Annotated in this window: 49 protein-coding genes and 1 pseudogene (2 of these 50 only partly in view); 29 read left to right on the forward strand and 21 right to left on the reverse strand. The window is 60.9% G+C overall.

Annotated features, from left to right (window positions below; genetic code table 11):
- The 6 genes in view from B5P46_RS29255 to B5P46_RS29280 are tightly spaced (at most 40 nt apart) and all read right to left on the reverse strand, a layout consistent with a single transcriptional unit that may run on beyond the window.
- Positions 1–725: the 5' portion of an ABC transporter substrate-binding protein gene (locus B5P46_RS29255; RefSeq protein WP_129421790.1), read on the reverse strand. It extends 550 nt beyond the left edge of the window; only the first 725 of its 1,275 coding nucleotides appear in the window; its start codon is at positions 723–725; its stop codon lies off the left edge, out of view.
- 40 nt (positions 726–765) lie between these two features.
- On the reverse strand, positions 766–1,491 hold the full coding sequence (locus B5P46_RS29260; protein ID WP_129421791.1) for a YesL family protein: 726 nt from the start codon (positions 1,489–1,491) through the stop codon (positions 766–768).
- 20 nt (positions 1,492–1,511) lie between these two features.
- Positions 1,512–2,621 (reverse strand): ABC transporter ATP-binding protein, encoded by a 1,110-nt coding sequence (locus tag B5P46_RS29265; protein WP_129421792.1) that lies wholly within the window; start codon positions 2,619–2,621, stop codon positions 1,512–1,514.
- 15 nt (positions 2,622–2,636) lie between these two features.
- A complete protein-coding gene (locus B5P46_RS29270; protein ID WP_129421793.1) occupies positions 2,637–3,809 on the reverse strand; it encodes a glycoside hydrolase family 88 protein in 1,173 nt (390 codons plus the stop codon).
- A gap of 4 nt (positions 3,810–3,813) precedes the next feature.
- Entirely contained in the window at positions 3,814–4,650 is an 837-nt protein-coding gene (locus B5P46_RS29275; protein ID WP_129421794.1) for a carbohydrate ABC transporter permease, read from the reverse strand.
- Positions 4,647–5,633: a carbohydrate ABC transporter permease gene (locus B5P46_RS29280; protein WP_129421795.1), complete on the reverse strand. Its 987-nt coding sequence runs from the start codon at positions 5,631–5,633 to the stop codon at positions 4,647–4,649. The genes B5P46_RS29275 and B5P46_RS29280 overlap by 4 nt, the downstream gene beginning before the upstream one ends.
- Positions 5,634–5,764: 131 nt before the next feature.
- Here B5P46_RS29280 and B5P46_RS29285 point away from each other — a divergent pair, with 131 nt between their 5' ends.
- Both B5P46_RS29285 and B5P46_RS29290 read left to right on the forward strand, forming a co-directional pair.
- On the forward strand, positions 5,765–7,561 hold the full coding sequence (locus B5P46_RS29285; RefSeq protein ID WP_129421796.1) for a heparinase II/III domain-containing protein: 1,797 nt from the start codon (positions 5,765–5,767) through the stop codon (positions 7,559–7,561).
- An 11-nt stretch (positions 7,562–7,572) separates the two neighbouring features.
- A complete protein-coding gene (locus B5P46_RS29290; RefSeq protein WP_129421797.1) occupies positions 7,573–8,397 on the forward strand; it encodes a carbohydrate-binding protein in 825 nt (274 codons plus the stop codon).
- A gap of 112 nt (positions 8,398–8,509) precedes the next feature.
- Here B5P46_RS29290 and B5P46_RS29295 read toward each other — a convergent pair whose 3' ends face one another.
- From B5P46_RS29295 to B5P46_RS29305, 3 genes are all read right to left on the reverse strand, one after another.
- Positions 8,510–9,517: a GlxA family transcriptional regulator gene (locus B5P46_RS29295; RefSeq protein ID WP_129421798.1), complete on the reverse strand. Its 1,008-nt coding sequence runs from the start codon at positions 9,515–9,517 to the stop codon at positions 8,510–8,512.
- Positions 9,514–10,092, reverse strand: a complete 579-nt coding sequence (locus B5P46_RS29300; RefSeq protein WP_206735422.1) for an isochorismatase family protein — start codon at positions 10,090–10,092, stop codon at positions 9,514–9,516. The genes B5P46_RS29295 and B5P46_RS29300 overlap by 4 nt, the downstream gene beginning before the upstream one ends.
- A 123-nt stretch (positions 10,093–10,215) precedes the next feature.
- The gene (locus B5P46_RS29305; RefSeq protein ID WP_129421859.1) at positions 10,216–10,944 is read right to left on the reverse strand and encodes a FadR/GntR family transcriptional regulator; all 729 of its coding nucleotides are present in this window, start codon (positions 10,942–10,944) and stop codon (positions 10,216–10,218) included.
- 212 nt (positions 10,945–11,156) lie between these two features.
- Here B5P46_RS29305 and B5P46_RS34635 point away from each other — a divergent pair, with 212 nt between their 5' ends.
- On the forward strand, positions 11,157–11,333 hold the full coding sequence (locus tag B5P46_RS34635) for a hypothetical protein (protein ID WP_164986572.1): 177 nt from the start codon (positions 11,157–11,159) through the stop codon (positions 11,331–11,333).
- 18 nt (positions 11,334–11,351) lie between these two features.
- Here the strand turns inward: B5P46_RS34635 and B5P46_RS29310 are convergent, their stop codons facing one another.
- Entirely contained in the window at positions 11,352–12,359 is a 1,008-nt protein-coding gene (locus tag B5P46_RS29310; protein ID WP_129421800.1) for a LacI family DNA-binding transcriptional regulator, read from the reverse strand.
- A gap of 207 nt (positions 12,360–12,566) precedes the next feature.
- On the opposite strand from B5P46_RS29310, the gene B5P46_RS29315 reads away from it, so the two are divergent.
- From B5P46_RS29315 to B5P46_RS29330, 4 genes are all read left to right on the forward strand, one after another.
- Positions 12,567–13,889 (forward strand): alpha-L-fucosidase, encoded by a 1,323-nt coding sequence (locus tag B5P46_RS29315; RefSeq protein WP_129421801.1) that lies wholly within the window; start codon positions 12,567–12,569, stop codon positions 13,887–13,889.
- Positions 13,890–13,939: 50 nt separating this feature from the next.
- Positions 13,940–15,163: an ABC transporter substrate-binding protein gene (locus tag B5P46_RS29320; RefSeq protein ID WP_129421802.1), complete on the forward strand. Its 1,224-nt coding sequence runs from the start codon at positions 13,940–13,942 to the stop codon at positions 15,161–15,163.
- A gap of 82 nt (positions 15,164–15,245) precedes the next feature.
- Positions 15,246–16,220, forward strand: a complete 975-nt coding sequence (locus B5P46_RS29325; RefSeq protein ID WP_206735423.1) for a carbohydrate ABC transporter permease — start codon at positions 15,246–15,248, stop codon at positions 16,218–16,220.
- Positions 16,210–17,094: a carbohydrate ABC transporter permease gene (locus B5P46_RS29330; RefSeq protein ID WP_129421803.1), complete on the forward strand. Its 885-nt coding sequence runs from the start codon at positions 16,210–16,212 to the stop codon at positions 17,092–17,094. The genes B5P46_RS29325 and B5P46_RS29330 overlap by 11 nt, the downstream gene beginning before the upstream one ends.
- Here the strand turns inward: B5P46_RS29330 and B5P46_RS34640 are convergent.
- Complete coding sequence (locus B5P46_RS34640; protein ID WP_164986565.1) at positions 17,091–17,651, reverse strand: hypothetical protein; 561 nt, start codon at positions 17,649–17,651, stop codon at positions 17,091–17,093. The two genes, B5P46_RS29330 and B5P46_RS34640, sit on opposite strands and share 4 nt — an antisense overlap.
- Positions 17,652–17,781: 130 nt before the next feature.
- Positions 17,782–18,537, reverse strand: a complete 756-nt coding sequence (locus tag B5P46_RS29340) for an SDR family NAD(P)-dependent oxidoreductase (protein WP_065283167.1) — start codon at positions 18,535–18,537, stop codon at positions 17,782–17,784.
- A gap of 211 nt (positions 18,538–18,748) precedes the next feature.
- Here B5P46_RS29340 and B5P46_RS29345 point away from each other — a divergent pair, with 211 nt between their 5' ends.
- The 6 genes from B5P46_RS29345 to B5P46_RS29370 all read left to right on the forward strand — a co-directional run bounded on the left by B5P46_RS29345 (position 18,749) and on the right by B5P46_RS29370 (position 22,694).
- Positions 18,749–19,336, forward strand: coding sequence for a L,D-transpeptidase (locus B5P46_RS29345; protein WP_164986575.1), 588 nt, complete (start codon positions 18,749–18,751; stop codon positions 19,334–19,336).
- 167 nt (positions 19,337–19,503) lie between these two features.
- Positions 19,504–19,623 carry a hypothetical protein gene (locus B5P46_RS35200; protein ID WP_018243378.1) on the forward strand — a complete coding sequence of 40 codons (120 nt, stop codon included), beginning with the start codon at positions 19,504–19,506 and terminating at the stop codon, positions 19,621–19,623.
- A 161-nt stretch (positions 19,624–19,784) separates the two neighbouring features.
- The gene (locus B5P46_RS29355) at positions 19,785–20,369 is read left to right on the forward strand and encodes a hypothetical protein (protein ID WP_065283166.1); all 585 of its coding nucleotides are present in this window, start codon (positions 19,785–19,787) and stop codon (positions 20,367–20,369) included.
- Positions 20,370–20,429: 60 nt separating this feature from the next.
- Positions 20,430–21,023, forward strand: coding sequence for a protein-S-isoprenylcysteine O-methyltransferase (locus tag B5P46_RS29360; RefSeq protein ID WP_245456322.1), 594 nt, complete (start codon positions 20,430–20,432; stop codon positions 21,021–21,023).
- A 10-nt stretch (positions 21,024–21,033) separates the two neighbouring features.
- Positions 21,034–21,819, forward strand: a complete 786-nt coding sequence (locus B5P46_RS29365) for a hypothetical protein (RefSeq protein WP_129421805.1) — start codon at positions 21,034–21,036, stop codon at positions 21,817–21,819.
- Positions 21,816–22,694, forward strand: a complete 879-nt coding sequence (locus B5P46_RS29370) for an SDR family NAD(P)-dependent oxidoreductase (protein WP_129421806.1) — start codon at positions 21,816–21,818, stop codon at positions 22,692–22,694. The genes B5P46_RS29365 and B5P46_RS29370 overlap by 4 nt, the downstream gene beginning before the upstream one ends.
- Before the next feature lie 249 nt (positions 22,695–22,943).
- Here the strand turns inward: B5P46_RS29370 and B5P46_RS29375 are convergent, their stop codons facing one another.
- Positions 22,944–24,206: a DUF3422 domain-containing protein gene (locus B5P46_RS29375; protein ID WP_129421807.1), complete on the reverse strand. Its 1,263-nt coding sequence runs from the start codon at positions 24,204–24,206 to the stop codon at positions 22,944–22,946.
- A 448-nt stretch (positions 24,207–24,654) separates the two neighbouring features.
- Positions 24,655–25,941, reverse strand: a complete 1,287-nt coding sequence (locus B5P46_RS29380; protein WP_129421808.1) for an ABC transporter substrate-binding protein — start codon at positions 25,939–25,941, stop codon at positions 24,655–24,657.
- Between the two features lie 191 nt (positions 25,942–26,132).
- Between B5P46_RS29380 and B5P46_RS29385 the strand changes: the two genes are divergently transcribed.
- From B5P46_RS29385 to B5P46_RS29410, 6 genes are read left to right on the forward strand one after another with little or no spacing between them, the layout of a single operon-like run.
- A complete protein-coding gene (locus tag B5P46_RS29385; protein ID WP_129421809.1) occupies positions 26,133–28,655 on the forward strand; it encodes a hypothetical protein in 2,523 nt (840 codons plus the stop codon).
- 17 nt (positions 28,656–28,672) lie between these two features.
- A complete protein-coding gene (locus tag B5P46_RS29390; RefSeq protein WP_129421810.1) occupies positions 28,673–29,767 on the forward strand; it encodes a glycoside hydrolase family 88/105 protein in 1,095 nt (364 codons plus the stop codon).
- Positions 29,764–31,128: a glycoside hydrolase family 28 protein gene (locus tag B5P46_RS29395; protein WP_129421811.1), complete on the forward strand. Its 1,365-nt coding sequence runs from the start codon at positions 29,764–29,766 to the stop codon at positions 31,126–31,128. The genes B5P46_RS29390 and B5P46_RS29395 overlap by 4 nt, the downstream gene beginning before the upstream one ends.
- Positions 31,116–32,222, forward strand: coding sequence for an ABC transporter ATP-binding protein (locus B5P46_RS29400; RefSeq protein WP_129421812.1), 1,107 nt, complete (start codon positions 31,116–31,118; stop codon positions 32,220–32,222). The genes B5P46_RS29395 and B5P46_RS29400 overlap by 13 nt, the downstream gene beginning before the upstream one ends.
- Before the next feature lie 2 nt (positions 32,223–32,224).
- Positions 32,225–33,220 carry a carbohydrate ABC transporter permease gene (locus B5P46_RS29405; RefSeq protein ID WP_129421813.1) on the forward strand — a complete coding sequence of 332 codons (996 nt, stop codon included), beginning with the start codon at positions 32,225–32,227 and terminating at the stop codon, positions 33,218–33,220.
- 13 nt (positions 33,221–33,233) lie between these two features.
- The gene (locus B5P46_RS29410; protein ID WP_206735425.1) at positions 33,234–34,280 is read left to right on the forward strand and encodes a carbohydrate ABC transporter permease; all 1,047 of its coding nucleotides are present in this window, start codon (positions 33,234–33,236) and stop codon (positions 34,278–34,280) included.
- 277 nt (positions 34,281–34,557) lie between these two features.
- Here the strand turns inward: B5P46_RS29410 and B5P46_RS29415 are convergent, their stop codons facing one another.
- A complete protein-coding gene (locus B5P46_RS29415; protein WP_129421862.1) occupies positions 34,558–35,709 on the reverse strand; it encodes an ROK family transcriptional regulator in 1,152 nt (383 codons plus the stop codon).
- A 253-nt stretch (positions 35,710–35,962) separates the two neighbouring features.
- Here B5P46_RS29415 and B5P46_RS29420 point away from each other — a divergent pair, with 253 nt between their 5' ends.
- Positions 35,963–37,015: an AraC family transcriptional regulator gene (locus B5P46_RS29420; protein WP_129421815.1), complete on the forward strand. Its 1,053-nt coding sequence runs from the start codon at positions 35,963–35,965 to the stop codon at positions 37,013–37,015.
- Positions 37,016–37,121: 106 nt separating this feature from the next.
- Here B5P46_RS29420 and B5P46_RS29425 read toward each other — a convergent pair whose 3' ends face one another.
- Both B5P46_RS29425 and B5P46_RS29430 read right to left on the reverse strand, forming a co-directional pair.
- Positions 37,122–38,162 carry a LacI family DNA-binding transcriptional regulator gene (locus tag B5P46_RS29425; RefSeq protein WP_129421816.1) on the reverse strand — a complete coding sequence of 347 codons (1,041 nt, stop codon included), beginning with the start codon at positions 38,160–38,162 and terminating at the stop codon, positions 37,122–37,124.
- Between the two features lie 114 nt (positions 38,163–38,276).
- Positions 38,277–38,906: a TetR/AcrR family transcriptional regulator gene (locus B5P46_RS29430; RefSeq protein WP_129421817.1), complete on the reverse strand. Its 630-nt coding sequence runs from the start codon at positions 38,904–38,906 to the stop codon at positions 38,277–38,279.
- 111 nt (positions 38,907–39,017) lie between these two features.
- Here B5P46_RS29430 and B5P46_RS29435 point away from each other — a divergent pair, with 111 nt between their 5' ends.
- The 5 genes and pseudogenes from B5P46_RS29435 to B5P46_RS29455 all read left to right on the forward strand — a co-directional run.
- Positions 39,018–40,091 carry an efflux RND transporter periplasmic adaptor subunit gene (locus B5P46_RS29435; protein ID WP_129421818.1) on the forward strand — a complete coding sequence of 358 codons (1,074 nt, stop codon included), beginning with the start codon at positions 39,018–39,020 and terminating at the stop codon, positions 40,089–40,091.
- Positions 40,088–41,173, forward strand: coding sequence for an efflux RND transporter periplasmic adaptor subunit (locus tag B5P46_RS29440; RefSeq protein ID WP_129421819.1), 1,086 nt, complete (start codon positions 40,088–40,090; stop codon positions 41,171–41,173). The genes B5P46_RS29435 and B5P46_RS29440 overlap by 4 nt, the downstream gene beginning before the upstream one ends.
- Positions 41,170–44,241, forward strand: coding sequence for an efflux RND transporter permease subunit (locus B5P46_RS29445; protein ID WP_129421820.1), 3,072 nt, complete (start codon positions 41,170–41,172; stop codon positions 44,239–44,241). Before B5P46_RS29440 ends, B5P46_RS29445 begins: the two co-directional genes overlap by 4 nt.
- Positions 44,242–44,317: 76 nt before the next feature.
- Positions 44,318–45,487, forward strand: coding sequence for an alpha/beta hydrolase (locus B5P46_RS29450; protein ID WP_129421821.1), 1,170 nt, complete (start codon positions 44,318–44,320; stop codon positions 45,485–45,487).
- Positions 45,488–45,497: 10 nt separating this feature from the next.
- Positions 45,498–45,647, forward strand: a pseudogene (locus tag B5P46_RS29455) (allantoin permease); the annotation flags it as partial.
- A gap of 66 nt (positions 45,648–45,713) precedes the next feature.
- Here B5P46_RS29455 and B5P46_RS29460 read toward each other — a convergent pair.
- The gene (locus B5P46_RS29460) at positions 45,714–47,594 is read right to left on the reverse strand and encodes a HAMP domain-containing methyl-accepting chemotaxis protein (protein ID WP_129421822.1); all 1,881 of its coding nucleotides are present in this window, start codon (positions 47,592–47,594) and stop codon (positions 45,714–45,716) included.
- A 199-nt stretch (positions 47,595–47,793) separates the two neighbouring features.
- Between B5P46_RS29460 and B5P46_RS29465 the strand changes: the two genes are divergently transcribed.
- Complete coding sequence (locus B5P46_RS29465; RefSeq protein ID WP_129421823.1) at positions 47,794–48,504, forward strand: DUF4272 domain-containing protein; 711 nt, start codon at positions 47,794–47,796, stop codon at positions 48,502–48,504.
- 167 nt (positions 48,505–48,671) lie between these two features.
- Positions 48,672–49,715, forward strand: a complete 1,044-nt coding sequence (corA, locus tag B5P46_RS29470; RefSeq protein WP_129421824.1) for a magnesium/cobalt transporter CorA — start codon at positions 48,672–48,674, stop codon at positions 49,713–49,715.
- A gap of 48 nt (positions 49,716–49,763) precedes the next feature.
- Here corA and B5P46_RS29475 read toward each other — a convergent pair whose 3' ends face one another.
- The 3 genes from B5P46_RS29475 to B5P46_RS29485 all read right to left on the reverse strand — a co-directional run bounded on the left by B5P46_RS29475 (position 49,764) and on the right by B5P46_RS29485 (position 51,898).
- Positions 49,764–50,534: a phosphotransferase enzyme family protein gene (locus B5P46_RS29475; RefSeq protein ID WP_129421825.1), complete on the reverse strand. Its 771-nt coding sequence runs from the start codon at positions 50,532–50,534 to the stop codon at positions 49,764–49,766.
- The gene (locus B5P46_RS29480; protein WP_129421826.1) at positions 50,531–51,436 is read right to left on the reverse strand and encodes an MBL fold metallo-hydrolase; all 906 of its coding nucleotides are present in this window, start codon (positions 51,434–51,436) and stop codon (positions 50,531–50,533) included. The genes B5P46_RS29475 and B5P46_RS29480 overlap by 4 nt, the downstream gene beginning before the upstream one ends.
- A 72-nt stretch (positions 51,437–51,508) precedes the next feature.
- Positions 51,509–51,898 carry a hypothetical protein gene (locus tag B5P46_RS29485; protein WP_129421863.1) on the reverse strand — a complete coding sequence of 130 codons (390 nt, stop codon included), beginning with the start codon at positions 51,896–51,898 and terminating at the stop codon, positions 51,509–51,511.
- A gap of 228 nt (positions 51,899–52,126) precedes the next feature.
- On the opposite strand from B5P46_RS29485, the gene B5P46_RS29490 reads away from it, so the two are divergent.
- Positions 52,127–55,351, forward strand: coding sequence for an alpha-1,4-glucan--maltose-1-phosphate maltosyltransferase (locus tag B5P46_RS29490; protein WP_129421827.1), 3,225 nt, complete (start codon positions 52,127–52,129; stop codon positions 55,349–55,351).
- Positions 55,352–57,671: the 5' portion of a maltose alpha-D-glucosyltransferase gene (gene treS, locus B5P46_RS29495; RefSeq protein WP_129421828.1), read on the forward strand. Its footprint extends 962 nt past the window's final position; 2,320 of the gene's 3,282 nt are visible here — the first part of the coding sequence; its start codon is at positions 55,352–55,354; its stop codon lies beyond the right edge, outside the window.

The raw sequence follows: 57,671 nt of genomic DNA on the forward strand, positions 1-57,671 counted from the left end.
TAGGAGGGAATCGCACCATCCTTCTGCAGGGTCAGCGCCCTCTCGTACCAGGGCTTCAGGAAGCCGTAGTCGCCGTCGACCAGCGTGTGTTTTCCGTCGAGGATGGCGGGCAGCTGAACGGTCGAGCGCCAGGTATGCAGAAGCGCGCCGTAGGTCTTGTTGGTGCCCATGCCGCCTGAAAGCTTCTCGGCGGTCTCGTCGAACTGCGCCCAGGTCATGTCATTGGTGGGGTAGGCGACGCCGGCTTTGTCGAATATGTCCTTGTTGTAATAGACGACCCAGAAGTCGGAGCGGAACGGCAGCGAATAGATCTTGCCATCGATGGTCAGCTCCTCGATCAGGCCGCCATAGGGAGCCGGGTCGATCTTCTGATCCTTCACGAAGCCGCTGAGATCGGCGATGTTGCCGGCGCGCACCAGATTGGTGTACCCCGGCACGTCCTTGACGGTAACGATGTCGATGTCCTTGGAGCCGCCGGTCAGCTGCGTCGAGATCATCTGCTGATAGTCCTGCGAGCCGAGGTCCATCGGCTCGAACTTCACGTTGGGGTGTTTGGCCTGATAGGCCTCGATCAGCGGTTTGTAATAGGCGGTCTTGTCCCAGTCCCACAAAGCCCATTTGAGCGTCACGGCGTCCTGGGCAAGCGCTGCCCCGGCCGTCATCGCCGCCAAGGTGAAACCTGCCACGGCAAGTTTCACCGTCCCCCCGAATTTATCCAAATACATTCCCGTTCTCCTTCCCTGGATCATCTCTGGATCAGTTATTTTATGAAGCGTCTCGTCTATGCGGTTCGCGGTGCGGCTGTGTTGCGTTTGGCAGGTCTAGAACCGTCACCGCCGCCCGATGGACGCCGAATGCGACGGCGAACATTCCGAGTGAAAAATTGAAGGTTGCCGGCATGAACACCGAAACCGGATAGAAGAGGACATGCGCCAGCCAGAGGCTGGCGGTAAAGGCGAGGGCGGCGAGCGCCGGGAGCGGACGGATGAGGGAGGCGAGCGCGGCCAGGCGCAGCAGCCTCAGAGCCGGCAGATCGCGCATCACCATGAGAATGATGAGATGGCAGGCGAGGACCGCGACATAGGCAGTTGCGACGAGGGCGATCGTCAGCGGTGCGCTCAGCAATAGGTTGTCGCGTGCGCCTGCGGCATAGGTGAGGATCGCATAGAGGCCGATTGCGAGCGCGCTGCCCAACGCCAGGCCCCAGGCGGTGGCGCGCCAGAAGTAGCGCAGAAAAGCTTCCGTGAAGTCCCGTAGCAGATAGGTGTTGCGATCTTCCACCAAGGCGACCGAGACCCGGGCCATGGCGGCGAGCGCTGCCGGCAGGGTCACGACGAAGAGGGCGGCCAGGATGAAGAGGATGTTCAGCTTGACCATCTCCCACCACTCGCGGACGAGGATCTCGGCAAACAGGGCAAGGCCGGCCCTCTTCGGAGCATCCTTCGGAATGCCCGGCCCCTCCCTCGTCCACATGTCCCGCAACCACTGCATAGCCATCTCCCGCAGGCATCTCAGTATAGAATCGAGCGTTCCGTTTCCTTGTCGAACAGCTGAGCATTGCTCATATCGGCGACCAGCGTCGCCTCCTCGCCGATATCGGGCCGGTAGCGCGGTGAGACGCGGGCGATGAGATTGCGCCCGCCCGCGACCATATTCAGGTGCACTTCCGAACCCATGGGCTCGGCAAGCTCCACCACCGCCTTGAGCGGCGCCAGATTCTCGGGCGGAATGTCGGCCGGCGGCAATTCGTGGAAATTCTCCGGACGGATGCCGAGCACCAGTTCGCGACCCTCATAGAGCGCGATCCGGCCCTTGTCGAAATGGGCGGGCAGCGGCAATTCCGTGCCGTCGAATACCACGACATAGCCATCGCCTCGGCGCAGGATGGTCGAGGGCAGCATGTTCATCTGCGGTGCGCCGATGAAGCCGGCGACGAACATGTTGACGGGGCGGTCATAGAGGTTCTGCGGCGTGTCGACCTGCTGGATGTGCCCGTCTTTCATGACGACGATCCGGTCCGCCATGGTCATGGCCTCCACCTGGTCGTGAGTGACATAGATGAAGGTGGCATTGAGGCGCTTGTGCAGCTTGGTGATTTCGGAGCGCATCGTGCCGCGCAGCTTGGCGTCGAGATTGGAAAGCGGTTCGTCGAGAAGGAAGACGGCCGGATTGCGCACCATGGCGCGGCCGAGCGCGACGCGCTGGCGCTGCCCGCCCGAAAGCGCCTTCGGCTTGCGGTTCAGGAGATGGCTGATGTCGAGGATTCTGGCGGCGTCCTGCACCTGGGCATCGATGAAGTCGCGCGACACCTTCCTGAGCTGCAACCCGAAAGCCATGTTCTTGTAGACGGTCATATGCGGATAGAGCGCATAGTTCTGGAAGACCATGGCGATATCCCGGTCCTTGGAAGGAACGTCGTTCATGACGTCGCCGCCGATTTTGAGCTCTCCTCCCGATATTTCCTCGAGGCCGGCGATCATCCGCAGCGTCGTCGATTTGCCGCAGCCCGACGGGCCGACCAGGATGATGAACTCCTTGTCTGCGATCTCGAGGTCGATGTCGTGGACGACGGTGAGCGCACCGTAGCTCTTGTTCAGCTCTTTAAGCGAAATGCTGGCCATTGGGTTCTCCTGAATTCACCAATAGGAAGACCAGCTGCGCGAAAGGCGCGTCAAAGCTTCCATGTAATAATAATCTCCCCAGGAGACGCATTCATCGACACCCTCGCCGCGGCAGGTGTTGAACGGCGATTTCTTCGAATAGGTGGCGTGCAGTACCAGGCCGTTGGAGACAGTGGGATCCTTGACCGCATAATGATCCGCAAGGCTCTTCATCATGCGGCGTGCCAGCGTACGATAGCGTGCGGCTGGTTCCGGCTCGACGAGATCGGCCATCTCCAGAAGGCCGCAGGCGGTGATCGACGCCGACGAGCTGTCGCGCGGCTCACCGTCGCCGTCCGAAAAGACGAGATCCCAATAGGGCACCATGTCGGCCGGCAGGCGGTTGAGATAGAAGGCGAGCAGCCGTTCGAAGGTTTGGCGATATTCGTCGAGCCGCTCATAACGATAGGAAAGCGCCATGCCTGCTATGCCCCAGGCCTGGCCGCGCGCCCAGGCGCTGTCGTCCCTGTAGCCCTGCTTGGTGGCGCCGCGCACCGGCGCGCCCGTGACCAGGTCCATGTAGAAGGTGTGGTAGGTAGAATCGTCTGCTCGCACCGAATTGGCGAGCGTGGTGCGGGCGTGCGTGAGCGCGATCTCGCGATATTTCGGATCGCCGGTCTCGCGGCTTGCCCAATAGAGGAGCGGCAGGTTCAAGAGGCAGTCGATGATATAGCGGTATTCTTCTGCCTTGCCCTTGTGGCCCCAGGCCTGGATGAACTGGCCGACCGGCTGGAAGCGTTCGATCAGCTGGTCGGCGGCCAGGATGGCGGCCTTGCGGCCATCCTCATCTCCGACGAGCTTCCAGGCGGCAATACAGGAGGGCGAATAGAGAAAGCCCATGTCGTGATGATCAGTCTCGATGCGGTTCACGATCCGATGCAGGAACGACTGGACCTGGATCTGCGCGGCATCGCGGAAAACCGCTTCGCCGCTATGCTCGAAAGCGAGCCACAGCTCTCCGGGCCAGAAACCCGCGGTCCATTGGTCGTTCGCCACTGCGGGATAGAAATTGCCGACACTCGAATGGTTCTGTGAGGCATGGGTAAACTGGGGGAGGTTGCGCCTGATCTGCTCGACGGCAAGATCGAGCGCGGCTTTGACCTCCGGATCGGTGATCGGCTGCGGGGCGACGGACGAGACAGCGTTCATGGATTTAACCCTTCAGTCCCGTCGAGGCGATGCCCTCGACGAAGAAGCGCTGGAGAGAGAGGAAGACGACGAGAACCGGAATGAGGGCGACGACGGAGGCCGCCATGATCAGCCCGTATTCGGCCGAATATTGCGAGATGAACATGCGCAGTCCGATCTGGACAGTCTTCAGCTCAGTCTTGGTGAGGTAGATCATCGGCCCGAGAAAATCGTTCCAGGTGGTGACGAAGGTGAAGATCGTCAGCGTCGAGAGCGCGGGCTTCGACAGCGGCAGCATGATGCGCGCCCAGATCTGATACTCGTTCATGCCGTCGATGCGGGCCGCCTCGCAGAGTTCGGTCGGGATCGACATGTAGAACTGCCGCATCAGGAAGACGCCGAAGGCGGTGAAGGCCTGCAGGCAGATCAGCGCCAGATGCGTGTTGTTGAGGCCGAATTCGCGCATCAGCAGGAATTGCGGCACCATATAGACCTGCCAGGGCATGGCGATGGTGGCGATATAGCCGAGGAACAGGGTGTTCTTGTAGGGAAAATTCAGCTTGGCGAAGGCGTAGGCCGCAAAGCTTGAGGTCAGCAACTGAAGCAGCGTCACGATGATCGTCAGCTTCGAGGTATTGTAGATGAAAAGCGCAAGCGGGATCTTTGTCCAGATGTCGACGTAGTTCTGCCATTGCGGTTGCGACGGTATCCACTCGATCGGGAAAGCGAATACGTCGCGGCTGAGCTTCAGGGATGCCGAAAGCATCCAGGCAAAGGGCATCAGCATGATGAGCGTGACGGCGATGACGATGGCGTAGATCGCGACCGATCTGACGGTCACCTTGCGCCCGGCGATCCTCATGCCTCGTCCTCCCTCTGGCGGTGGAACTGGAAGACGGTGACGGCGAGCACGAGGAAGAACAGCACCAGCGAAACCATGCTGGAATAGCCGAGATCCCAGGAAATGAAGGCCTCGTTATAGATGTGGTAGACGAGGACGAGCGTCGAGGTGCCGGGCCCGCCCTGGGTGATCATGTAGATCTGGTCGAATACCTTGAAGGACTGGATCGTCAGCATCACGGTGACGAAGAAGGTCGTCGGCCCAAGCTGCGGCACGGTGACATGGATGAACTTCTGCCAGGAATTGGCGCCATCGAGATCGGCGGCCTCATAGAGCTCCGAATTGATGCCCTGCAGGCCGGCCAGATAGATGACCATGTAATAGCCCATGTTCTTCCAGATGCCGAAGAGGATCACGGTCACCATCGCCCAGTGGCGATCGGCCGCCCATCCCGGCATGTTCTTGGGATCGAGGCCGAGCGTGTAGAGGATCATGTTCACCGGTCCCATCTCGGGATTGAAGATCATGTTCCAGACAACCGCGACGGCCACCAGCGAAGCGACATAGGGAAAGAACATCGCCGTGCGGAAGAAGTCGCGCCCGGCGATCTTCTGGTTGAGAAGAACGGCGAGGCCGAGCGCACAGATGAGCGTCGCCGGCACGGAGGCGACCGTATAGATCACCGTGTTCCAGAACGCCGCGATGAAGGCCTTGTCCTCGAAGAGCCGCCAGAAATTATCCAGCCCGGCGAAGGTGATCGCATTCGAGCCGTCCCAATGCATGAAGGCGAGCGCGAAGGCGAACAGGATCGGGCCGAGCGTGAAGACGGCAAAGCCGATGAAATTCGGGGCAATGAAGGAGTAGGCGACGAGCGCGCTGCGTATCCTGCGCTGCCGCTTGGACAAGACCGCAGCCTTCCGACGAGAAGTTGCCGGAGCGCCATCCGCCGCGATGACCGAATTCGATAGGGACACCGATGCCTCCTCTTCCTCCCGCAACCACATAGCACATATCCGTTATTGGTCAAACAAGTTCTAAATAGATCATACGAATTTCATGGAAAGCGCAAAACACATATGATAGGTGAGCATGAGAACCAAGCGCTCATCGATGCTTTTCCAATGCGGGGAGGGATATGTTCAGCGAGATTTCAAAGGAGCTCCCGGATGTGCTGGGCGACTTCACGCCCGGGGCGGTCGGCTCCGATCGCCCCAGATGGAACTCCGTGCCGCAGGCGGTACGGGAGCTGGTCATTGGCGAGGCCGAAGAGACGCTTGCGCGCGCATGGCCGCTGATTACGGCGTCAGACTACCGGGAGTTCACCGCGACAGGCGACCGCGCGCGCTTCGAGGCACTCTATTTCACGCGCCGCCGGATGCTCAACAATCTGGTGCTCGGCGAACTCATCGAAGGCGGGGCGCGCTTCCTGCCGAAGATCGTCGACGGCATCTTCCTCATTGCGGAGGAGAGCGGCTGGCAGCTTCCGGCGCATAACGCCTATGAACGAAGCGGCGCACGCCTGCCGCTTCCTGACACTTCGCAGCCTGTCGTCGATCTCTTCGCCGCCGAAACGGCCGCCCTGCTTGCCACCGTCGTCGCATTGCTTCGCGACGAGCTCGATGGCATGAGCCCCGAGATTACGGCACGCGTCGAGCGCGAGATCGAGATCCGCATCCTCTCGCCCTATCTCGGTCGGCACTTCTGGTGGATGGGCCGCGGTGAGGAGCGTATGAACAACTGGACGGCCTGGATAAGCCAGAACGTCCTGTTGACGGTCTTCTCCCTGAGGACAGATCAGCCCACGCGTCACGCCGTCGTCAAAAAGGCGCTCGGCAGCCTCGACGCCTTCCTGAAGGACTATGCCGAGGACGGCGCCTGCGAGGAGGGCGTGCTCTATTATCGCCACGCCGCGCTCTGCCTGCATGGGGCTTTGACCATCCTGGATAGGGTGGCGCCGGGCCTGTTCGGCCGATTTTGGCAACAGCCGAAGATCCGCAACATGGCCGAATATATCGCTCACATGCATGTGGCCGGCCGCCACTATTTCAACTTCGCGGATTCCTCCGCTGTGGTCGAACCCTGCAGCGCGCGGGAATACCTGTTCGGACGGGCGGTCGGCTCCGAGATGCTGGCTGAGTTCGCTGCAGCCGACAGAGCCGCTTCCGACAATCCCCACCTGCCCGGGGAATGGAACCTCTGGTATCGCGTGCAGGAACTGCTGGTCGCCCCTGCAATCCCTGCCGCCGTCGAGCCACATCCTGCATCCGGGCGCGATATCTTCTATCCCGGCATCGGCCTGTTCATCGCCCGCGACGAGCAATTTTCGCTTGCGGTCAAGGGCGGCAATAATGGCGAGGGCCACAATCATAACGATGTCGGGAGCGTGACGCTCTACAAGAACGGACGTCCGTTCCTGATCGATGTCGGGGTGGAGACCTATACCGCAAAGACCTTTTCGGCGCGGCGCTACGAGATCTGGACGATGCAGTCGGCGTTCCACAACCTGCCGACATTCGCAGACGTCATGCAGTCGGCCGGCGAAACATTCGGCGCGAGCGACGTCGAGGTCGAGTTTGACGAGGAGCACGCGCGCATATCGCTCGATATATCAGGCGCCTATCCCCCCGAAGCGCAGCTGCATAGCTATCGGCGCGTCGTTTCGCTGCTGCGCGGGCGCCATGTCGAGATCGTCGACAGCTATGACGGAGGCGAGCCGGCGGTTCTGTCGCTGATGACATGCGTGGCGCCGACCGTCACCCCGGACAGGATCGATCTCGCCGACCTCGGCAGCATTTTCGTCGATGGCGGCGGCGAGATCGAAATCGACGAAAACGGCGTGGAGGACGCGCGGCTGAGATCGGCCTGGCCCGGGAAAATCTACCGGCTGCGCGTGCCGTTTGCCGGCCGGCTTCTGAGATTGCGGATCGTATGAGGAGGGCGAGCATGGAATTGACACTGAAGATCGTGGATGCCGATGGGGCGTTGCTGGCGAGTTCCACAGGCCGGGACGAGACGTTCCTGGTCTATCGCCAGAGCTATCGCGAAGGCGATCGCGTGGTCGTGGAGGTTTCCGAGCCCGGGCATGTCTTCCTCGCCCTTGATGGCGCGATCCAACCCGGCCTGGTCTATATGAAGGAATGCGCCTATTCGCTCGCCGTACCCTTCGGCGACAAACGCAAGCCCTATTCGCCGAATGCCTTCAGGGGCGATATCCACCGGCTTTCAGCGCGAAGCACACGCCTTGACGAGATCGTCCATCGGCGCAATCTCGCCCTGAACCCCTGGGACGATCACGCCAATCGGACGCTGTTTCCGCATGCGCGCGCCAATGTCGAGACCCGGGGCGAAGCGGTGTTTGCCGCGCGCAACGCGATCGACGGTGAGAAGGCCAACGACGATCACGGCTTCTGGCCCTATACGAGCTGGGGCATCAATCGCGATCCGCAAGCAGCACTGACGGTAGAATTCGGCAGGCCGGTCAGGATCGACGAGATCGCTTTCTATCTTCGGGCCGATTTTCCGCACGATTCCTGGTGGGAAAAGGTCAGCCTCACCTTCTCGAACGGCAAGACCTCCTGTTTTCCGCTGGTGAAATCAGGCGCCGCCCAGGCCTTTCCGATAGAGCCCTGCATCGTCGAATGGGTGGAACTGCACGGTCTGATCAAGGCCGAGGACGCCTCGCCCTATCCGGCGCTGACCCAGATCGAAATCTGGGGAACCGAGGCGCTAGAACAGGATGATTTTAGGCCGGGTCGGCCTAAAATCTGAATCCTGTTCTAAGTTAATAGTTAGAGCATGATGTCGTCCGAAAACCGCTCACACTTTTCGGCATCATGCTCTAGGCGCCGGGCTCAACCCGTCCGCCCTTCCCATTGCGCTATTAGCCTGCCGGCAGCCTTGAGCGCGCCGCGCTCGGCGGGCCGTCATTCAGACGGTTCCAGGCGCGGCGGAGCTGCCGCGCCGAGCCGAAGCCGGCGCGCATCGCGACGGCCTCCATGTCCATCCGTGAGCCGGAGAGCATCTCGCGGGCGAGAGCGACCCGCATACGGTTGACAAAGTCCGTAACGCTCATGCCTGTCTGCTCGTTGAACAGTCGTGAAAGGTTGCGCGGGCTGGCACCGCTGAGGCGGGCAAGGGACGCCACCGACCAGTCCTGAGTGGGGTTGGCGACCACCGCATCCTGCGCACGGTGAATGACCGGGTGAATATGGTTGCGACCTTCGAGCCAGGGCGAAAGTTGCGGATCCGAGCCGCCGCGCCTGAGATAGACGACAAGATATCGCGCCACCGCAAGCGCGCAGGCATGCCCCGCCGCTTCGGCAACGATGTGCAACATGAGGTCTATGCCGGCGGTGATGCCGGCGCTCGTGAGGCGGTCTCCGTCCTCGACATAGAGCCGGTTGTCCCGGACGCGCGCGGTGGGCGCGAGCCTTGCGAGATCCTCTATGCAGGCGTGATGGGTGGTACACTCGCGGCCGTCGAGCATTCCGGCCTCGGCGGCGAGCAATGCCCCCGAGCAGATCGAAGCCAGTCGAATTCCCGGACGGATGGCGCGCTTCAGCCATACGACAATGGCAGCCTGGTCGGCGCGTTCCTGTTCGTTCCACGGACGGCTGTTTGCCATCGGGGCGTCGGCGCTGCCGGCAATGACGACAAGCGCGCCATCGGGCAAGCGCTCGGGTAACGCGGCGACGCCCGTGACGGCAAGACCGATCGAGCTGCCGACCGTCGCGGATGGGCCGATATAGGCGACGGTAAAGCGTACTGTGCGCTGTTCGAGGTTCGCCTTGCGCAGCACTTCGATCGGGCCGGCCACGTCGAGCAGCAGCACGCGCGGCGGCACGACGACGAAGACCGGAATATCGAAGGGCTGCGCGGCGTCCGTCATGCGGCGAGCGACTTTCCGCGCCCGGCCAGGGCCTGTTCGACGGTCGCGATCCGAGCGAAACGGCCTGAGAGGACCAGCTCGGTCCGGTCCCGGATTTCCTTGGCGCTCCACGCGCGTCCTGCGGCGTCGGTCATCGGGAAGGTCAGGGTCGCTTCGCCGACATAGTCGACTTGATAGCCGAGATCCGAGGCATGGCGGGTCGTGGTCTCGCAGCACTGTTCGGTGCGGATGCCGGAGACGAGGATACGACGGACGCCGTTCTCGGTCAGCCACACGTCGAGACCGGAACCGACCAGGGCGCTATGGCGCCTCTTCCTGAACGTCGCCTTGGAAGCGATCCTGAGCGGGGCGAGTGTGCTGACGAACCCGGATGCTTCCGAAAACGGCCCATTTTCATCGACATGGAAGATCTGGATGATGGGTATTCCATCGGCTTCCGCGCCGTCGATCAGAGCCTGCTGACGATCGATATAGGCGGAAGCGAGGTTTTCATCCCAGTAATCGCGGTGTCTGAAGGACTCCTGGGCGTCGATAACGAGAAGGATAGTATCATGGTCGGACATTTCTTGCTCCATGGAGGTTGATCATGAAGCTATATTCGGCGATTTGATGGCATGGGAAAATGCGCGCGCCGGACAAATAGCGGACAATTCGCGCCAATAGCCGCGGACGTTTCCAGGCCGTTCCGGGATCGACTGTCAGCTCGTAAAGCTTCGCAGATCCTTCAGCAGGTTGCGGTACCTTGCCTGGCTGCCGACCAGGTGCTCGCGCATGGCGTTGCGGGCGGCCTGGTCGTCTCTGTCCGAAATGGCGACGACGATTGCCTCGTGCTCCCTGTGGATCAGCTTTCGATAGGCGGTCTGTTCGGCCGTCCTTGATTCCGGGACGAGCCTCGACTGCGGGATGATCGCAGAGCCCTGCGATTCCAGGAACTGCCTGAACAGCGGATTGTTCGTGGCTTCGGCGATTGCGGCATGGAGCTCGAGATCCGCATCGCGAATGGATTGATCGCTCTCAATGCACTGGAGAATTTTCCGGTGGCATTCGAATATCGCCTCCTCCTGTGCCGGCGAGCGGCGCAGGGCTGCAAGGCCCGCCGCCTCGATTTCGACAGGCGTTCTGATCTCGAGTACCTCAAGATCGGAGGCGACGCGGGCCTTGTCGACTTTCCGGGCGGAGAGCGCCGGATCGGCACCGAGTACGAAGATCCCAGCCCCCTGGCGCACCTCGACAAGCCCGTCGGAGCGAAGTGCTGCCACGGCCTCGCGCACGACGGTGCGGCTGACGCTGTGCGTTTCGGTCAGCTCGTGCTCGCTCGGAAGCTTGTCGCCGGCGGAATACTGGCCGCTCAATATGGCTTGCCGGAGGCTTTCGCCGACCTGTGAGACCAGCGACCCGGAGCCTTTGCTGCGATCCTTCATCTGCATAGCCACGCCTGACCCCCGCCTCGGCTTTGATCCGCATGCCGTTCAAACGCGCGGCATCGCGAAAATCACGATTCATCACACATGTATGACAAATTTCTCTGTCTTTCAATGGAGGGCAGCGCTTGTCCCTGCCTGTTGTGCCGGCAGGGCTGCGGCGATTGGATATAACGGAGATTATTCGCTATGATTGGGCGATCGAGAAGGGAGTTTCGATGGAAACCAAAGTGCCCTCCGCGCATATTCCGCTGCCGCTCACGCGGGAGAAGCGTCGGCGTTTGACGCTCGAGGCTCTGGCCGATGTGGACGAGGGCAATGCCGTCGATCACCGGTCGGTCCAGGCTTGGGCCGATAGCCTCGACGGCGACAGGCCGGTTTTGTTGCCTCGGTGATGAAGTTCAGGCAAGCACTCACAACCGCCTGGTCGACTCCCCGCGCACGAATCTCGGCGTCAGGATGAAATCCTCAGGCGGCGCGGCGGCGGCCTCCGGGGTTGCTATTCTTGCCAGCAGACGTTGTGCCGCCAATTCGCCGAGCTTCTGTGCATCCTGCACCACCATGGTGATGCGGGGCGTGATGACATTGCTCCAGGGCACGTCGTCGACCATCGCCAGCGACACGTCGTCAGGGCAACGGAAACCCATCTCCTGCATCACCTGCAGTGCTGCGAGGCCCGTCATGTTGTTGGCGCCGATGATGGCGGTCGGCCGGTCGCGGCGGGTCAAGAGGCGCATCGCCTGCGCATGGCCGCCAGTCCTGGTGTAGCCGCCTTCGACCACCAGCGAAGGGTCGATGTCCACGCTGGCGCCGGCCATCGTGGTCATGAAGCCCTTCAGGCGCTCGTCGGCAGTGTGCAGGCCGCTCGGCCCGGAGATGAAGCCGATGCGTCTATGGCCAAGCTGCAGCAGATGTTCCGTCAGGATGGTGGTGGTCAGCGGGTTGTCGGAGCCGACAAAATCGCGCTCGGCGCCCTCCACCTTCTGGTCGAACATCACAATCGGGGTCTTGAAGTCGCGCAGGAACGTGGCGTACTCCGCGCCGCGCCCGTTTGCCGCCAGCGCAATGCCGGCGATCTTCTGCGCCTGCAGCCGCTCCAGCAGCGCCCGTTCGAGATCGGCCCTGCCGGAGGAGTCGGCGATCAGGACGAAATAGCCGTGATCGAGCGCCTGGTGCTCGATCTCGCGGCGGATGTCGCCGAAGAACATGTTGCCGAGATTGGCCGCAACGAAGCCGATCAGCGAGCTTCGCCCGCGCGCTAGCGTCTGGGCCACCGGATCGATGCGGTAGCCCGTCGTTTTGATCGCATGCTGGATGCGGTCGAGCGTCTCGGCGCCGACCCGCTTCGGGCTGTTGAGCGCGAGCGAGACGGTCGAGATGGAAACCCCCGCGAGGCGCGCTACATCTCGTATCGTTGTCATGTCTATCGAACCGGTTCTAATACCTCGTTATGTCCGATTTTATTGGCCCGCGCAACATGCATGCTTCAAACCGACTGATTTGCAGCGCTTGCCTTTCTAATCTTGTGATCTCGAATTTCGACTTGACAGGCGCTGGATCAGGCCGGATGATCAGATACCGAACCGGTTCGATATGATGTCGAGCCGGAAAGCAGGGAGGAGAAACCTGTGACGAATTCGGAACGCCTGTCGGAAAATCCGGCATGGGGAGGAGCGGGCAAGCATGCCTGGTTCAGCCACGACCGCCTTGGCATGTTCATCCATTGGGGCCTTTACGCCTTGGGAGCCCGGCATGAGTGGTTGAAGAACCGCGAAGAACTGACCGACGAGCATTACCAACGCTATTTCGACAATTTCGATCCAGATCTCTACGATCCCAAGGAGTGGGCGCGGCGGGCACGTCTCGCCGGCATGAAATATGTCGTGGTGACGACCAAGCATCATGAGGGCTTCTGCCTCTGGGACAGCAAGCTGACGGACTATAAGGCGCCGAATACGCCCTGCGGCAAGGATCTGCTGACGCCCCTGGTCGACGCCTTCCGCGCCGAAGGGCTGAAGATTGGCTTCTATTATTCGCTGCTTGACTGGCACCATCCGGATTTCCCGATCGACGTTCACCATCCCTTGCGCAACCATCCCGACGCCAAGGGGCTGAATGCCGGCCGTAACATCGCCAACTACGCTGCCTATATGCGCGAACAGGTGCGCGAGCTCCTAACCGGCTTCGGCCGCATCGACATCATCTGGTTCGATTTCAGCTATCCCGGCCGCGAATATCGCGGCCTGCGCGGCAAGGGGCGCGCCGATTGGGAGAGCGAACGGCTGGTCGAGCTGGTGCGCGAGCTGCAGCCCGAAATCATCGTCAACAACCGCCTCGATCTGCCGCCCGGCAAGCTGCCCGACGTGACGACACCGGAGCAATATACGCCGCGCGTGGCTCCCGCTATCGCCAGCCAGGGGGTGCTCTGGGAAGCCTGCCACACCTTCAGCGGCTCCTGGGGTTATCACCGCGACGAGAATACCTGGAAGAGCCCGGAACAGATCATCCAGCTGCTGATCGATTCCGTCGCGCTCGGCGGCAACCTGCTGATGAATGTCGGCCCGACCGGCCGGGGCACGCTCGATGCACGCGCCATCGCTGCGCTCGAGGTCTATCAGAACTGGATGGAAGTCAACGGGCGCTCCATCTATGGGGCAGGGCCATCCGGCCATCCGGTGCCGGCCGGCTGCCGCTATACGCAGCGCGGCAACCGCCTTTATCTGCATGTCTACAACTGGCCTTACCGCCACATCCACATCGAAGGTCTGGCCGACAGGATCGCCTATGCGCAGTTCCTGCACGACGCCAGCGAGGTGCACTGGTTGAGCCATGCCAAAGATGTGGATTCCAATATCGGCGTGACGGTGCCGGAAGGCATGATCACGCTCGAACTGCCGGTCCGGCGCCCGGACGTTACCGTGCCGGTGATCGAGATCGTCCTGAAGGCGTGAGCTCGATCGCACTCGCGTGTCCTTTGCGTTCATGGAGGGAGGAGAAACCCATGAAGGTTCTGAAGAAAACGCTTTTGCTTGCCGCTATCGGCAGCAGTCTTTTTGCCACAGCCGCATCGGCCGAGCAGGTCAACCTGACCTGGCAGATGTGGACCGGCTCCGAAACCGACACCAAGAGTTGGCAGCACCTGGCAGAGATGGTGACCGCCAAGTATCCCGATATCAAGGTGACGCTGACGACGACGGGCTGGGTCGACTACTGGACGCGGCTGCCGGCGCTGGCGGCATCGGGACAGCTCGCCGACATCGTTTCCATGCAGTCGCTGCGCATGCCGAACTTCTATTCGCTGCTCGAGCCCCTGAATGACCGGATCGAGGCCGATAAGTTCGACGTCGCTGCCTTCACACCCTCGATCATCGGCGGCATGTCCGTCGACAAGCAGCTATACGGTCTGCCTTATGACGTCGGTCCGTGGGTCATCTACTATAACCAGGACGCGCTCGAAGCCGCCGGCGTTCCGCTGCCGAAGCCGGGCTGGACGCTTGCCGAGTTCACCGATGCCGCCAAGAAACTGACGAAGGACGGCAAGTACGGCTTCGGCATCACCCCGACGAACTATTCGGTCCTGGCCGCGGCCTGGGGCGACAAATACGTCAACGACGCCGGCGAGCTTGACTTGACCAGTGCGAGCGCAGTTGCTGCCGCCGACAGGCTGATCGGCTTTGCAGCCAAGGATAAGATCGCGCCGCTGGTTCCATCAGGTGGCGCGAATCCCGGTGATGTCGTCCAGGGCCGATTCAATTCGGGTAATGTCGCCATGTATATCGACGGTCCCTGGTCGATTATCGGCATGAAGGGCCAGGCGAAGTTCAAAATCGGCCTCACCACCCTGCCGCGCGAAGAGGGCGAACTTTCGGCCGTGACCGCAGGCTCCGGTTTCGGCATTTCCACGACGAGCAAGAACAAGGACGCGGCCTGGAAGGCGATCCAGGTGCTGACCAGCACGGAAGCCTTGTCTTATCTCGCCGAACAGGGCCGTGCCTTGCCGGCGCGCACGGCGTCGCAATCGGCCTGGTACAAGGTGGCAGCCAAGGACATCACCAATGGCGGCGAGGCGATCGACTATTCCCTGGCGCATTCCGTGCCTTACGTGATCACCAACAACTGGGCGGCGGTGGAAAACCTCTTCAACCAGTATTTCCCGCCGGCTTTCGCCGGCAGCGTCGACGCCAAGCAGACGATGGAGTCCATCCAGAGCCTCGCGCAGCAATAGAACCAGCGCGTCCGACAGGACGCGCCGTCGCTTTGAAATCTGCGCATGATCCTTTCGGAAAATCGATTCCGATCTCCGGGTCATGCGCCAGCTCTCGCTGCGGCAGGACCTGCCGCGCATGGAGGAAGTCATGTCGCAAAGCGCTGTTGCCGAAGTTCCCTTGCAGCCCGGTCAGCCACGGCGCTTCCTGATGCCGGAGACGCAGACAGCCATGCTGTTCCTGCTGCCGAGCTTCCTCGGCTTCATGGTCTTCATGGCATTGCCGATTCTGGCGTCGCTGGCGCTCAGCTTTACCAATTGGCAGCTGATCTCGACGCCATCCTTCGTCGGCTTTCAGAATTATATCAGGCTCTTCACTGTCGATCCGGCCTTCTACACCGTATTGAGCAACACGCTGTTCTTCGCAGTCGAGTATCTGGCGCTGAATATTGTCGTCTCGCTGACGCTCGCGGTCTGGATATCGAGCCTGAAGCGCGGCAAGGCGATCTTCCGGGTGATCTTCTTCCTGCCGACCTTCACGCCGACGATCGCGGCATCGGTGGTCTGGCTGCTGATTTTCACGCCGGACGGCCTGGCCGATACCATCATCCGCGCGCTCGGCCTCGGCCTGCCGAATTTCCTGCTGAGTTCGAGCTGGGCCATGCAGGCGGTCGTGCTTGTCACCCTGTGGGCGAATGTCGGCTATAACGTCGTGATGTTCAACGCCGCCCTCGACCTGGTGCCGAAGCACTATCTCGAGGCGGCAACGATCGACGGCGCCAATGCCTGGCAGCGCTTCTGGCGCATCCGCCTGCCGCTCATCTCGCCGACCATCTTCTTTGGCACCGTCATGACGGCGATCACCTCGCTCCAGGTCTTCGACGAGATATTCGCGATGACGCGCGGCGGCCCAGGCTCGGCAACGGCGACGCTTGGTTTCGCCATCTACCAGAAGGGCTTCACCAACTTTCAGATGGGCTACGCCTCCGCATTGGCCTGGGTGATGTTCGTCATGATCATGGCGCTCACCATCCTGCAATTCCACATGCAGCGCAAATGGGTGCATTATGACGATTGATCCGATCTCACGGCATCCGCATTCCGTGTCCCAGCATCGTCATCGCATACTGCGGCGCGTCGGCACCTTCGCCAGCTACACGGCGCTCTCGCTGATTGCGCTGCTTTTCCTCTTCCCGTTCTTCTGGATGGTGTCGAACGCGGTACGCTCCAATGCCGAGGTGATGGCCGTGCCGGTCCGCATCTTCCCCGAGGAGTATCATTGGGGAACATTCGTCGAAGCCCTGGTTTCCCTGCCGTTCGGAACCTTCCTGCTGAATTCCTTCGTGGTCGCCTGCGGTGTTACGGCGATCGTGATTGCAGTATCCTGCCTGTCCGCCTACGCCTTCGCCCGGTTGAGATTTCCCGGACGGGAGGGGCTGCTGCTCACCTATCTCAGCACGCTGATGATCCCGCAGGTGATGCTGGTCATTCCGCTCTTCCTCATCGTCAGCAAGTTCGGCTGGATCAACACCTATCATGGCATGATCCTGCCGGTCGCCTTCAGCTCCTTCGGCACCTTTCTGCTGCGGCAGTTCATCCTCGGCATTCCCAAGGATCTCGACGAGGCGGCGATGATGGACGGGGCTTCGCGCCTGCGCATCCTGGTTACGGTCATCATTCCGCTTGCCATGCCGGCCATCGGCCTGCTGGCGCTATTCACCTTCATCGCACAATGGAAGAGCTTCCTCTGGCCGCTGATCGCCACCAGCGGCATCGAAATGGCCACGCTGCCGCTCGGGCTCACCCTGTTTCAGACACAGCAGGGCACAGCGTGGAACTACATCATGGCCGGTGCGACGATCTCCATGGTGCCGGGCGTCATCCTGGCCATCGTGCTGCAGAGGGTGATCTACAAGGGCATCACCGTCAGCTCCGGCTTCGGTGGGCGCTAATCTTCATAAGAACAAGATCTTAAACGCATCACATCAAGTTTGATGTGATATCCTTCAAGTTCGGTGGATTTGCGCCGAAGAAGGCGAATTGCGCAGCGGGATTCACGAAAACGGCCACGCTTGCATCCATCGCCTTGGCGATATCGATCTCTGCTGCCAATGCCCAGACGATCGGCGCCGGCGGAGCGCGCGTATTTATTTCCGCCGACCACTTTCGCACCATGCGACCACTCGCTCTTCAGCACCAACGAGATTAGATTTGAATGGAAGCTGCCACCAGCGGCTCGTGCCAGGCGATAGCGTGGAAGATGACCGGCGTATTTGGAGGCCCGCACATGCGCTTGCCACACCGCGCCATCGTTCGCCAGAAAGACAGGTGGTTCGGCGCCAGTCCATAGCGCTCCACAACCATTTATCGTCAAGCCCGCCACAAACTCTCCAACACAATCCGCGCCTTGATCTACATCCCGCCAGTGGCGATGCCCGCCGTCATGTCCGGCCTTGCTGTTCGGGAGAACCCCCAAAGTAGGCTCCATGGAGAAACTTATTTCGCTCATCCATAGATAGCCGATCACAGATCAGAGGAGAGACTGAGGGGCAGAACGCTGACCGGCCCCCAGGTCCGCAGCACGCCATCAGGCAAAATGGACACAGTCTGGAATCGCCTCTTCTTCTCAAACCCTTTCTTCAATGAGCGGTATAGGCCCCGTCTACCAAATAGTGCCCCCCGGTGATGAAACTGGCCTGCTCGGACAAGAGGAAACACACAAGCGTCGCGACCTCTTCCGGTTTTCCACGCCTGCCCATTGGTTGAAGCGATGCCATGCGTCGCGTACTCGCCGCCTCAAGGTGCTCTGACAAAAGTGGCGTTTCGATCCAGCCGGGACCGACGGCATTTATGCGGATACCCAATCTCGCATACTCCATCGCAGCGACTTTCGTCAGCCCAACAACCCCGTGCTTGGCTGCGGTGTATGCCGCCGCGGTGGGTAATCCAACGGACCCGAGAGTGGAAGACAAATTCACGATTGCGCCGCCACCCAGCTTAAGCATCGCGCCAATTTCGGACTTCATACAATAGAAAACGCCGTTGAGATTGACGTTCATCACCTTGTGCCAATTGTCGAGCGGATAGTCTGCGACCGCTGCGCGCACCCCATCGATTCCCGCGTTATTGACCGCCAGATCCAAGCCGCCACATGTCTCGACGGTAAAATCGACAAGTCTCTGCACACTTCCACTGTCACTGACATCGACGGCAAATTCACAGGCGCGGCCTCCCTCTGATCTGATTGCGGCGGCAATCGCGTGTGCTGCGTCAGCATTGATATCGGCGACAACAACCTCGGCACCCTCCTCAGCGAGTTGTCGGGAAACGGCGGCACCAATTCCGGAACCTGCGCCCGTTACGATTGCGATTTTTCCTTCCAGGCAAAGCTTCATCGTCTCTGTCCTTGTTGATGTGCTAATATTCGATCGGCGCGATTATTGATGCAAGGGGTTTCCCGGATAAATAGAAGCGCATGGTATTGCGCAGCTTCGGATGTTGCCAGTGTTGCGAACTCATCCTCCACAGCGTTGAGTGTCTTTGTCAAAAGATGTCGCAATCTAATTTGGAATGAACGGGATCGACGGAATTACTTGGCAGGTGGAAATGGACAAACACCATATTACACGCCGGGGGCTCGTGCTGGGGAGCCTGGCTCTAATGCTTTCTGGATGTACTTCGGGCGATGGGCCGCCGCTGCGCTACCGATTTGCGATGGATCCGGATGTCGATCCCCGCTATCGACGACGGGAGGTCGCGTATACGGGGAGTGAACCGCCCGGAACTATCGTCGTCGATACGGCGAGCCGCTACCTTTACTTCGTGGAGGCTGACGGACAAGCGACTCGCTATGGCGTTGGCGTCGGAGAGGAAGGACTGAGTTTCAAGGGCGAGGCCACCATCGGCCATAAGGCAGAGTGGCCTTCGTGGAAGCCCACCAATGACATGATTCAGCGCAAACCCCGGCTAGCCCAATATGCCGATGGGATACCGGGAGGACCGCTCAACCCTCTCGGTGCAGCGGCCCTCTACCTCTACCAAGGTGGACAAGATACCCTGTTCCGGTTGCACGGAACGAATGCCCCCTGGTCGATAGGTCGTGCAGTTTCGAATGGGTGTATTCGCTTGACGAACGCAAACATCGTCGACCTTTACTCTCGTGCACGCATAGGTACACGCGTGGTTGTCATCTGATGGCGTTTACCATTTGAAATCGCAGGGTTGGCTATGGCAATATGTATCTGCTAATGTAGATTCGTTGCATGTTGCATCATAACCGCCCTATCCAGGGTGCTGATTGTCGCTAAACTTTAAGGTGTAGCCCTCAAAAAGCTATCCCATGATGAGGAGAGGACTTCATGATGAGCAGAATTCTAATCGTAATCGTTGCAATGTTTGCGGTGGCCAATCTGAGTGCTTGCGGATCGATTGGCAAAGGCAAGGGGAAGGCCCCACCGCCGGCAGAAGCAGTCTACAAATAGCATATCGCGTTTGATTCTTAGGAAGGGTCACATAGACCCTTCCTCTTCTTGCACCATAAACCGCCAGGCTTGCGCTCCTTCGCAACTCACAGCGCACGAGTGGCATTTTATATGCTGACTTCGGGCTCCCATTCGTCGGGGCCTGCATATGGAGCTTAGTGATGGCGCTTGGAAGAGGCGGTGTGTCGCTAGTTGTTATGTTGGCGGTCATGGCATCTTCATGCCAGACAGAGGACAAAAGGCCTCTACCGCATTATACGTCGAATGGCAGAGGCGTAGCTCCAACCAATGCGGCTGAAAACAAATCAAATCGGTATTTCATCGAATTCCGCTCACGCTATGCGCTGACCTACGGCCACACCTACGTCGTTTTTGGGCGGGCGGATAAGAACGGAAATATGATCAATCCCGAAGTCGCCGGACTTGCGCCAGCTTCTGACAATGCCGCGCCCTATGTATTAGGCCATTTCATACCCGTTCCGGCCTCGACCGGAGCAACGGATGGTGACCTGGAAGAGCAGTACAGGTCGGCAAGCTGGCGTGTGATGCTGACTGATGATGAATATAGCGACACAGTTGCGTATATACGCAAACTGCAGGCAACCTCTCATCTCTGGGAGGCAACGGTTTATAATTGCAACGCCTTCGTGGCGGATATCGCACGGCACATGGGTTATAAGGCGCCCGGCATTTGGCTAAGGCCGCAACAATTCATTGCAACCCTGCGGGAGATGAATACAGGTTGATTGCGTGCGGGCGTTGGCGATCGCGGAAGGCCGATCATAGAAAGGTTCTGGTGACTTGATTTGAATTTATCAGTAGCCGTCGTCGGCGAGATGGTCTGGGTTCTTGGAATTGTGGCATGGTGCATCATTCGATACCCATTTGAGCGTCGCGCGAAGCGAGTGCCGGTCGTCAGCAACCGCCGTACCGGTTCGGAGGCGGTCGGGCTTGCTGCAGCTCTCGTCGGGCTTGCGATCGTGCCGGGATTTTACGTCGCGACTGGCATCCCTGAGGTGGCCGACTATACCGCCCATTTGTGGGCCATCGTGATCGGGACAATGCTCTGCTGTGCCGCAATGTGGGTCTTTCGAAGAACCCACAAGCAATTAGGACGAAACTGGTCGATTACGCTGGAGATCCGGCAGCGGCACGAATTGATATGCGCAGGCCCGTACTCCCTTGTCCGCCACCCCATGTACACGTCGTTCCTTCTGATGGGGCTTTCACAAGCGTTTCTGCTGTCGAACTGGGTGGCAGGTATGGCGGGCCTGATCGGCTTCGCGGTTCTATTCTTCCTAAGGGTGGACAAGGAAGAACGTATGATGTTGGAAGTTTTCGGCCCGCAATACCACGCGTATATGGCAAAGACCAAGCGCATCATCCCTTATCTTTACTAGAGGTGGCTAGATGAGAGGCCGAACGATCAAGCTCTCGGCATCGCGACGACTTGTCGGAGATCTGATGAGATTCTCGATCGGGGTGCCACGCGTGACGGTCCAGCGGCAAATGAACCTTCGGCCGCTCCTCGATGCCAGAGACGGACCGGATGCCCGGCCGTCCTGGACTGTGCTTTTCTTGAAGGGATACGCCCTGCTCTCTCAAGAAATTCCCGAATTGCGGCGCGCTTATGTCAAGTTTCCAAGGCCGCAGCTCTATGAATATCCGGCCAGTGTGGCCTCCATTGCCCATGAGCGCGAGCATGACGGAGAGCGGGTCGTTCTGCTGAGCATCATCAAAGGTCCCGAACAACGCTCCATTTCCCAGCTGGAGACGCTGATCCGCGCAGCAAGGTCACTTCCGGTTCTGGAGATCAAGGACTTTCGGCGCTCTCTGAAGCTCGCTCGCGCACCTGCCCCTGTGAGGTGGCTGCTCATGTGGCTCGGGCTCAATATCGGGCGGAAGCGTGCGCGTTATTTCGGCACGTTCCAATTGTCTGTCTATTCGGGCCTGGGAGCGGAGTCCCTCAACCCGATCACCCCACTGACCACACTTCTCAACTACGGTCCAATCGGCGAGGATGGATCGGTTGCTGTCCGCATCCACTACGACCACAGGGTCATGGATGGAGCGAATGTCGCTCGGGCGTTAGAACGGTTCGAAAGAATCTTGAACGGCGAGATCGCCGACGAAGTAAAAAACCTCGCCCAGAGCGGAACCCCTACCATCATGTCGGCGGTAGGGACGTCGAAATGACCGTGCAGGATGAGTTTCGTTTGGCTGTCGTCGTGGTTGGGGCTTCCCGCGGCATTGGACGAGCAATTGCAAAGATTGCGGCACGTGAAGGCAATGTCGTCGTGCTCGTCGCGCGTTCGCCTGAAGGCCTCGCCGCTGCGGCGGCCGACGTACGGCAGGCCGGCGGCGAGGCGTTCACGCTGGAGCTGGATCTCTTCGCAGCCGATGCGTCGGCGCGTCTCGAGGCTTTTCTGACTGCCAACGATGTGGTCTGCGGCGTCCTGGTCAACAGTGCCGGGTATGGTCTGCGAGGCGCAGCAACGTTACTCCCCGTAAAAGATCAACTTGGGATCATCGATCTCAATATACGCGCCCTGACCGACATGACCCTTCGCTTCCTGCCTGGAATGCTGGCGCGCGGACGTGGCGGCGTGATCAATCTCGGCTCCATAGCGGGTTTGGTTCCCGGGCCGTACATGGCTTTGTATTACGCAAGCAAGGGTTTCGTGCACTCTTTTTCGGACGCGCTCCATCAGGAAGTGCGCCGCTTTGGCGTTACCGTGACATGTGTCGCGCCCGGACCGGTATCCACCGAATTCCTTGAAAAGGCCGGCGCGAACCGGGCGGCTCTCTTCAAGATATTGCCCAAGCTGGACGCTGAATATGTCGCTGAGCGGGCGTGGAGCGGTTTCAACTCCGGCCGTCGCCGCGTTGTCCCTGGCATTTCAGCCAAGTTGATCACTCTTGTCGCCGCATTCTTGCCGACCGCAGCTATTCTCCCACTGATCGGTCGCCTGCAGCGCAGGAGCAAAGATCCATGTCCTTGCGGTTCAGGGAAGAACCTCAAGGAATGTTGCGGTAGCCGCTCCCCGGCACGGAGCAAGCTGCAGAAATAGTGCCCGTCGACGAGTTTGTCGAAACGATATCCGGAAAGCGGGATGATCGCGTTCAGTTGGTCGAAGAGACCACGGCGGCCGCACAGAGCCTGACACATGAAACCGAAAGCCTTGCCGAGTAGGACGGGCAGCGGCCGGGCATCGGAACATCGCCATTACGCGATGGCGTCCTGACGTTCTGTCGATGCAGGCAAGAAAACGCCGCCGCCTCGAAAGGGCGGCGGTGAGCGATCATCGGCCAGCGTCGCCTCAGTGGCTCTCTGATGCGGGACCGTGAGAGTGGCCCGCAATGCTCTTGCGAACATGACGAACTGCCGTCCAGACGGCGAAGAGCACGAGCGGGATGGCGCCGAGAACCGCGAGCTTCGACACGTGCGGATCGACGCCCAGTTCGGCAATGCTTTCCAGGCAGATCTTTGCGAGGCCGACGGTGTAATAGGTGATGGCGATGACGGAGAAGCCTTCGACCGCCTGCTGGATATGCACCTGGATGCGCGCCCGTTCTTCCATCGACGTCAGCAGCGAGGCGTTCTGATCTTCGAGCTGAACCTGCACGGTGGTTCTGAGCAGGTCGCCGGCGAGACTGACGCGTTCGGCCAGTTCGTCGAGGCGCCGTTCTGCCGCATAGACCGAGCGGACAGCCGGTTGGAAGCGCCGATCAATGAACGTACCCAGCCTCTGCCTTTGCTCGGCCCGCTCTTCTCGAAGTTCCGACAGCCTGCTTGCCACGATCTCGGCATAGGCTTTCGTCGCGCCGAAGCGGTGGCGGGCGAGGGCGGAGAAGTTGAGCACATCGGAGGAGAGCCTGGTCACCTCGGACAGCAGCGCCTTGTCGACTTTGACGGCGCTCTGCATATGCGCGATCAAGAGATCGAGGCGCCGGTCGAAGGTTGAAAGCTTCGATACTGTCTCGCGCGCCATCGGCAGCGCAAGAAGTGCCATCATCCTATAGGTCTCGATTTCGAGGAAACGCCGGACCATACGTCCGGTCCTGTAGGCGTTGAGGTTGCGGTTGAAGAACAGGAACTCGACGAAACCGCTGTCGCTCAGGCGGAAGTTCGAATGCACTTCCGCATCGCCGCCGCCAACCTGGGATGCGACATAGTCCAGCTTCGGTTTTTCGGGACGATTTCCGCCCGTCTCGTCGCGCACCAGCACCCGGACTGCGGCGATGACCTTTCCGTCGATCTGGCGGCAGCAGGCCTGAAAGGCTTCCGGCGGATTGCTGCCGGGTTCGGCCGATGCCGGCACGACGAAGGTCAGCGTCAGGAACTCGGTATGGGCTTCCCATTTTAGCCGGCCGTCGCCGACGCGGCCGATGCCGTGGTTGCCCTCGCCGGTCATGGTGACATCTTCCAATCCCGGCAGGGACTTGGGCAGCGAAGGAGGGCCATTCTCGCCGACGATGGCGATGTGCCAGACATCGGTGTCGCCATCGAAATAAAGTGACGGGCGCGCATGGAGCTCGTTGTGAAGTTCCCTTCGCAGCGGATGCTCGGAGCCGAGTGGCATGAAAATGCACCTCAATGGGCTGGACTGTCGCCGATTTGCCGACGTTACTAAATTGAGCCTGAGCCGACGCGCCGCGCAGGCCGACAACGCCTATAGCCTCTCCTGGACCCTGTGTCACGACCGCTGACGGTCCCTCTTGTCTATTCGCACTGATGATGTGCCGCGTCGGCTTGGCTGGCTGTCAGGGCGAGCGCCGGACAAGGACGCTTCCGAGTAGTTGAGCGGCAGCGCCTGTGGCCATCGCGGCGAGAAAGGCGGGCTTCGTCTTCGCCCGAGAAGATCGTTCCGAGCGCCTTCCTTGCGGAAACGTAGCGTGATTCATCGACAATTCGAAAACGATCGAATTGTCGGGGACGCGGTGTGGGCAAGGGCAAAAACGATCAGCCACGGCCCGTTGCGAGGTCGTGGCTGATGCAGCGCGCAATCTGTGGGAGACAGGCGCGGCCGGTTACTTGTTGGCGGCGAGGGCCACGTTGACCTTGTCGACGTCGGCGCTCATCGCCTTGAACGTATCGTCGAGGGAAAGTTCGCCGACGATCAGCTGGCTCATTCTCTGGACGATGAGCTGATAGATGGCGGAGGATCCCTTGAGGCGTTCGAGGTCGCGGGCGGCCTTCGGTGCGCTGTTGCGGCTTGCGAGGAAGACGGCCATGGCCTCCTTGGCGTTCTTGCTCTCGAGCTTGTACTGCGGGTCCTTGATGTCGGCGCCGGTCAGGATGACGTAGTTTTCGGCGATTTCACGCTGGATCTTTTCAGAGCCGAGGAACTCGATGAACGAGGCTACGGCCTGCGGGTACTTGGTGCGCTTGAAGCCGACGATCGCGGTGCCGCCGGGCATCGCATAGCAGCCGGCATCGCCGCAGGGTGCGCTGATCGCCGTCCAGTCGAAGGCGTCGCCGATCTTCTTCTGGAACGGATTGACCATCCAGTTGCCGGCGAGATAGGTCACGACATTGCCGTTGACGAACTCGTCACCCATGTTCTTGTACTGCGTTCCGCCGGCAGCACCCCACATTTCCTTCGGGAAGGATCCGTCCTTCGTCCAGTTATAGAGATCGGTGATGTAGTGCTTGGCGGCATCGTCGGGGAACGAGAACTTGCCGTCCTTGACGTAGTTCGAGCCGTAGGAGAAGGCAGCACCCGAGAAGCGATGGCCCGAGCGATCCATCGTGAAGGGGATCTGGGCGCCGGTCGCCTTGGCGACGCGCGCCGAGGCTTCGACGATGTCCTTCAGCGTGGCGGTGGGCTTCGGAAGCGGTTCGCTGGCCTGTTCGAAGAGCGTCTTGTTGACGAAGGGCAGGTTGAAGGTCTGCGAGGCGACATAGCCGTTGATCGAGTTCGGATCGTTGACGCCGGGGAAGCGAAGCGTGTTCAGGCTGTCGCCGTGCAGCTTGGCGAAGCCGTCTGGATCCTTCATCAGCGGGCGCATGTCGAGGTAGTAGGGCGCCAGTTGCCAGTCGGTGATCTTAGCAACGTCGGGACCTTCGCCGATGGCAAGCTGCACCGGCAGCTGCTTGGCGACGGCATCATAGCCCGACGAGACGAAATTCACCTTGATGTCGGGATGCGCCGTCTCGAATTCCTTGCTGAGCGCTTCCATCCGCTCGACATAAGCCTGGTCGTCGTCGGTGAAGAGAAAGGTAATCGTCTGGGTTTCCGCCATGGCGACGCTCGACCATGCGAAAGAAACGGTGGCCAGCGCCAGTGCGAAAGCCCCTGAAAGATAGGTTTTCATTTTCATCCTCCCATGAAAACATTTTCATCAATCGCGGCCTAAGCCATCGATAAGTGAATTTCATATACTTGACATTCGTTCCGTCAAGCTATTTTCTACGCGAATAGCGATGTTTTTGAGCAAATTTCAAAAATCACGCACCTAAATGACCTAGTGAAAATATTTTCATAGGATTGCGGAGGAGGCGATCTGTGAAAACGGAAAGCATCAAGCAGCCGGGCGACATGGCGCCAGCATACAGCGTGGCCGAGGGGCAGTCGGTGACGGCATGGGCCGTTTCCGGCCTCATTGCCAGCTATTTTCCCGGCGAGCCGGCCCCAGCCGAAGACCGCGTGAACTATCGTTTCATCAACGGTTTCGTCGATGTCGGCGACCTGCCTTGCCGCAAGGCTTTCTGGTCGACCATGGTGGGGCGGCCGCTGGCGCCCGACACGTCCTGGCCGACCGAAAGCCTCTATCTTCCCGGCTCGAACCGCCGCGTCGAGTTTACCAGCTTCTGGCACGTGCCCACACATGTCAGGCGATGGCTGAAGGGCACGTTCAAGACGGACGCTCCGCGCACGCTCCATCTCGCGCTCAAGACCTGCGGCGGCGTTCGCATCTGGGTCAACGGACAGGAGACGGTGCGCTTCGAGCCCTTCAAGCGCAACGTCGAAAGCGCGACTGAGATAACACTGCCGCTCGAAGCCGGCGCCAACGAGATTCTCGTCCATACTGAAGACCTTGCCGAGCGCGACACGACCTGGTTCTTCGAGCTTGAAATGCTGGACGGCGAACCGCTCTCGGTGCTGCTGCCGGTAGCGCTGGACCAGGACGAGGTGCGCGAACTGGAAGCCCTTTCGCGCGGCGTCCGCCCGGCCCGCGACGTCTTCGTCAACCAGCCGCTGGAAATCATCTTCGACACGGCGCCCGAGCGCGACCTGCCGGTGGAGCTCAAGGTCGTCGGCCATGGTCACGAGCGGCCCGTTCTCGCTCATTCCCGATTGACGCTCAAGGCCCATCAGAGCAGCCTCACGGCCGACGATATCTGCGGCATTCCGGACGGTTATCACGGCGTCCACATGACGATCGGCTCCGGCACGGGCTCGGTTACGCGCGTCATCGATGCCGCCTTCATGAGCAGCATTTCGCCGGTGCCATCAGAGACGTCGCTCGCCGCCCGCAAGCGGCAGGCACTGGAATACAGCGCCCGCTTCGGCGCAAACCGCGTCGGGCGCCTGATCGCGATGATGGAAACCGGTCACCACGACCAGGAAAGCTTCGACCGCATCATCGACGCGACGCTCGCCTCCATCGATGCGCGGGAGGATTGCTCGGATTTCATCATGGTGCCGCTCTTGTGGCTGCTCGGCGACTATACCGACCGGATGCCCGATGCCGTGGTCGATCGCATCCGCCGCTCCGTTCTCTCCTATCGCTACTGGGTCGACGAGCCGGGCAATGATGCGATGTGGTTCTGGAGCGAGAACCATGTGCTCTGCTTTCATACCAGCCAGTTGCTGGCCGGACTTCTTCTGCCCGACGAGCTGTTCTCGGCCTCGGGGCGGACGGGACGGCAGCAGGCGGAACTCGCCGTCGGGCGCCTCGGGCGCTGGTTCGACAGCGTCGAGGCCCATGGCCTGGCGGAATGGAATTCGGCCGCCTATTACCCGATCGATTTCATCGGCCTGCTGGCGCTGGAGCGCTGGGCCGAGAGCGAGATCGCCGATCGGGCCCGCGGCCAGATCGATCTCATCTTCCGCATGATCGCCCTACATACGCTTGCCGGCGTTCCGGCCGGCTCGCAGGGCCGTGCCTACGACAAGGAGCTGCGTGCCGGCCCGCTGACCGAGCTTGCGCCCTTCGCCCAGGTCGCTTTCGGCACCGGCTGGCTCAACAACGGCGTGGCGGCATTGACTATGTTCTGTGCCGGCGGCTACGAGCCGCCCGCCGACCTGACCAAGCTTGCCGTCCTTCCCAGGGGCAGAAACGTCGAGGCGCGTTACAGCCAGGGGCTCGAGAGCGGAAAACTCGTGCTGTTCAAGAACGAGGCGGCGCAGCTTTCGACGGTCGTCGATCACAAGACCGGCCAGAAGGGGCACCAGCAGCACGTCCTCGATGTCAGATTGGCCGGCCATCCGATGGCGAGGTTGTGGGTCAACCATCCCGGTGAAGACGATCCGTGGGGCAATCAAAGGCCCTCCTATTGGGCCGGCAACGGCATCCTGCCGCGCGTTGCCCAGCATCGCGACGTCGCCCTGCTGATCGAGGACACAAGCGACGCGCGCCATGCGTGGACGCACGCCTATATCGGCCACGACGGGCTGGATGATCTCATCATCGAAGACAAGTGGCTCATCGCGCGATCGGGTCGGGGATTTTCAGCCCTCTGGGCGTCGAACGGCCTGGAGCTGATCACCGATGGCCCGACCGCCGGCCGCGAGGCGCGCTCCCACGGACCGCTTTGCGGCTGGGCGGGTATCGTCGGATGCGGCGATGGCGACGCTTTCAAGGCATTCATCGAACGCCTGTGCCGGACGACGATTTCCTTTGATGCCGGGCTTCGGCGTCTCTCCCTGACGCCGCCGGGCGGCCCGGCGATCTGCCTGTCCTATGCCGACGGTCTTGCGATCGGCGGCGAGGCGAGGCCCTTCACCCACGATCAGCCGCACCCGATCCTCACCCACGACAGTGCAGCCTCCGGCGCCGGCACTGACGGGCCGTTCTACTCCTAAAAACATAGGTCTCCAGCATGAACACAACATCTGTCGATAACGCCGCCCTCCTGACGACGATCGATCGCGTGGCAACGGCTTTCAGCCGGCTCAGAGGCATCAAGGAAGGTCTCGTGACGGGAAATTCCGCCTCCGGAATCCAGTTCGACGAATGGGACTGGGAAGTCGGCGTCGGTCTTTATGGCTTCCTGCGCCGCGCCATTTCCACCAATGATCAGAAAGCGCTGCAGGAACTCGTCGCCTGGTATGCCGGCCAGATCGAACGCGGCCTGCCGCCGCGCCAGATCAACAGCACGGCGCCGATGCTGCCGCTTGCAATCCTCGTCCAGCATGTCGACCGTCCCGATTTTCGTGCTCTCGTCGAGGACTGGGCCGAATGGCTCGTCAAGGAGCTACCCAAGACCGAGGACGGCGGCTTTCAGCACGTCGTCAAGGAGCGCCTCAACGACGGCGAATTGTGGGACGATACGCTTTTCATGGCCTGCCTGTTTCTCGCCCGGGCTGGCGTGCTCTGCGAGCGCAGCGAATGGATCGACGAGGCCGTCTATCAGTTCGTGATCCACACCCGCTATCTCTCCGATCCGGTCAGCGGGCTCTGGTATCACGGCTGGACTTTCAACGGGCGGCACAATTTCGCCAATGCCTTCTGGGCGCGCGGCAATGCCTGGATCACGGTCGCCATCCCTGAGCTCTTCGACCTCGTTCCGACACTCGGCGAGAAAGACCGGCGTTTTCTGTCGAACGTCCTCGTCAGCCAGGTGCGCTCCTTGAAAGCATACCAGCGGCCGGACGGCATGTTCACGACGCTTCTGGACGATCCGTCTTCGCCGTTGGAAACCTCGGCCACGGCAGGCATTGCCTATGGCATATTGCGCGCCATCGATGCCGGCATTCTCGACGACAGCGACAGGGCCTATGCGGAGCGCGCGCTTGCGGCGGTGCTGGCGCAGATCGACGAAGAAGGCGTCGTCCACGGCGTCTCCGACGGCACGCCGATGGGCCATGACCTCGATTTCTACAGGCGCATCCCCAACGTGCCAACGCCTTACGGCCAGGCGCTGACCATGCTGCTCCTGACGGAAGTCTTTCTCGAGAACGGCGAGCGCCAATGAGCCCCGTGTCTCTTGTCGCGATCGAGCCGGCGCAGGGCGACGATACGGTCCGCCTGCAGGCGGCCATCGACGACCTGTCGGCTTCGGGCGGCGGACGCTTGGAGCTGACGGCCGGCATCCATGTCTGCCGCGGGCTCCAGCTCAGATCCGGCGTCGACCTTCATCTGGCCGCCGGCGCGATCCTGCGTCCCGTTCCGGATTACGAGGCCTATGCACATACGAGTGTTTCGGTGATCGCCGAAAAGTCGGACCGCGGCATGATCGTTGCGAGCGGTGCGCGGCGGATCAGCCTGACGGGGGAGGGCCGCATCGAAGCCGGTTGCGACAGCTTCATTGTGGGGGACGACGAGACGGTGGGCACCTTCGTCCCGGCCGAATTTCGTCCCCGCGTCGTCGTCTTCGAGGGCTGCGATGAGGTCGAGATCAGCTCCGTCCATATCAGCCGCTCGCCGATGTGGACGCTGCACTTCGTCAACTGCACCGATGTCGCGGTCAGGAACGTGACCATCGACAACGACCGCCGCCTTCCCAACACGGACGGGATCGTGCTGGATGCCTGCCGCGGCGCCGTCATCGAGGACTGCCGGATATCGACGGCCGACGACGGCATATGCCTGAAGACGAGCATCGGTCCTGACCGTGTCGCCATCGGGCGTTGCGAAAACATTCTCGTTCGTCGATGCTCCGTTCAGAGCCTTAGCTGCGCGCTGAAGATCGGCACGGAAACGCATGGCGACGTCACCAATGTCGTGTTCGAGGATTGCAGCGTCTCATCTTCCAACAGGGCGCTCGGCGTATTCTCCCGCGACGGTGGCCGGATATCGAACGTAAGGTTTTCACGAATTGCGGTAGAGTGCCGCGAGACCCCCGATGGTTTCTGGGGCTCGGGGGAAGCACTGACCGTCAATGTCGTCGACCGTGTTAGGGAACGCGCGGCTGGCGCCATCGACAATCTCATCGTCGAAGACATCACCGGGCGGATGGAGGGGGCGATCACCGTCATATCGACCTCGTCGGCCGGCATCAGGAACGCATCGCTGGCGCGCATTGCCATCGATCAGCAGCCTGGGCAGCTCGGCACGGCGCGGTCCTACGACCTGCGTCCGACAAACGCGGACCTTTCCCCGACAGCCGATGGCGGCGGCCGTGCCAATGCCTGGACCCGCGGGTCGGACGGGCGGGTGATCGGTCTTGAGCACTATCCGGGAGGAATGCCGGCCGTCTACGTGGCTGATGTCACCGGGATCTTGATGAACGAGGTGCGGATCACGAGGCCGACACCGCTGCCGCAAGGCTGGAACAAAAACGACGCCGTCTTCGAAACGGCGGCACCTGATGGGAGTGGGACATGGCAGAACTGAAACTTTCCAACGTCAACAAGTCGTATGGCTCGGTCAAAGTCCTGCATGACGTGCAACTCGATATCAAGGACGGCGAGTTCGTCGTCTTCGTCGGTCCATCGGGATGCGGCAAGTCGACCCTGCTGCGTGTCATCGCCGGCCTGGAAGAGGTCACGGAGGGCGCAATCGCGATCGGGGGCCGCGATGTCAGCGCGCTCTCGCCGGCCGAGCGCAAGATCGCAATGGTCTTCCAGTCCTACGCGCTCTATCCGCATATGAGCGTTCGCAAGAACCTCGCTTTCGGCCTGGAGAACCTGAAGTTCAAGCGTGCCGAGATCGAGGCGCGGATTGCCGAGGCTGCCAGAATGCTGGCGATCGAACCCTATCTGGACCGGCGTCCGAAGCAGCTTTCGGGCGGCCAGCGCCAGCGCGTGGCGATCGGCCGGGCCATCGTGCGCGAACCTGACATTTTCCTTTTCGACGAGCCGCTGTCCAATCTCGATGCGGCGCTACGCGTCCAGACCCGGGCCGAGATCACCAAGCTCCACCGCGAGATCAAGACGACGATGATCTATGTCACGCATGACCAGGTCGAGGCGATGACGATGGCCGACAAGATCGTCGTGCTGCGCGCCGGGCGGGTCGAGCAGGTCGGAGCACCGCTGGACCTGTTCGACAGCCCGCGCAATCTCTTCGTCGCCGGCTTCCTCGGCTCGCCGCGTATGAACATCATCAAGGGCAAGGTATCAGGCATCGGCGAAAGCGGCGTCGTCATCGATGTCGGCAATGGTGGCAGGGTCATCAGCGATGTCGATCCCGCCGGCATCGCGGTCGGACAGGCCGTTCTCACCGGCATCCGGCCCGCACATTTTTCGCGCTCCAGCGAGCAGGGCCTGCCGTTCGTCGTCCAGTATCACGAGGGTCTTGGCACTGAGACCTATGTCTACGGCAACCTTGCAGGCCACGACGAGCAGATCATCATTCACGAGGCCGGCCATTTCGCGCCGGCGCCTGGTGATCACATCCTGATTGATGCCGCCCCCGGGCGGGTTCATCTGTTCGATCCCGAAAGCGGCCTGGCTTTTGCCCGGCGGCCCGGACAGGGGAGGCGCTGAACATGGCGGCGCTTAACGCAGGTGCATTGCTGTCCCAGGCAGGCGAAACGACGATGCGGGTGGTCGAAGCCCCGATAAATGTGATCGAGCGCATCTTCGGCCGCAAGCGCATGCCATGGCTGTTCCTGGCGCCGAACCTCGTTCTGTTCGCCATCTTTACGTTCCTTCCGATCGCGATCGCGGTCGGTTACGCCTTCACCGGCGGCACCAACCTTTTCGTGTCCGAGCGGCCTTTCGTCGGCCTGGACAATTTCCGCACGCTGCTTTCCTGCGGCAATTATCTGCAGCCGGGAACCTGCCAGGAATCGCTGTTCTGGACGGCGGTGTGGAATACGCTCTGGTTCGTGGCGTTGAACGTCACCGCCACATTGCTGGTGGCGCTGATCACGGCGCTGATCCTCAATCGGGCGATTTTTGCGCGCGGCTTCTTCCGGGCGATGTTCTTCTACCCCGTCCTGCTGTCGCCCGTCGTCATCGGCCTGATCTGGAAATGGTTCCTCGATCGCAACGGTCTGCTGAACGCCTTCTTTCAGATGATTGGCGTCCCCACGGAGATTTTCCTGCTGGATGTCGGCTGGTCGCGCTTCTTCGTCGTCGTGGTCTCTGTCTGGTTCCACATGGGCTTTTACACGCTCATCCTGCTCGCCGGCCTCCAGGCAATCCCGAAGGAGCTGTACGAGGCCGCCTCCATCGACGCTGCTTCGCCGCGCCGCACCCTTTTCAGGATCACGCTGCCGCTGCTTGCGCCGAACCTGCTCGTCGTCTTCATCCTTCTGATGATCAAGTCCGTGCAGATCTTCGACGAGGCCTGGGTTCTGACCAATGGCGGCGGCCCCGGCACGGCCAACAGCTTCATCGTCCAATATATCTACCAGATGGCATTCAGCAGCGATCTGCGTCTCTTCGGACTTGCCTCTGCCGCATCGGTTCTCATGGGACTGGTACTTCTGGTTCTCACCCTCATACAGCTGCGCCTCGGCAAGCGAATGGAGTCCTGAGATGAACAGCTCTATGAACCCGATCCGCTTCATGACGCGCACGCGCCGGGCCGGACGCATCGACATCACCGACATTTTGTCATGGGTCTGGCTGATCGCCGGAACATTGGCGGTGCTCGTTCCCGTCGTCTGGGCCGGCCTCTCCTCGCTGAAGCCGGCGGCCGAAATCACCCGTTTTCCGCCGACCCTGCTGCCGCGCGCCGCCGTCGAGCAGACCGTGCCCGGCTTCGATAAACCGCTCAGCCTCTGGCAGGTCACCATCGACGGTCAGCAGCGCGAAATGGCCATGGTGCGGCGCATCGGCCTCAAGGCCCAGATGGTCGATCCTGCAAATCCGGGACAGCCGGTCAGCGTCGACGTGAAGGGGATCACGCCGGTGCAGCACCTGACCGTCGCCACCGAGAATTACACCGATCCGCTGACGCGCTTCAACTTCTTGACCTTCCTGAAGAATTCGGTGTTCGTCACCGTGGTCGCGACGCTTCTGACGCTGATCGTCAACGCCATGGCGGCCTTTGCGCTGTCGAAATACAAATTTCGCGGCGATACGACGGTTTTCGTTATCATCATCTCGACCCTGATGATCCCGCTCGCCGTCGTCATGGTCCCGGCCTATCTCGTCATCGTCGGGGTCGGGCTTGCCGACAATCTCTGGGGTGTCATCCTGCCGACGATCGCCTCTCCGACCGCCGTCTTCCTGCTGCGGCAATATATGCTGACCATACCGGACGAGCTGATCGAGGCGGCGCGCGTCGATGCGGCGAGCGAATTCTGCATCTTCTGGCGCATCATCCTGCCGCTGACGGCGCCGGCTCTCGCAGTGCTGGCGATCTTTTCCGTGCTCTGGCGTTGGAACGACTTCCTCTGGCCGCTCATCGTTCTCAACAGCCGCGAGAATTTCACGCTGCAGGTCGGCCTCAACGCCTTCCAGGGAGAGTTCTCGGTGCAGTGGCACTATATCCTGGCGATGACGTTCCTCAGCCTGCTGCCTGTCACCGTCGTCTTCCTGTTCCTGCAGAAATACATCACCACGGGCATCGCCGGAACAGGCATGAAGTGAACGGCGGGGCGTGGAGCTAGACCTCCCCGCAATCGCCGAACAACCGATACCACGTCTTCCTCCCGGCTGAGGCGCGTCGCATTGAACCTGGTTCATGCGGCGCGTTTCGGTTTTTGCCTTCGTGCATGGCTCCCAAAATCGCCGCCCATTTTGTGGGCGGTAGCTCCGCGGCGAGCGTAGCGCTTGCCACCGAGGCCGGCCGCCTCCGCGACCTGATGGGCGGCCGTTTTAGGCTATGTTGACGACGATTTCAAAATGCTACGGCGTCCTGCAAATATCACAAAACGGTTTCGAAGAGCGGGATCAAGGCCGCGCCGATTGCGCCGGGGGCATCGATTATCTGTGCCACGGCAAGCCTGGGGACGTCACGTAAAACGCCATGCCGAGGCAGATTGTTGAAGTCTGTCCGTTCGATCAGCATTCTCGCGAGTGAATGCGGAAGCTCGCCGCCAAGGACGATCAATGCCGGATCAAATATTGCGCAGATCGCATTAATGGCTCGATTGTGGGCCGGCGTGACGCGGTCGACCCACTCCGTAACGCCATCCCAGTCCATCAGCTTCTCGTTCTTCAGGTCTCTTAGGGTCAGGTTCAAACGCCCCTTGGCACGAAGATGTTCAAGCAGGACGCCGAGTGCAGGGCGCTCCTCGTAGTCCTGACGCCCGAAGAGAACGGAAAATTCGCCGGCGTTGCCGAAATTGCCGCGAAACGGCATGCCTCCGGAAACCAGGCCGCCGCCATAGCCATGAAGATGGGCAATATAGGCGAAATCCGCGACATCCCGGCCAACGCCGAAAATGGCTTCCGCCAAGGCTGCGGTCCTGGCGACATTGTCTGCCCAGACCGGCAGACCAAGTTGCTCTCCAAGCAAAGGTGCCAGGTCGATCAACGACCAATGAGCGAGCGGCAAGGGGCAATTGAAGGCCGTCTCCAGCATGCGGTGGCCGGCGACGGCCAGGCCGACGCCGAGGATGTCACGCCGTTTGGCGCCCCGGCGGGCAAGAAGCTCTTCGACCGCCGCTTCGATCCGCTCCATTTCAACGGATAGCGAGGAGCCCGCCTGCGGGATTTCCATTTTTTCCAAAGGCTCGCCGAAACCCATGAGGCAAAGGCCGATCGAACCGACATTCACGGAGATGCCCAGGGTTAAACACCAGTCTCTGCGAAGGGTCAGTTCCGGGCTGGGCGGTCCCGGCCGCCGGGTTTCCGAATGGGAAAAGACGAGCATTCCCCGCTCATGAAGCCGCGCGACGATCCTGTGCAACGATTGCTGGGTGAGATCGAGCGGCTCTGTCAGGTCGGAGCGCTCGATCCCCGGAGACTTCCAGATCAGCCGCAACAGGTCTCGTTCGTTGCGCGAGGCTACTCGCACGGGTTGCGTATCTCGCAAAAAATGCGCGGCAACATGGTCTAGCGGATCATACTTCATTTTCGGTTCGGTTTGATTTACACTGAGAGTGTGAACCACATTGGGAGGGCATTTTGCTTCTGTCAAACAGGGAATTCGATCCCCGGTTTGCCGGCCCTGCTTACTTCATCGAGGTTGGCCAAGCCAGCCGGAATGACAGCAATTCACGAAGGTGGAGGTGATCGTGCCTCAAGCGTTTGGAAGGCACGATATCGGCGGCGCAGCGATTTCAAACGAGATCAAGCGCTTGATAGGCGGTTAGCCGGTCGGGGGTGTGGAAAGGGAAAGAACCGAGTTGCAGATATCGTTGAGATCCGAAAATGCGGCGCGCGCTCCCGAGCGTGAACCATACGGGTTTACCCCGACGCATGAAGGCCGTGACTTCGAGTCGATGGTTCGAGCCTATTCGGCAGGCTATGGGGTCTTCGGCGCCAAGCCGTTGAGCAACGATCGGACCTTTGCCTGGGCAGCGGAGCTGAGAACAAGTGAGGCATTTACGGTGCTTCATTCGGTTTATCAGAGTTCCTGGACAATTCGGACGCTCGATGAGACCCCGCAACATCTTGCGTTCTACATTCCGCACTCGGGATCCTTTCGGCTGTCCATTGGAAAAAGGATCGTTGAAAGTGGGGCGGGTCATCTTCTCATGGCCAACAACCATGAGGCTGGCGATCGTCTCGTCCAAGGCCCGCACTGCTCGGACGCTCTCTTCCTGGACTGGAAAGTTGTGAGACGAATGCTTGTTTCACTGGTGGACACGCCGGTCCTCGAGTCGCTTGACCTCGAGCCCGTTGTGGATCTCGCAACACCGTCAGGTCAGCTTATCGGCAGCCTGGCGCAGACGATCGTGCAGGGCATGCGCAATGACGGTCCGCTTCTGTCTTCACCTCTTGCCGTGGCGGCGATGAGCGAAACGCTTGCTAACCTCGTGATCCGATTTGGCCGGCATCGTCTTTCCGGCCATTTGGAAAAACAGAAGGTGTCGTTGGTCGCGCCGTGGCATGTCCGGCGTGCCATCGATTATATGCACGCCAATATCGCAGAGCCCCTCACCATGACGATGGTTGCTGATGATGTCGGGGTTTCACTTCGCGCGCTGCAAACCGGTTTCAGAGCCTTCCGGGGAACCTCGCCGGGCGGTTACTTGCGCACGATCAGGCTGCAAGCAGCCCGCGACCAATTGCAGGACCCGATGAACCAACGATCCGTCCGCGAAATCTGCGCGATGTGGGGTTTTTCTCATGCCGGCAGGTTCTCTATCATCTACCGCAGCGCCTTTGGAGAAAGCCCGCGCGATACGCGCCTGCGGGCCGAGCGCTTGCGCTAGATCAGGATGAGTTTAGGCCTGATCGGCCTAAAATCTGAATCCTGTAATTTAAAGAAATAGAGCATGATGTCGTCCGAAAACCGCGCACACTTTTCGGCATCATGCTCTAGGAGCGCGGCGGCGCGACACTGCCGCGCAGGACGAGATGGCATCCGAGTTCCAGGCGATGGGCGGGTCGCTGCGGATCGTTGGCGATCAGTCGCTGTTCGATGAGCGCCAGGGCGGCAGCGCCGAGCCTGTCTGTGGGGACGCTGACCGTCGAGAGCGGCGGACGGCTGAATTCGCCGGGGACGATGTCGTCAAATCCCAGAACGGAAATCGCTTCGGGCACGCGGATGTCGCGATCGGCCAATGCCTTCAGGCAGCCGAGCGCCAGATTGTCGGCCGCGCAGAAGACGGCGGTCGCCCCTTTCATCGTCGGATCGCGGTCGAGCAGTGCGTTAATGGCAGCCTCGCCGTGCCGGGGCTCATATCCCTCGGCCTCGACGATCATATTATCAGGCACGGGAAGCTGAGCGGCGAAATAGGCATCGGAAAAGCCGTCATATCGGCGCTGGATCGTCGTGCGGCCCTTCCAGGTCAGGTGCAGGATGCGGCGATGCCCGAGCCCCAGCAGGTGCTCGATGCCGAGCCTCGCTCCAAAGCGGTTTTCGGGCGTGACCGTATCGACCAGCATGGCCGGGTCTTCGCCGTTGACGATGACGACGGGCATATCAGGGGAGGCGAGGCTACGGATCAGTTCCGGCTGATCGTCGTTCAGGACCACGATGCCGTCGGCCCGCTCCGACAGCGCGATCTGCCTGACCTGGGCGCCGTCGATGCGGCGGCCGGTGCTGACAAAGGGCACGATCCTGATGCCGCGGCGCTCGCACTCCCTGCGAAGGCCGTTGAGGATCGTCCAACTCACCAGGTTGAGGTCGCTCTCCGGCGCGGCATCGTCGGGAATGGCGAGAAGCAGGACGCGTAAGGTCGCGATCGTCGCCTTCTTCCTGCGGCGGTCGAGGTAACCCAGGCGTTTTGCCGAATCCAGAACCCTCTCGCGCACCTCGATCGTCAGCGGCGCGGTCCCGTTCAGCGCGTGCGAGGCCGTGCTCAGCGATACGTCAGCATCGCGCGCGACATCCTTGAGATTGACTTTGCGTTCCACTTTTTCCGTCACGAATTGAGGCTGTACCTTCGAAGGTATGGCTAACTTGATGTTTTTACATAAAAACTTGCGAAAAGCTACGTGTCTGGCGCGGTATTTTTCGTCATTCGGCGATCAGTTCTTGGCAAGCAGGCCGTTGAGCAACAGGTCGAAATAGGCCTGCAGGAAGGCCTCCTTGTTGGGAGTGGGCACGCGGCGGTCGTTGAATATCAGCCGCAGAACTGTCGTCGTCAGGATGGGCGCGACCACGATTTCGGAGAATTCCACCGGAATTTCGCGAAACTCCCCCGACGCCACACCCTCCAGAATGAGAGCGTCGACCTTGGCGATGATCGGCTCAATGAACTGATCGTGGTGGCGGTCGATCAGGTCGGGGAACCGGTGTCCTTCGGCAATGACGAGCCGCGTCAGCTCGCGGGTCGTGCGATCCTCGGCGATTTGTTCGTAGAGCAGGCCGAGAATGGAAAGCAGCCGATCGGTGGCGCTGCCGCTAAGGCCCTCCGTGATCCCCAGCAGTTCCTGAAACGGCACGGAGAAGTGGTGGATCATGGCTTCGAAAAGCTTCTCCTTCGTCTCGAAGTAGACGTACACCGTACCCTTGGTGACGCCGACCCTGTCGGCGATGTCTTCGACGCGCGTGCCGGTGAAACCGCTTCTGACGAATTCCTCGAAGGCGGCATCGAGGATCTGGACGGGCCGCAGCGCTTTCTGTTCGGCGCGCGTGAGCTTCTTCTGAGCTGTCATTTTCTGATCCTCCAACCTGTCGCGTACGCTCTCTCCCTGCGACGCAAAGTTTCATTGACTAAGTGGTCAGTCAATTATATAGCAGCTGCCGTTGAGAGCAAGAGGTCAACTATGAGAACCATTCTGGTCGCCACAGCGATCGCATGCGCCATCGGTCTCGGATCATGCAGCGATGAGCGCGGGCCGACTGAGCCAACCCCACGGCAGGTCGGCATCATCGTCGCCAGGCCTGAGCCGCTGGTCCAAGGTGGCGCGATCACCGGAGAAGTCCGCGCCCGTGTCCAGACCGATCTGTCCTTCCGCGTCAGCGGCAAGATCACCGAGCGGCTGGTGGAAGTCGGACAGTCCGTGAAGGCGGGGCAACTCCTCGCGCGCATCGATCCGGAAGAGCAGAAGGCAGACCTGGATGTGGCGGCAGCCAATCTTCAGTCGGCTGAGGCGCAGCAGACCCAGGCGCAGCTCGCATACGACCGCCAGCAGAGCCTGTTTCGAACCCAGGTGACGACGCGTGCGGCACTCGACCAGGCGCAGGAGGCGCTTCTGACCACGCAGGCATCGACGAAGTCGGCGCAGGCACTCTTCGAAACCGCCCAGGATACCCTGTCTTACACGGAGTTGAAGGCGGACGCTGACGGAGTGATCACCGCCCGCAATGCCGAGGTCGGGCAGGTGGCGCAGGCCGCCCAGGTCGTCTTCACCCTTGCCCATGACGGCGACCGGGATGCCGTCTTTGAGGTGGTCGAAAGCGCGTTCCTGCGCCCGATCGACGGCGACGGCACCGTGACCCTTCTGTCGGACCCGACGCAGAAAATTACGGCGAAGGTTCGCGAGATTTCGCCGACGATCGATTCCTCCACCGGAACCATCAAGGTCAAGGTCGCGATATCGAGCGACGATCCGATCCCGCTCGGCGCTCCTGTCGTCGGAAGATTCAATTACGTCTCGCAGGACGTCATCCAGCTTCCCTGGTCGGCCATGACGTCCAAGGGCGGCAAGCCGGCCGTCTGGATCGTCGATCCCGCATCGTCTGCGGTTTCGGCAAGGGCAGTGGATGTCGCCGGCTACGAGACCGGCAGCTTCATCGTGAAGTCAGGCGTGTCGGAAGGAGATGTCGTGGTGACCGACGGGACCAAGTTCCTCAGGGCAGGTGAAATCGTGTCTTATGTCAAGGAAGCTTCCAAGTGAGTATTCGTCTCAACATAGTCGCACTGATGATGGGCACGGCCCTGATCTCCTCCTGCGCGCCGCAGGATGAGGAGAAGGGGGAAGCGCCCCGTCCCGTGCTGTCGATGACAGTCAAGCCGACGTCGGCCTCGAGCTTGAGCCTCACCGGCACGATCGAGCCGACGATCGAGACCGAACTCGGGTTCCGGATTCTCGGGCGGATGATCGCCCGCAACGTCAATGTCGGAGATCTCGTCAAGAAGGATGACGTCGTTGCCGCCATCGATCCGCTGGCGCTGGAGCTTGCCGTGCGCAACGCGCAGTCCGACGTCGAGAACAGCGACGCCCAGCTCAGGAATGCGGTGACCACGGAGCAGCGCCAGCGCGCGCTGCTGGAGTCGCGCTCCGGCACGGAAGCCTCGCTCGAAGAGGCTGAGCAGGCAAGGCGGACGGCGGCGGCCGCCGTCGCCAAGGCGCAGGCCAACCTCGACAAGGCCAAGGAGCAGCTCGGTTATGCGCAGCTTCGGGCGGAATTCGATGGTGTTGTGACGGCGACCTCGGCCGAGGTCGGGCAGGTGGTGTCTGCCGGTCAGACAGTCGTGACCATCGCCCGGCCGGACAAGCGCGACGCCGTGGTCGATGTGCCGCAGGCAGCCGCCCAGAAACTGAAAATCGGCGCGCCCTTCGAGGTGACGCTGCAGCTCGATCCGACCATCCGCACGTCCGGGATCGTGCGCGAGATCGCCCCGGAGGCGGAGACCTCTACCCGCACGAGCAGGACCAAGATCGCGCTCACCAATCCGCCCGAAGCCTTCAGGCTCGGTTCGGTCATCACGGCCTCGGCAACCATTGCCGCCGATCCGCAGATCGTCCTGCCTGCCTCTGCAATCCTGATCGGCAGCGACGGCCCGAGCGTCTGGATCGTCGATGCGCCTGCCGGGAAGGTATCGCTTCGCCGCGTGAAGATCGACGGCGACGTCGAAGACGGCGGCACCGTCCGCGTCACTGAAGGGCTCGCTCCGGGAGAGCGGGTGGTCGTGGCGGGCGTGCATAAACTTCAAGATGGCCAGGCCATCAGGATCGACCAGGAGATCAGCCAGTGAAGTCCTTCAATCTTTCCGACTGGGCGCTCGAACACCGTTCGCTCGTCTGGTACTTCATGATCGTCTTCATTCTCGCCGGCGCCTTCTCCTATGTGAAGCTCGGCCGCGAGGAAGACCCGAACTTCACGATCAAGACGATGGTGATCACCGCCCAGTGGCCCGGCGCTTCCGCCGAAGAGGTGACGCGGCAGGTGACCGACAGGATCGAGAAGAAGCTCCAGGAACTGGAATCGCTTGACTACACCAAGAGCCAGACCGTTGCCGGCCAGACGACCGTCTTCGTCGAGTTGCTGCCGACGACAAAGGCTAAAGATGTCGCGCCGACCTGGCTGCGCATCCGCAACATGATCGCCGACATCAAAGGCGATTTCCCGAGCGGGGTCGTCGGTCCCTTCTTCAACGACCGCTTCGGCGACGTGTTCGGCAATATCTATGCCTTCACCAGCGACGGGCTGGCCCAGCGCCAGCTTCGCGATCTCGTGGAAAATGCCCGCTCCGAGGTCCTGACGGTGCCGAACGTCGGCAAGGTCGACGTGATCGGCGCACAGGACGAGGCGATCTATCTGGAATTCTCCACGCGCCAGATCGCAGCACTCGGGATCGACCAGCAGTCGGTCATCCAGACCCTGCAAGCGCAGAATGCCGTCACCCAGTCCGGCTTCGTCGATGCCGGGCCGGAGCGCATCGCCTTGCGGGTGAGCGGACAGTTCACCTCCGAGGAAAGCCTCCGGGCGATCAACCTCAGGATCAATGACCGCTTCTTCCCGTTGACCGATGTCGCTACGATCAAGCGCGGCTATGTCGATCCACCCTCGGCACTGTTCCGCTTCAACGGAGAGCCGGCGATTGGTCTTGCCATCGGCATGAAGCAGGGCGCCAACCTGCTGGAATTCGGCGAGGGGCTGGACGCGCAGATGAAACGTGTCGTTGCCGATCTTCCTGTTGGTGTGGATGTCCACCGCGTTTCCGACCAACCACATGTCGTCGACGAAGCCGTCTCGGGCTTTACCCGGGCGCTCTTCGAAGCGATCGTCATCGTGCTCGTTATCAGCTTCATCAGCCTCGGCCTGCGCGCCGGCATGGTGGTGGCGATCTCCATACCTCTCGTGCTCGCCATCACCTTCGTGGTGATGGAATATTCCGGTATTTCGCTTCAGCGCATCTCGCTCGGCGCGCTCATCATCGCGCTCGGACTGCTTGTCGACGACGCCATGATCGCCGTCGAGATGATGGTAGCCCGCCTGGAGGCGGGCGACGATCTCAGGAAAGCCGCCACCCACGTTTATACATCGACCGCCTTCCCGATGCTGACGGGAACGCTCGTCACCGTTGCCGGCTTCATTCCGGTTGGTCTCAACAACAGTGCTGCCGGTGAATTCACTTTCACGCTTTTCGTGGTCATCGCAGTTTCGCTGATCGTGTCCTGGGTGGTGGCGGTGCTGTTCACGCCGCTTCTCGGCGTTACGATCCTGCCGAAGACGATGAAATCGCATCACGAGAAGAAGGGCCGCTTCGCTTCCATCTTTTCCTGGCTTCTGGGGCTGGCGATGCGCTGGCGCTGGGTCACCATCATCCTCACGGTTGGTGTCTTCGGGCTTTCGATTGGCGGCATGGGGCTGGTGCAGCAGCAGTTCTTCCCCAGCTCGGACAGGACCGAGCTCGTCATCGACTGGAACCTCCCCCACAACAGTTCGATCGCCGAAACCAACAGGCAGATGGCCAGGTTCGAAAAGGAGATGCTGGCCGGCAACAAGGATATCGATCATTGGACGACCTATGTCGGCCAGGGCGCGCCACGCTTCATCTTGTCCTTTGATGTGCAGACCCCCGACGTGTCCTTCGGACAGACGATCATTGTCACCAAAGGGCTCGACGTGCGCGACAAGGTGCGGGCTGAACTGCAGGCCTATCTGACGAAAACCTTCCCCGGCACCGACGCCTTCGTCAAGCTTCTCGACATCGGTCCGCCGGTGGGCAAGCCGGTCCAGTACCGGATCAGCGGCCCAGATATTCAAAAGGTCCGCGACCTCTCGCAGCAGTTTGCCGGCGTCATGGGATCGCACCCGCTTCTGGCAAACATGGTCCTGGACTGGAACGAGCCCTCTCGCGTGGTGAAGGTCGATGTCCTGCAGGACAAGGCGCGCCAGCTCGGCGTATCCTCCGAAGACATCGCCACCGCCCTCAACGGCATCGTCGAAGGCTCGACAGCCACCCAGGTTCGAGACGACATCTACCTGGTCAACGTCATCGGCCGCGCCAGGGCATCCGAGCGTGACTCCATCCAAACGCTGCAGAACCTGCAGCTCTCCACCTCCAACGGTAAGGTCGTGCCGCTCTCCGCCGTGGCCAATTTCCGCTACGAACTCGAGCAGCCGACGATATGGCGTCGTGACAGGCAACCCACCATAACGGTCAAGGCGGCCGTCGTCGGTCCGACGCAACCGGCCACGATCGTCGACCAGCTGAAGCCCAAGGTGGAAGAGTTCCAGAAAAACCTTCCGGTGGGATACAAGGTGGAAGTGGGCGGTGCGGTCGAATCCAGCGCCGAGGCTCAGGGGCCGATCGCGGCGGTCGCTCCGCTGATGCTGTTTACGATGGCGACGATCCTGATGATCCAGCTGCAAAGCTTCAGCCGCCTCTTCCTGGTGTTCGCCGTCGCGCCCACGGCCCTGATCGGCGTGGTCGCAGCACTCTTGTTGAGCAATGCGCCCATGGGCTTCGTCGCAATCCTCGGCATACTGGCGCTGATCGGCATTCTGATCCGCAACTCCGTCATCCTGGTCGTCCAGATCGAACATCTGCGAAGTGAAGGAATAGCGCCCTGGCAGGCGGTCATCGAGGCCACCGAACACCGCATGCGGCCGATCATGCTGACGGCGGCGGCAGCCACGCTGGCGCTGATCCCGATCTCGCGCGAGATCTTCTGGGGGCCGATGGCCTACGCCATGATGGGCGGCATCGTCGTCGGAACAGCGCTCACCTTGCTGTTCCTGCCTGCGCTCTACGTTGCGTGGTTCAGGATCCCGAGGGACAAAGGTGTTCAGGCCGATGCCGTGGCAGAGGCGTGAGCACGGGCTTCGACGTCCATCGCATGCGGCCGTCGCGGAGGCCGCTGCACGTCCAGGCTTGCGAGGAAAGAACTCGATGACGGAACAGCGTTTGAACGGGTTTCCGATGGGAGCCAAGGCGGTGCTGGTCGCGATCGGCCTGGCGATGCTCGCTGGTTGCGCCACGAGACCGTCGCCCGATGTGTTGAACCCGGTTCATCAGCCCGTTCATCTCAATGCATCGCTTCACTCCGATGAAGCCGCCCCAAGCCGGGTGAACGTGCTCGCTGCGACAAACAGGAGCGCCGACACCGCGCGCGGCGGATTCGGGAGCACCTGGGCTGACAATCTCACCTACGAGCAATATGCGTTTTCGGTCCCTCCCAACCGGAAGGACACCGCGATCACATATCCGACCTCGAGGCCCGATCCCGAACGCCAATTTGCCGTCATCAGGCGCAAGCAGCTTGCAAAGGACGCCTTCGTACAGGAGGTGCTCCGCTCCACGCAGTCCGACGGCACCGTCGGCATCTTCGTGCATGGTTACAACTATAGCTATCAGGAGGCGCTGTTTCGCACCGCGCAGATCGCCGCGGACGCCAACATTCCGGGCTCTCCGATTCTGTTTTCGTGGCCTTCCGCCGCTGCAGTCGCCGGCTATGTCGCCGACCGCGATGCGGCTCTCTCCTCGCGCAGCGACCTCGACTCGCTTGTCACGTCGCTCTCGGCTTCAGGAAAGGTGAAACGCATCATCCTTTTCGGACACAGCATGGGCGGATTCCTGGTCATGGAAACGGTGCGCCAGCTCAAACTGCAGCATCGCGACGACGTCATCGGTAAACTGGCGGTGATCCTGGCCGCCCCTGATATTGACGTCGATGTTTTTCGGTCCCAGCTGAAGGATATCGGGCGGATGCCGATCCCGATATCTCTTCTCGTTTCGAAGGACGACCGGGCGCTGGTGGCCTCGAGCTTCATAGCGGGAGAGCGGGGGCGCGTCGGACGCCTCGATATCGACGATCCCGTCATCAGGGAAGCTGCCTTGAAGGAAAGGCTTCGGGTTATCGACATCACGTCGATCCAGGCGTCCGACGGGCTGGGGCATGATCGCTACGCATCGCTCGCCAAGTTCGGAGCGCAGCTTGCCTCCTTCGAAAGCGGGAGGCGGTCGAGCGTCGGTGACGTCGGCGCCTATGTCTTCGATGCCGCCGGCGCCGCGGTCGCAAGTCCGTTTCGTCTGGCCGGGCGTGTCGTCGGCTCGCAATGATGAGAGCTGGGCGCTGTTCTCCTCGATCCTGCCGACCTTCACCACCATCCTGCCGGACTGGTGGGGCACCTACGACTGGTTCTTCGGCGTCGCCATCGGCGGGGCGAACTATTTCGTGCTGAGGATGGGCGCGCGGCGCAATCCGGCCTTCGCGTCGTGACCGAATGAAAGGCACCCGGCAATCGCCGGGTGCCTTTCATGTCGGGGTTTCCCGTCGCCGCCCGTTTCAGCGGCGAGCGGCAACCGCATGCACGGCTGCACGAGCCGCGGGCTGCGCCATCGTTCTCGCCGTCGAGCGAAGGGCCGAGGACTGACTTCCCGCATCGTCGAGCCTGAACTGGGCAATGAGTTCGCGAAGCTTCTGGGCTTCCTGCGCGAGCGAATCGGATGCCGCGGTCGACTGTTGCACCATGGTCGCGTTCTGTTGCGTTGTCTGGTCCATCCGGTTGACCGCGACGTTGACTTCGCTGAGGCCGATGGACTGTTCTTTCGCAGAGGTGGCGATCGAATCCATATGGTGATTGATCTGGGTGATGAAGCCGCCGATGGTCTTCAAGGCCTGGCCGGTATCGCGCACCACCTTGACCCCGCCTTCCACCTCTTTCGAGGAGTTCTGGATCAGGCCCTTGATTTCCTTGGCAGCACTTGCCGAGCGCTGGGCGAGTTCGCGCACTTCCTGGGCGACCACCGCGAAACCCTTGCCGGCCTCGCCCGCTCTCGCTGCTTCCACGCCGGCATTCAGTGCCAGAAGGTTGGTCTGGAATGCAATTTCGTCGATGACGCTGATGATATTGGAAATCTGCTGCGACGAGGTCTCGATGCGTTCCATTGCCTCTTCGGCGTGGGAAACGACATCCGCGGAGATCCCGGCGCTGCGATTTGCCTCCGTGGCCACCGTGCGCGTCTCCTCGGTTCGTTTGCTGGAGTTCGATATGTTCGCAGTGATCTCTTCAAGTGCTGCCGCCGTCTCTTCGAGAGAAGCCGCCTGCTGCTCCGTGCGCTTTGCAAGATCGCTCGCCCCGGAAGAGATTTCCCGCGTGCCTTCGTCGATCGTGCCGATGCTTTCGGATATCGCCCTCGGCGTTGCGCCCAGTTGGGTGATGGACTGGTTGAAGTCATGGCGTAGCGCCTCGAAGTCGGGAGCGAAAGTCTCGTTGAGCTGGAAGGCGAGGTCGCCTGCCGCCAGCCGCTTCAAACCGGCGGCGAGACCCGAGGTGGCAATGCGCAACCGCTCCGAAGCGTCGGCTTCCGCCTGCTTCTGGGCGGCAACGCGATCGGCCTCCGCCCTGTTGCGGTTTTCCTCGGCTTCCATTGCCATGCGCTTGTTGGTAATCGCTGCTTGGCGGAAGATCTCCACCGCTCCCGCCATCGATCCGATTTCATCGGCGCGGTCGGCAAACGGAATCTCCGAACCGGTGTCTCCCTCGGCCAGCCGCCGCATCGAGGCGGTGATGCCGGTAATCGGATTGGCGATGCCGGTCAGCACGAAGGCGACGGCACCGAGAACCAGCAATCCCGCAACGCCGATCGCGGCAAGCAGGTAGAATTCTATCGAGTCGAAGGTTTGCTTGCTGAGTTCAGCCGCCTTGTTGCTGCCGCTGACGTCCAATTCAACCAGGATCGTCGTGGCTTCCTTGAGCTTGTCCGAATAGGAGCGCATCTCGCCGCTCAGATATTGCCCGGCTTCTTCGGTCTTGTTGGCGCGAGAAAGGGCGAGCAACTGCGAGCTGCTGGCGATGTAGCCCTCAACGCTCTCCTTGATCGTCTTGATCAGTTCGCGCTCGTGGTCGGATGAAGCCAGCAGAAGATAGGCGTCCACCGATTTGCCAAGTGAATCCTCGGCAGCTTTAATAGCCTCTTCGCGCGTTTTCTTTTCGGCATCCGACTGCGCGATGATGTGATCACGATAGGCGAGGCGCAAATTCGTCATGGAGAGATTGATCGCCTGCGAAGCCTGCACGCTCGGCAGCCAATGGGCGGCAATTTCTTCGGTGGAGCCGTTCGTCTTTCGAAGACCGTCGACCGCGAGATAGGCGACAAGCCCGAAAAGAAGAGCTATGCCGCTGAAAATCAACAGCAAACTCGATTTTATGTTTGGACGACGCATCGAAAGTCCTCATCGAACGCCGGCTTCATACCGGGTTGGCCAAGGAATATTGTATCGAAAAAAATTTAACGATTTGTTCCAGATGTAAAAAAGCCGTTTACCAGTTTTCCGGAAAATCGCCGCCGCCTTCGGTGCTCGGGCTCCCGCTAAATCAGGAAAATGCCTATCGATGCGGCGTCAGGGACGACAGGAGCCAGAAATGATGAAGCGCATATTTTCCGCCCTTCTCGCATTGATCCTTCCGATGCAGGCAGCCGTTTCGCAACCCGCCGACGAGGCGGGGGCACGCAAAGCGCGGTCTATCGCCCAGCTTCAATCGGAAGGCGTGCCGACCATCGATCATCTGCCGACCATAGAGCCCGAGAGCGAGAGCACCCGCCGAAATACAAAGGTCGTCGTTCAGCGCACCATTGCGCTTGCGATCGTCGCCGTGAAAGGCGAGACCGGCGACCACGAAATGGGTCAGGCTCTCATCCGGCAGTTCGGCGCCCAAAGTTTTTTTACGCCGAAGGAACGGGCGTTCATGGACGATCCCGATCCCACGGATCAGGACCGGACGAACTTTGCCTGGCGCTACGAGGGCGTGCACGTCATGTTGTGGGCGCTCGGGATTAGCTCCGATCTCGAACGTCCCGACCATATTTGCGACGTGCCATTCATTGCGAACACGCTGCGCGAACTAGGGACGGACGGGCTGATGCGTCGTGCCAAGCTTCGTCCGCAGAAAGAGCTCCTGGACGCCGCCGACCTCATTTACCGCTACGATTGGGCGGCCGTGAACGCGCGGCTGAAGGGAGAAGAGCCTCCTGCCGGATTGGATAAGGGCGTGGTCTACGAACGGCATTATGCCCTCAACTGGCTGATTGGCTACATGGACCAGGATTGGGACGATGTTTCCACGGACACGTGATGCTACCTGGACGCCTGGCCACGATGAAGGCGGCTGGTCAGACCCCGCACCGACGCGGTGATGCATGTTTTACGAAATAGCATTATGATTGGCTGAGCGCCTGATCGGCGAAGGGATTGGCCCCCGGGATATAGGATCCCGTGCGGGAATGGAGAGGATAGCTGGATTTGGAACGGCTGAAGGATCTGGATAGTGCTCTCGCGCAGGCAGATGGCGGTTCCACATCGCCTCCCTATGAACGGCCTGGCGTCGTGGCTGCCGCCGTTTACCAGCATGGGCAACGCATTCGCGACATCAGGATAGAAGAGGCCGGCGAATGGCGGAGCCGGGAGAATGCCGTCGTCTGGATTGGCCTGCACGAGCCGGATGAAGTGCTGCTGCACCAGGTTCAGGCCGAGTTCAATCTCCATGCGCTGGCGATCGAGGACGCAGCACAGCCTCACCAGCGCCCGAAGCTGGAGATTTATGGGGACGCGATGTTCATCGTTGCCCGGACCGCCCATATGAAGGATGACGAAATCGTCTTCGGCGAAACGCATCTGTTCGTCGGTCGCGGTTATGTCGTCTCCGTTCGCCACGGGGATTCGTCCTCCTATCTGGCGGTGCGGCAGCGATGCGAGGCCACGCCGGCGGCACTTGCCCACGGCGAGAACTATATTCTCTATTCCATCCTCGATTTCATCGTCGACAACTACATGCCTGTCATCGAGGTCGTGCAAGAGGAAGTCGAGAAGCTCGAGGATCTGGTGCTGCGCGAACAGCTGGAAAAGTCCGACATCGAGCGGCTTTACCTGTTGCGGCGCAAGCTGCTGCGGCTACGCAACGCCGTGGTGCCGCTCGTGGACGTCTGTCGGCGGTACGAGCACATCGATCTTCCTGGCATGGACCCGACGCTCCAATCGCTGTTTCGCGATGTGACCGATCACGTGCGCCGGGTTCAGGAAGATATCGATGCGTTGCGCGAGGTCCTTGCCTTCGCTTTCGAGGCCAGCGTGATGATCGGCCAGACGGAGCAGACGGCGATCGCCCGCAAGCTCGCCGCCTGGGCGGCGATCCTCGCAGTTCCTACCGCGATCGCCGGTATCTACGGAATGAATTTCAACGATATGCCGGAGCTGAAATTCCAGTACGGCTATTTCGTCGTGCTTGGCGTCATCGTCACATTGTGCCTGGGCCTCTTCGGTTTCTTCCGTCGAAAGAAGTGGCTCTAGATATGTGATGTAGGGAGCAGACGGAAGATCCGGGCCGGCGAAGATACGTTAGCACAAGGCCTTCAGCAGCCGATCCCGATGGCTGCGAACATAGTCCATATCGCTGAGATACAGCCGGGCGTCTCCGGCAACCACGTCCTCCACGAACGTCTCATCTCCAGCGGCCGCACTTGCCAGCATGAAATCGACGAGCGCCTGCAGCCGCTGGCAGATCATCTCAGGGAGCTGGAGCCGGTCTTCCATCGTCGCCCCATATGCCGTGCAAAAGATTTCCGCGCGATGCAGCTGTTCGTCGAGGCCGAAGATCACGTCGGGATTGGCGGGATCGGAGAGCGGCGCCCAGCGGTAAACCGAATAGGCCAGATCCCATAGGCGCGGTGCGGGATGGGCGGTATCGAAATCGATGATCCCGACAGCCTCATGGTCTGCCGTAGCGACGTTGTAGGGCGCATAATCTCCATGGCATATGATCTCGCACGGTTCCCGCGGCGGCAGCATCCATGTCTGGATCTCGCGATCCGATTCGAGAAACCCTTGAGATGCCGAGTGAAATTCGCGCAGAAGCCTGGCTGCGGAAAGCAGCATGCGTTCCGATCCGACAAATTGGTCGCTCAGGTCTTCGCAAACTCGCCCCGTGATGTAACTCACGACTTCCTGGTTTCCGGTTATTTCAATGGGATCCGGCGCTCCCGGAAAGCCTCTGCTCCTGAGATGGCGCAAAAACCGGTGCACCGTTGGCGTCCATTCGCCGGAAGGCCGTACGACGGTATTGCCGTCCTGCCAGATCTGCCCGGTTCGTCCGCCCTCCAACAGTTTCACGTTCCGGCCTCCAGACGTTCTTTATGCGAATTCAGTTTTTCGATATGGGCCTGAACCGTCGCGCCAAGGTTTGTCTCATGGCAGTTCCGGTAGAACGCCACGACGTCGGAAGTCATTTCGTCGGGGATGGCAACGAAGTCTTCAAGCCGCAGGCCGCTTGAGCTGCCGAGTTGCGGATCCGCCAGCTGGCTCTCGCTCAAACTGCCGACACGATCGGCCAGGGCTTGGAAATAGGCGAGGTTCTCATCCACTGCCGAAGGAGAGTACGTCCGGCCGTGCGCTGGGATGACCAGTCTGGCATTGAGGTCACGTATCCGCTCGAGCGAGGAACGGATCAGGCGAAGGTCGCCTGCATTTTTGCTCCAGACTTCGGGAATGGGGTATTCCACCGCGTCGACGGCCAGGCAGATGCGAAGTTCGGGAATCCATACGGCGACATGGTCGGGCGTATGTCCCGGCGTATGAATGAGTTCCAGCGTCAGATCGCCGCCGTTGAGGGTCATCGAGCCGGAGAACGTAATGTCAGGACCGATGAGGTCCACGTTCCGAAACCGCGAATCCTGGCTCGCCTTGTCCCTCAGGACCTCGCGTGCCGAAGGGTCGCGTAAACGGTCGAGCGCGGCGCCATGCGCGATAATGGGCGCGCGCCCCGCAATGGCGGCATTCCCCCAGAAATGATCCCAATCCATATGCGAATTGACGACGACCAGCGGACGAGCCTCGGCTCTTTCCTCAAGCAGATCCAGCGCCATCCGGCATAGCTCGGGCGTGCCGAGCGTATCGATCAGAACGTTGAATCTCTGGGTCCGGACAAACACGGCATCCACTTCGTCGCCGACCCTGATGATAACGATGCTATCGTCAAGTTCGGGATATGAACACAATTCCACCGATGCATTCACGTCTGGTCGCCTCTGTTGCAATCGCAGTGATCTCATCCGGATATATCAAATCACGTTCGGGCGCCTGCTCTTTCAGGGCGAGGCGGGATCTGTGGCAGCTTTCGTCTGATTTGGTCTCTGCTTCACAGTGACGTGTACGTCCCAGCCTCTCATCACCGTGTTCGGCACGGCGATCGTGCATATCACCATAACGCTCCGTTTCGAGCGGCCAAGGCTCTTCGGCGTCCACTGTTTTTCGAGCGGGACCGCACATCGTGGAACCAGTGTCTTCAGGTTGGGCTCCAGCACCTCCCATTGCTGATGCCCCTCGGCGTTTTCGTGCGAAATGAAGCGCCTGGCCTCCTCGCGGATTTCGAACAGGCCGTGCGTGTGCTCCGTGGAGCGATCAGTCTCGATGCTCCAGGAAGCCAGGCTGAAGGCGCAAGCCGAAAGGGCAGTGCCAAAGAGTATCGATCGAAGCAATGGTGCGCCGTCAGCAGCCAAATGAGTCACCCTCCCGGGAGGCGGAAGACTACCCAAATACGGCACGAACCTTCAAGGCCTCGCCGCAGTGCGAGCGCCTCGGAACGCGCCCCATCGATCCCGCGCCAATGCCGTCGACGGTATCTGGCGCATCGCGAAATGCCAGTTTTGGTGGAACAACCGCCGCCAAGAAAAGTTTGCCTCTAAACCAACTCGAGGCGGCGGACGATGTTATTCTCTGCGAACCAGGGTGTGTTGAGCACCCCACCCCGGATCTATTATGTCAATCCACTCCTTCTTCAGGGTATCGATGCGTGGCGCGAGGTTTTCGACCATGCGGCGGATACCGGTTTCGACCGCGTGCTGACGGCACCTCTCTTCGACCGGGGCGGGGAGCGCAGCATCTTTGCATCCCAGGATCTGAATCGCCTTGATCCTCAACTGTCGCTCGGAAGCGCAATCGAGGATGGGGTGGGACGCCTGGCGGAGGCCGCCCGCAAGAGCGGCGTCGCCTTGATGATGGACCTGATGCTTGACGGCAAGGCCCGGAATTCCGAGGCGGGCTTTCGCCCCGTCGATCCGAGACGCTCACCATTGGATCCGGCAGAGCCGATGACCGCGATGGAGGCGGAATCTCGATCCCGGCTATTGGAAGAATGGACAGAACGGCTGCAAGAACTGGCCGGTCTTGGCCTCTCCGGCTATCGGGCGCTCGGGATCGATCGCATTGCGCCGGCGGTTTTCAAATCGCTGATTGCGGCGGTGCGCGAGAAGGTGGACGCGCAATTCCTCGCCTGGACGCCCGGCACTGATTTTGGGGCGAGGGACGCGGTCAAGAATACAGGCTTCGATGGATGTTTTTCATCGATGGCCTGGTGGGATTTTGACGAGAGATGGTTCATCGAAGAACACCGCCTCCAGAAGCCGCTTGGCTGGCAGATCGCTTTTCCTGAGTCGCCATTCGCCCGGCGGATCGCGCACGGAACCGAGAGCCGCGAAATCCTCGAACGGCGCGCCATAAGGGCGCTGCGCCTAGCTGCCTCACTCGGCGGCGGCCTGATGGTTCCGATGGGCTTCGAATATGGCGCCGCCGCGCAGCTCGATCCGACGCATGGGAATGGAGCGGGTTTGCGGGGGCTGCGCCATGACCTCGCCTTCGATATCTCCTCCGAAATTCGCCTTGCGAACACGGAGGTCGGCAAGGCTCCCCCTGTGCTTGCCTCATCGCTTCGGCTCATCCGTAACGCCAATGGACCGGTCTCAGCGCTGCTGCAATCGGCGGCAGAAGACCTTCGCAGCGCCGAGAATGTGCGGTTCATCCTGCTCAACAGGGACCTTCGGAAAAGTGCGCCCGCTCCAGTGACCGCACTGCGCGAAGCGGCCTCCGGTTTTCTTCCCGTCGCAGCCGACGGCACGGCTCTGCGGCTGCGGGCAGGGGAGACCCTGGTGGTCGAATGCAAGGCGCCGGCGCCGATCACATCCCGGCCGATCCTCGATATCGAGCAGGCGGTCGCTTCGCCGCGGCTCGCGATCGAGAACGTCATCCCGCGGGTCGATGACGGGCGGTTTCCCGTCAAGCGGGTGGTCGGCGACGTCGTTACCGTCGAGGCGGATATATTCGCCGACGGCCACGACCCGATCGCTGCGGTCCTGCTCTGGCGGCCGCTCGATGCGGCGGACTGGTACGAGACGGAGATGCAACTGGTCGAAAACGACCGCTGGCGCGCCGAATTCCTGCTGGAGCGCACCGGCCGCTACGAATTTGCCGTCGAGGCATGGAAAAACCTGTTTGCGATCTTTCGCTACGAGTTGACGAAGAAGAACGATGCCAGGCTGGACCTGAAGCTCGAGCTGCAGGAGGGGCTGAACCTCGTCCGTTCGGCTGAGACGCATGCCGGCGCAACGCTCAATGCCGAATTGAAGGCCCTCGGCGACAGTCTTGAAAGGGCGTCCGATGCCGAGCGCACGGCGATCCTGCTCGATGCCGGGACATTGGAATTGATGAACAAGGTGGACAGGCGGCCGTTTCGGCTTCGCTCGACGGCAAGCGCCGTCGATGCCGAACGCAAGGAGGCTGCCTTTGCCAGCTGGTACCAGATCTTCCCGCGCTCGCAGAGCGGCGATCCGGACCGGCACGGCACCTTCGACGACGTCATCCCGCGACTGCCCGCCATCCGCGACATGGGTTTCGACGTGCTCTATTTCCCGCCGATTCATCCGATCGGCTCGACCAATCGGAAAGGCCGCAACAACAGCCTGAAAGCCGGGCCGGGCGACCCCGGAAGCCCCTATGCCATCGGCTCCGAGGACGGCGGCCATGATGCCATCCATCCCGAGCTCGGCGAGTTCGAGGATTTCCGCCGGCTGGTGGGGGAGGCCGGCCGGCACGGCCTGGAGATTGCTCTCGACCTCGCGATCCAGGCGTCGCCGGATCACCCCTGGCTGAAGGAACATCCCGGCTGGTTCGACTGGCGTCCCGACGGCACGATCAAATATGCCGAAAACCCGCCGAAGAAATACGAGGACATCGTCAACGTCGATTTCTACACAAAAGATGCGCTGCCTTCATTATGGGTGGAGCTGAGGGATGTCGTCCAGCTTTGGGTGGACCAGGGCGTCAGGCTGTTTCGCGTCGACAATCCGCACACAAAGCCCTTTCCGTTCTGGGAATGGCTGATCGGCGATATCAGGGCCCGCCATCCCGATGTCGTCTTCCTCTCGGAAGCCTTTACCAAGCCGAAGGTCATGTACCGGCTGGCAAAGATCGGCTTCTCCCAGTCCTACACCTACTTCACCTGGCGCAATGCCAAGTGGGAGCTTGAGCAATATATGCGGGAGTTGACGGAGACGGCGCCGAAGGAATTCTTCCGCCCGCATTTCTTTGTCAACACTCATGATATCAATCCGGATTTCCTGCAGAATGCGCCGCGCCCGGCCTTCCTGATCCGCGCAGCACTTGCCGCCACTCTTTCGGGATTGTGGGGCGTCTATAACGGTTTCGAACTTTGCGAGGGGCGTCCCGATGCCAAGCGCAAGGAATATGCCGACAGCGAGAAGTACGAGATCCGCGCCTGGGACTACGATCGGCCGGGCAATATCATTGCCGAAATCAGGACGCTCAACCGCATCAGGAACGAAAACACCGCGCTGCATTCGCATCTCGGGCTGACGCTGCTGAATGCGCGAAATGACAATATCCTGTTTTTCGAGAAGGCAAGCCGTGCCCGCGACAACGTCCTGTTGATCGCCATCAGCCTCGACCCCCACAATTTCCAACAAAGCGACGTCGAGCTGCCGCTCTGGCACTGGTCGCTCGGGGACGGCGGCACGCTGGATGCCGAAGATCTGATCGGCGGGCATCGTTTCAAGTGGACCGGCAAATGGCAGAGCATCAGTCTCAATCCTGAGGTCCTGCCCTATGCGATCTGGCGTATTCGCTCAAGGGAGGCATGAATGGACACGATGAATGCGGATAGCGCGGCGCAGCCGCTCTGGTACAAGGATGCGATCATCTACCAGCTGCACATCAAGTCGTTCTACGATGCCAACGGCGACGGCGTCGGTGATTTCGCCGGCCTGCACCAGAAGCTCGATCACATCGCAGCCCTCGGCGTCAACGCCATCTGGCTCCTGCCTTTCTTTCCCTCTCCGCGCCGCGACGACGGCTACGACATCGCCGACTATGGCAGTGTCAGCCCCGATTACGGAACGGTGGAGGATTTCCGGGCTTTCGTCGACGCCGCCCATCAGCGCAATATCCGCGTGATCATCGAACTCGTCATCAACCACACCTCCGATCAGCATCCCTGGTTCCAGCGCGCCCGCCAGGCGCCGGCAGGGTCGCCGGAGCGCGACTTCTACGTCTGGTCGGATACCGATCAGAAATTTCCGGAAACGCGGATCATTTTCATCGATACGGAAAAGTCCAACTGGACATGGGACGCCGTCGCCGGTGCCTATTACTGGCACCGCTTCTATTCCCATCAGCCCGACCTCAATTTCGACAGTCCCCTCGTCATGGAGGAATTGCTGAGGGTGATGCGCTTCTGGTTGGAAACCGGCATCGACGGTTTTCGTCTCGATGCAATCCCCTACCTTGTCGAGCGCGAGGGGACGATCAACGAAAACCTGCCGGAAACCCACGCGATCCTCAAACGCATACGTGCCGCGCTCGATGCCACCCATCCCGGCGTGATGTTGCTTGCCGAGGCCAATCAGTGGCCGGAGGACACGCGCGAATATTTCGGAGAAGGTGACGAATGCCACATGGCCTTCCACTTCCCGCTGATGCCGCGCATGTATATGGCGATCGCCAAGGAGGATCGGTTTCCGATCACCGATATCCTGCGCCAGACGCCGGAGATTCCCGACAATTGCCAATGGGCGATCTTCCTTCGCAACCACGACGAGCTGACGCTCGAAATGGTGACCGACGCCGAGCGGGACTATCTCTGGGAGACCTATGCATCCGACAAACGTGCCCGCATCAATCTCGGCATAAGGCGGCGCCTGGCGCCATTGATGGAGCGCGACCGCCGGCGGATCGAGCTGATGAACGGGCTTCTTCTCTCGATGCCGGGAACGCCGGTGATCTATTACGGCGACGAGATCGGCATGGGCGACAATATCTATCTCGGCGACCGGGATGGTGTGAGGACGCCGATGCAATGGTCTCCGGACCGCAATGGCGGTTTCTCCAGGGCAGATCCGGCGCGTCTCGTCCTGCCGCCCGTCGCCGACCCGCTTTACGGTTTCGAGGCCGTCAACGTCGAGGCGCAGAGCACGGACGCGCATTCGCTGCTGAACTGGACGCGCAGAATGTTGGCGTTGCGCGGCAGGCATCCCGCCTTCGGGCGCGGCACGCTGCGGTTCCTTTCACCGGAAAATCGCAAGATCCTTGCCTATCTCAGGGAGTATGAAGGCGAGGTCTTGCTTTGTGTTGCTAGTCTCTCGCGGCTGCCTCAGGCCGTCGAACTCGACTTGTCGAGCTTCGAGGGGCGCGTTCCCATTGAACTGACCGGCATGTCGCCGTTTCCGCCGATCGGCCAGTTGACCTATCTGCTGACCTTGCCGCCCTACGGTTTCTTCTGGTTCCAGCTGACGGCTGATGCCGACCCGCCGGCGTGGCGCACCGCACCGCCGCAACAGCTTCCCGATCTGTTGACGATGGTCATCCGGCGTAGCCTGCTCGACCTCGTGGATGAACCGGGTCATGCACGCATCCTGAGCGGCGAAATCCTGCCCGCCTATCTCTCCAGGCGGCGATGGTTCGGGGCAAAGGACCAGGCGCTTCAGGCCGCCCGACTGATCTCCGTGACACCAATCCCATTCGCCGACGGCGTCGTCCTCGGCGAGTTGGAGGTCGTGCTGCCGAACCACAGCGAATCCTACCAACTGCCGCTCGCGGTCGCCTGGGACGATGCCCACCCTTCCGCGCTTGCCCAACAGCTTGCGCTTGGGAGGATTCGTCAAGGTCGACGCGTCGGTTTCCTCACAGATGGATTCGCCGTGGAGGCGATGGCGCGCGGCATTCTGCACGGACTTCGCGACCGCTCGCGCACCACCGGCCGGACCGGCACGCTCGAATTCCTTGGGACAGAACAGCTCGACAGTCTCGATATTTCGAGCGAGCTGCCGGTGCATTGGCTATCGGCTGAACAGTCCAACAGCTCGCTGCTCGTCGGCGACGTAGCGATGATCAAACTGATCAGGCACATCTTCCCGGGCATCCATCCGGAAGTCGAGATGACGCGCTATCTCACCCGCGCCGGCT

Source organism: Rhizobium leguminosarum (genome assembly GCF_004123835.1).
GTDB classification, from domain to species: domain Bacteria; phylum Pseudomonadota; class Alphaproteobacteria; order Rhizobiales; family Rhizobiaceae; genus Rhizobium; species Rhizobium leguminosarum_M.

What these genes read in the sequence shown, in the direction of transcription:
- B5P46_RS29275 (WP_129421794.1), bottom strand. Translation starts at nt 4,650, where the DNA reads ATGAGGATCGCCGGGCGCAAGGTGACCGTCAGATCGGTCGCGATCTAC.
- B5P46_RS29370 (WP_129421806.1), top strand. Translation starts at nt 21,816, where the DNA reads ATGACCGTGCAGGATGAGTTTCGTTTGGCTGTCGTCGTGGTTGGGGCT.
- B5P46_RS29405 (WP_129421813.1), top strand. Translation starts at nt 32,225, where the DNA reads ATGGCGGCGCTTAACGCAGGTGCATTGCTGTCCCAGGCAGGCGAAACG.
- B5P46_RS29365 (WP_129421805.1), top strand. Translation starts at nt 21,034, where the DNA reads ATGAGAGGCCGAACGATCAAGCTCTCGGCATCGCGACGACTTGTCGGA.
- B5P46_RS29330 (WP_129421803.1), top strand. Translation starts at nt 16,210, where the DNA reads ATGACGATTGATCCGATCTCACGGCATCCGCATTCCGTGTCCCAGCAT.
- B5P46_RS29410 (WP_206735425.1), top strand. Translation starts at nt 33,234, where the DNA reads ATGAACCCGATCCGCTTCATGACGCGCACGCGCCGGGCCGGACGCATC.
- B5P46_RS29395 (WP_129421811.1), top strand. Translation starts at nt 29,764, where the DNA reads ATGAGCCCCGTGTCTCTTGTCGCGATCGAGCCGGCGCAGGGCGACGAT.
- B5P46_RS29430 (WP_129421817.1), bottom strand. Translation starts at nt 38,906, where the DNA reads ATGACAGCTCAGAAGAAGCTCACGCGCGCCGAACAGAAAGCGCTGCGG.
- B5P46_RS29305 (WP_129421859.1), bottom strand. Translation starts at nt 10,944, where the DNA reads ATGCAGATGAAGGATCGCAGCAAAGGCTCCGGGTCGCTGGTCTCACAG.
- B5P46_RS29390 (WP_129421810.1), top strand. Translation starts at nt 28,673, where the DNA reads ATGAACACAACATCTGTCGATAACGCCGCCCTCCTGACGACGATCGAT.
- B5P46_RS29295 (WP_129421798.1), bottom strand. Translation starts at nt 9,517, where the DNA reads ATGACGGACGCCGCGCAGCCCTTCGATATTCCGGTCTTCGTCGTCGTG.
- B5P46_RS29325 (WP_206735423.1), top strand. Translation starts at nt 15,246, where the DNA reads ATGCGCCAGCTCTCGCTGCGGCAGGACCTGCCGCGCATGGAGGAAGTC.
- B5P46_RS29435 (WP_129421818.1), top strand. Translation starts at nt 39,018, where the DNA reads ATGAGAACCATTCTGGTCGCCACAGCGATCGCATGCGCCATCGGTCTC.
- B5P46_RS29300 (WP_206735422.1), bottom strand. Translation starts at nt 10,092, where the DNA reads ATGGAGCAAGAAATGTCCGACCATGATACTATCCTTCTCGTTATCGAC.
- B5P46_RS29355 (WP_065283166.1), top strand. Translation starts at nt 19,785, where the DNA reads ATGGCGCTTGGAAGAGGCGGTGTGTCGCTAGTTGTTATGTTGGCGGTC.
- B5P46_RS29375 (WP_129421807.1), bottom strand. Translation starts at nt 24,206, where the DNA reads ATGCCACTCGGCTCCGAGCATCCGCTGCGAAGGGAACTTCACAACGAG.
- B5P46_RS29260 (WP_129421791.1), bottom strand. Translation starts at nt 1,491, where the DNA reads ATGCAGTGGTTGCGGGACATGTGGACGAGGGAGGGGCCGGGCATTCCG.
- B5P46_RS29400 (WP_129421812.1), top strand. Translation starts at nt 31,116, where the DNA reads ATGGCAGAACTGAAACTTTCCAACGTCAACAAGTCGTATGGCTCGGTC.
- B5P46_RS29415 (WP_129421862.1), bottom strand. Translation starts at nt 35,709, where the DNA reads ATGAAGTATGATCCGCTAGACCATGTTGCCGCGCATTTTTTGCGAGAT.
- B5P46_RS29320 (WP_129421802.1), top strand. Translation starts at nt 13,940, where the DNA reads ATGAAGGTTCTGAAGAAAACGCTTTTGCTTGCCGCTATCGGCAGCAGT.
- B5P46_RS29310 (WP_129421800.1), bottom strand. Translation starts at nt 12,359, where the DNA reads ATGACAACGATACGAGATGTAGCGCGCCTCGCGGGGGTTTCCATCTCG.
- B5P46_RS34635 (WP_164986572.1), top strand. Translation starts at nt 11,157, where the DNA reads ATGGAAACCAAAGTGCCCTCCGCGCATATTCCGCTGCCGCTCACGCGG.
- B5P46_RS29460 (WP_129421822.1), bottom strand. Translation starts at nt 47,594, where the DNA reads ATGCGTCGTCCAAACATAAAATCGAGTTTGCTGTTGATTTTCAGCGGC.
- B5P46_RS29340 (WP_065283167.1), bottom strand. Translation starts at nt 18,537, where the DNA reads ATGAAGCTTTGCCTGGAAGGAAAAATCGCAATCGTAACGGGCGCAGGT.
- B5P46_RS29285 (WP_129421796.1), top strand. Translation starts at nt 5,765, where the DNA reads ATGTTCAGCGAGATTTCAAAGGAGCTCCCGGATGTGCTGGGCGACTTC.
- B5P46_RS29265 (WP_129421792.1), bottom strand. Translation starts at nt 2,621, where the DNA reads ATGGCCAGCATTTCGCTTAAAGAGCTGAACAAGAGCTACGGTGCGCTC.
- B5P46_RS29290 (WP_129421797.1), top strand. Translation starts at nt 7,573, where the DNA reads ATGGAATTGACACTGAAGATCGTGGATGCCGATGGGGCGTTGCTGGCG.
- B5P46_RS29490 (WP_129421827.1), top strand. Translation starts at nt 52,127, where the DNA reads ATGTTATTCTCTGCGAACCAGGGTGTGTTGAGCACCCCACCCCGGATC.
- B5P46_RS35200 (WP_018243378.1), top strand. Translation starts at nt 19,504, where the DNA reads ATGAGCAGAATTCTAATCGTAATCGTTGCAATGTTTGCGGTGGCCAAT.
- B5P46_RS29380 (WP_129421808.1), bottom strand. Translation starts at nt 25,941, where the DNA reads ATGAAAACCTATCTTTCAGGGGCTTTCGCACTGGCGCTGGCCACCGTT.
- B5P46_RS29280 (WP_129421795.1), bottom strand. Translation starts at nt 5,633, where the DNA reads ATGTGGTTGCGGGAGGAAGAGGAGGCATCGGTGTCCCTATCGAATTCG.
- B5P46_RS29450 (WP_129421821.1), top strand. Translation starts at nt 44,318, where the DNA reads ATGACGGAACAGCGTTTGAACGGGTTTCCGATGGGAGCCAAGGCGGTG.
- B5P46_RS29345 (WP_164986575.1), top strand. Translation starts at nt 18,749, where the DNA reads ATGGACAAACACCATATTACACGCCGGGGGCTCGTGCTGGGGAGCCTG.
- B5P46_RS34640 (WP_164986565.1), bottom strand. Translation starts at nt 17,651, where the DNA reads ATGAGCGAAATAAGTTTCTCCATGGAGCCTACTTTGGGGGTTCTCCCG.
- B5P46_RS29270 (WP_129421793.1), bottom strand. Translation starts at nt 3,809, where the DNA reads ATGAACGCTGTCTCGTCCGTCGCCCCGCAGCCGATCACCGATCCGGAG.
- B5P46_RS29465 (WP_129421823.1), top strand. Translation starts at nt 47,794, where the DNA reads ATGATGAAGCGCATATTTTCCGCCCTTCTCGCATTGATCCTTCCGATG.